We start from the raw sequence: 45,051 nt of genomic DNA, 5'->3' as shown, positions 1-45,051 counted from the left end.
CCACCAACGGCGGCACCACCAACGGCGGAACAACCGGCGGCGGCCGAACCGGCGGCATCGGCACGACTGGCGCCGTGACCGGCGGGGCCACCGGCGGCGGAAGCACCAGCGGTGGCACCTCGCCCAACGGCGGGCTTGCCCAGACCGGCGCGGGTGTCGCACTGCCTCTCGGCGCCTCGGGTGCGGCTCTCCTGGTGGTGGGTGCGGGCACGGCCGTGTACCTGCACCGGCGCAAGCAGCAGAGCGGGACGGCAGACAGCACGGATCTGCCGACGGCCTCCTCCTGACGGCGGTGGACGGCCCGCCCGGCCCACACCGTCCGGGCGGGCCGTCCGCCCGCGCCCCACCACCACGACGTGGCGACGTGCCGGAGGGCCGTCGCTGGAGAAGGATCACCCATCCCATGACTTCACATCAGAGTGCACGGTGGGCCATAGTCGGAGCCGTCGGTTCCGTGGCCCTCGCCGCGAGCCTGTCCCCCGTGGCCTTCGCCGACGCCGGCGACATCGGTGTCCAGCGAGAGCCCGCCCGGCCGACCGCGACGGCCGGCGTGGTGGTGAGCCTTGAGAACGGACAGGTCGGGCTCGACCTGCGCCAGGAGACGGAGGACGGCGCGCCCCTCCAGGACCGCGCAGGGGCAGACCTCGTCGTCGGCACCGACACCGCGGTCACCGTCCCCGAAGGGGCCGATCACGCCTTCCTCGGCGAGCCGGGGAGCAAGGTCTGGATCCTGGACGGGCAGCAGGCGGGCGCGGCGGCACCGCATTGGGACACCACCGGAGTTCCGGCGGAACAGCTCGCCGAGGACTCCGTCGAATGGGCCCTCACCGGAATCGAGGGCCCGGGCGACCTCAAGGTCTTCCGGACGCCCCAGGACGGCACCGCGACGGAGGCCGGGGTGCACGCCCCCGAGGTGCTCTTCGACAGCACCGACGGACTCCCCGACGCCCAGGCCCTGCGTGCCGCCGACAGAGGTGAGGTCGCCTGGGCCTTCACCCGGCCGGGTGAGTACCGGATCACCTCCAGGGCCACCGCCCACCTTGCGACGGGCCGGACCACCACAGCCGACACCGAGTGGACCGTACGCGTGGAGGACTCCGCACCGCGGGATACCGTCGCGCCGCCGCCTGTCTCCCAGCCGCCCGTCGCCGCCTCTCCCGAGGAGCCGGACGGGGCCGCGGTGACCACCAGCACGCCGAAGGCCCCGCTTCAGGTCCCCGCGGCCAAGGCGGCGGACGCCATCCAGACCCAGAAGGTCGTCATCGACGACGGCCATGTGGACGCCGTCGCCGGAAAGATGGTCGACGGCAAGCTGCGCACCCTCTTCAAGGACAGCCGCAACCCGGCGGACATCGTCTGGCGCGAGCCCTCCTCCGTTGTCCTCCACGTCGACCAGGACGCGAAGGAGAAGGTCCCCGCCAACAGCGCCTACTCCTTCCTCGGGCAGGCCGGAAGCGACTTCTGGCTGATTCCCCAGGTCCAGAAGCAGAGCGTGGTGTGGGCCGGCTGGAACACCGAGGAGCTGGACTCCGGTGACCTCAAGGGCCCCCTCGGCATGAAGCTGACCGAGGTCAGCGGGCCCGGTTCGCTGGCCATCTGGGAGACCGCGGGCCTGGGCAGTGCGAAGGTCTTGTACAACACGAAGGACGGCCTGCCGGACACCCAGAAGGTCAACCTGGGCGTGCACGCCCACGGCAACTGGGGGTTCAGCAAGGAAGGCGTCTACAAGGTGACCTTCCAGTTCAGTGGGACCCTGGCGAACGGGCAGGCCGCCTCGGACACCCGGACCTACACGTTCGCGGTCGGTGACGTCGACCCGAACGACGTGAACCCTGGGGGCGGCACCGGCGACGGCGGCTCAACCGGAGACAGCGGCTCCGGCGGCAGTGGCTCCGGCGGCAGCGGCGGAACCGGCGGTTCAACCGGCGGCAGCGGCTCCGGCGGCACGACGGGCGGTGAATCCGCGACCGACGGGACGTCCGGGGGCGGCAGCCTCGCCCACACCGGCAGCGGGTCGGCGCTGCCGCTGGCCGCCGGCGCCGGGGCTCTGGTGGTCGCGGGCGGCGGCGCTCTCGCCGTGGGCCGCACCAGGCGCCGCCCGGTGCCGGTGCGGACGGACACCGACCCGAAGCAGTAAAGCCGGGTCGGCGCGGCCGAGAGTCCGCACGCCCTTCCTCCGGCCGGCGCCGGTCATCTCCTTGCCCGGCGCCGGCCCCGTGCCTGTTGGGAGTTGCTCCATCATGCGTGTGTCCAGATCCGTCATGCGGACGCTGGCCGCGGCCGCCGTCCTCGGGATGACCGTCACCGGCTGCGAAGGCCATGCCCGGCCCGCCGCCGACTCCGAGAACCCGGACGCGGCGCTGCGGGTGGTGACCACCACCGAGATCCTGGCCGACCTGGTCCGCGAGGTCGGCGGCGACCGCGTCCAGGTGGACTCGATCGTGCCGCCCGGCGGCGACCCCCACTCCTACGAACCCACACCGAAGGACGCCGACGCGGTGTCCAAGGCCGATGTCACCTTCACCAACCACATGCTCCTGGAGGAGCACGCCCTCATCAAGACGGTCGACGCCAACGCCCGCAAGGACACGCCCAACGTCTCCCTGGCCGAGGCGTCGGAGACCTACGGCGCCAATGTCATCCCTCTGGTGGAGGACATCGGTCTGGACGTCCTCTGGCTCGGTCTGCGGGTGCGGGGAGAGGGCGAGGAACGGGGCGCGACCCGCTCCTCGGACATCCTGCTCTCCGCGACCGACGTGGAGGGGCCCGGCGAGCTGATCGCGTATCTCACGGAGTCACTGGGCCAGCCGAACATCTACTTCAACTCGGCGGACGGCTTCTCGGACAAGGACACCGCCAGCCTCCCGCCCGCCGCTCACACCCACCTGAACTGGGCCTTCACCAAGCCGGGCGTCTACAGGCTCAGCCTTGAGGCCAAGCTGAAGAACGGCGACGCCGCCCCGAAGCCGGTGGGCACGGGCACCTTCACCTTCGCGGTGGGCGTAGACCCGCACACCGTCGCCGGCCCCGGCGACACGATCCTCGACGACGGGCACACCGACCTGACCGTCAATATCGACTCGGGCAGGATGTCGGCCTTCACCGACCTGCGCACCAAGGGCAAGGAGCAGGAGGAGATCCCGCCGGGCGACGTCGTCATCGACGTACCCAACCGGGCTCTGGAGAAGGTGCCACAGGAGAAGCGGTTCTCCTTCCTCGGCAAGCCGGGCGCCGACATCCACCAGCTGCCGCAGGCCGTCCTGGGCAAGCACGTCCACGGGGAGATCGACCCGCACCTGTGGCAGGACGTGCAGAACGCCAAAGCCTACGTGCAGTTGATCCGCGACACCCTCAAGAAGGCAGACCCCGAGGGCGCGAAGTCCTACGACGCCTCCAGCCGGACGTACGAGAACGAACTCGACGAGGTGGACAGGTACGTCCGCGAGAAGATCGCGGAGATTCCGGACGACAGGCGTCAGTTGATCACCACCCACGACGCCTTCGGATATCTGGCCGACGCCTACGGCATGACCGTCGCCGGGTTCGTCGTGCCCAACCCCGCGCAGGAACCCAGCGCTGACGACGTCGAGAAGCTCTCGCGCACCATCCAGAACCTGAAGGTCCCGGCCGTCTTCATGGAACCCAACCTGGTACAGCGGGCCACCGTGCTCAACCAGGTCGCCGTGGACCAGGGCGTGAAGGTCTGCATGCTCTACGGCGACGCCTTCGACGAGAAGACCCGGCACTACACCGACATGATGCGGCACAACGCCGACGAGCTCCGCTCCTGCCTCGGAGGCACGAAGTGAACAGCAGACTCCTGCGCGGGGCGGCGACGATCCTCGCCGCCCTCCTTCTCTCCACGGCACCCCCGCTGTCGGCGACGGCCGACGAGTCACCGGCTCCGGGCGCGGAAGCCGAGGCCGCGGCGGAGACCGGAACGGGCCGCACGGTCATCGGTGACGGTCACATCGACATCGGCCCCCGCTTCGACCAGGGCCGCTGGACCGTGCAGATCCGCGACGACACCAGTCATCCCGCCGTCTGGCGGAACACCCGCGACGTCGTGCTGCAGGTGAAGGACTCCGCGAAGATCGAGGTGCCGACGGGCGAGGAGTTCGGCTTCCTCGGCAAACCCGGCGACCGGGTGTGGCTTCTGCCCCAGGTCCAGCAGGAAGGCGTGCTGTGGCCGGGATGGAACAGCCAGGAGCCCAGGATCGCCGCCGAGGTCGAGCGGGAGGTGACCTGGAAGCTCACGGGGGCCGAAGGGCCGGGCGACTTCGTCCTGTTCCTCAACGGAAGCTTCGGCACCCCCACCGTGCTCTTCGACGGACGGAAGAAGCTTCCGCAGGAGACCGGCATCGAGGTCAACACCCACGTCCACGGCAACTGGGCGTTCACCAAGCCCGGCACCTACCTCCTCGACGTGTCGATGAGCGCCAGAACGAAGGACGGCAAGAGCCACGACAGCAAGCGGACCCTCCAGTTCTCCGTCGGCTCCCAGGACCCGGCGAAGGCGTTCGCCGCCAAGACCTCCGCCGATCCCTCCCCGGCGCCGGACGCCGGGGAGCCGACAGCGAGCGAGCCGCCGTCGGACGAGTCATCCGCTCCGCTGTGGTGGGGCATCGGTGCCGCCGCGGCGGTGGCCGCCCTCGCCGTAACCGTCGTGTGGCGACGAGGACGACGTGAGAGGGGCGGCACCACACCCGCCTCCCGTGGGCAAGGAGAGGGCCAGTGACCGACCACCCCACCAGCGGCACCCTTGAGGAGCCCGCGCTCGACGTACGGGGCATCGCCGTGGAGCTGGGCGGCCGGCTCGCCCTGGACGGCGTCGACCTCACCGTGCGCACCGGCGAACTCGTCGGGCTGATCGGACCCAACGGCGCCGGCAAGACCACCCTGCTGCGTGCCGTCCTCGGCCTGCTCACCCCGCACAACGGCAGCGTCCGGCTGAACGGGAAGCCGGCCGAGCGGACCAGGGGCACCGTCGGTTATGTTCCCCAGCGGCACGAGTTCGCCTGGGACTTCCCTCTCTCGGTGGAGAAGGCCGTACTGACCGGGCGGACCCACCGGATCGGCTGGTTGCGGCGCCCCGGCGCCGATGACCGCGCGGCGGTCGAGGAGGCACTGGAGCTGGTCGCCATGACCGGTCTGCGCCACCGCCCCATCGGAGAGCTGTCCGGCGGGCAGCGCCAGCGTGTCCTGGTTGCCCGAGCCCTGGCGCTGCGACCGCGGCTGCTGCTGCTCGACGAACCGTTCACGGGACTCGACGTGCCCACCCAGGAACTCCTCACCGCGCTCTTCCTGCGGCTCCGAGCGCAGGACAAAGCGCTGCTCATGACGACACACGACCTTCCCGCGGCCGCCGACATGGCCACCCGGCTCTGCCTGCTGAACAGGACCGTGATCGCCGACGGTCCGCCCGAGACCCTCAGGGACCCCGCCGTGTGGCTGCGGGCCTTCGGTGTGGCGAAGTCCGACCAGTTGCTGACGTCCCTGGGAGTGACCCGATGAGCGCGATTCTCGACTTCGTCACCGGGCCCTGGGAGCACCTCTTCATGCGCCGGGCGTTCGCGGTGGCCGTGATGTGCGGCATCGTCTCCGGGGTGGTCGGGGCCCACGTCGTGCTGCGCGGCATGGCGTTCATCGGCGACGCCGTGTCCCACTCGGTCTTCCCCGGGGTGGCGATCGCCTTCGTCTTCCAGTTCAACCTGGTCCTCGGCGGGGCCGTGGCCGGTCTGCTCACCGCGCTCGCCGTGGCCGTGTTCTCGCAGAACCGCCGGCTCAAGGAGGACACTGTCATCGGCGTGTTCTTCGCCGCCGCGTTCGGCCTGGGCATCGTGATCCTGAGCACCGCCCCCGGCTACAGCGGATCACTCGAATCGTTCCTGTTCGGACAGATCCTCGGCATCAGTGATCGCGACGTCGTCACCGTGGCGGTGATGGGGCTGATACTGCTCCTCGTGGCCGGCGCCGTGCACAAGGAACTGGTCACCGTCAGCCTGGACCGCGAGACCGCCAAGGCTGTCGGCCTGCCCGTCTTCGTCCTGGACATCGTCCTGTACGCGCTGGTCACCGTCACCGTGGTCATCTCGCTCCAGGCCGTCGGCAACATCCTCGTCCTCGCCCTGCTGATCACCCCCGCAGCATGTGCCCGGCTGCTCACCGACCGGATCGGCGTCATGATGCTGCTCGCCCCGGCCGTCGGCGCCGGCGGCGCGGTGGTGGGCCTCTACCTCTCCTACGCCTACAACCTCGCCGCCGGCGGCCTGGTCGTCCTGGTGGTCACCGGCGTGTTCGTCCTGTGCTGGCTCTTCGCCCCCCGGCACGGTCTGCTGACGGCACGACGTGGCACGAGAGGACCGGGCGGCAGTCCTGCGCCGGTTCCCGAGGACCGGCACGCCGGAGAGGACACCCCGCTGGTCGAGCAGACACCGGCCCGGTGAGACCGGTGCGCCGTATCGTGCAGGGCCTCAGCGACACGGCGATGACATTCGGCGCGCTGATGCTGCTGTTCGCCGTCTACTTGTTGTGGTGGACCAATCACACGGCACAGGCGCAGGCACATGAGGAGGTGCGGCGACTCGAACAGGAGTGGCGCCGGCCTACCGGGGTGGACGGGAGCGGCGGCGGGGCGGCCCCGTCGGCGCCCGGCAAGGGGGCGGGAGCGGTGGCGGACCGGGCTGGAAGCGACGGCGTGAGCCATGCGGACGACACACGGGGTCTGCCCGACGGGCGCCGTGCCCCGGCCCGGTCGCAGACCTTCGGGGTCCTGCGTATCCCGGCCATAGGACTGACTGTCCCCGTCGCCGAAGGCGTCGACAAACACCGCGTCCTCGACCGCGGCTTCGTCGGTCACTACGTCGGCACGGCCCTGCCCGGTCAGCAGGGCAACGTCGCCCTCGCCGCTCACCGCAACACCCACGGCGAACCCTTCCGGCACCTCGACGACGTACGTCCCGGGGACACCGTCACGCTGTCCACCGTGGACGGGGACTTCCAGTACCGGATCGAATCCGTACTGCCCAGCACCAGTCCCGACGACGGCGCGGTCATCCAGCCCCTCCCGAGCAGTGCGGCAAGCCGCCGGGCCGGCTACGACGAGCCCGGCCACTACCTGACCCTCACCACATGTACTCCCGAGTTCAGCTCGCGATACCGGCTGGTGGTGTGGGGCCGCCTCCTCGAAGGCAGTCGAGGGTGAGCGGCCCTCCGGACGCGGAACGCCGGGCGTCGGCCGCAACGGGTGACGGAGCCGAGGCGAATCCTCGGCCCGGCTCCGCGCTGACCGCGCGAAGCGCCGTGGTACTCGCCGAACTCCGGTGCCTCGGCGGCTTCGCCGGCGTTCAGCAACTGCACGCGGCACTCCAGGCCCGCGGCGACCGTGTACCGCACCCTCTCGGCCGCCGAGACCGAGGATCTGGTCGAGGCCGTGCGTGGCACCGCTCGCCTCCACCGGTACCAGCCGCTCCATCACATGCACCACCTGCGGCGCACCGTGTGCGGCGGGGGTGCGTCCTTCGTCTCGCCGGTACTGGAGGAGTGGATCGAGGGCTTGGGACCCCGCTACGGCTTCGTCCATGGGCGTCACGGAGTGAGCGCGACCGGGGTCTGCTCCGAGTGCGTCGGCGACGGACAGCTCTGCCGGGCCCACAGCTTGTCGGCGCCGAAGGGCGCGCACGGCGCTCGTCTCGAGCCGTGCCCCCGGTCGGATGAGTTGCCCGGCAAACGTGATATATAAATGACAACCGTTTTCATTAGAGGGGGTGGGGCATGGCAGAGGTCGTCGACCGGGCAGGATCATCTCCTCCCGGGAGGTCGCACCCCACGGTGCCCCGTGGACGTCCCACGCGATGGAGGACACCGTGACCAAAGGCGTGCTCTGTGTCGTCAGCGGCAACGCTCCGGGCGTCCGTGGCACCGTGGTGGATCAGCTTCTGCACCTGCGTCCGAGCTCGATGGTCCTGGCGGCGTCCCTCGATGACCTCGGCGGCCGGTACCCGGTGGTCCAGCGCTTCGTGACCGACGCCCAGGCGCAGACGGGTGACATCGCCGCCCGCGGCGGGTCGGGCGACCCCGCGGTGATCCTTCGGCAGGATCTGCTGTCACTCCTGCCGACGCTGCGAGGAAGGGCGGAGAGGCCGCACGTCGTCCTCACCCTGCCCGGTGAGCTCGACCTGCTGCCTTTCCTGGTGGAGTTGTGGAGGCCCCGGCTGGGTGGCAGCTCACTCGCCGACCACTTCGAGCCGGGTCCGGTCGTGGTCGGTCTGGAAGCAGCCCCGTTCCTCAAGCAAATGGGCTGTGTACACCGCACGGTACGGCTCTGGGCCGGAGACGGACGTGCCGCCTCCGTGACCCTCGCCGAGGCCGCCGCACGCCAGGTGGAGGCGGCCGACACCCTGTTGATCCCAGCCCTCACCGGCACGCACACCCAACTCCGCAGCGGCGTCGCCGCGCTCGCGGGGCACCTCAACGGTCGTGCGCCGCTGTCGGCTTCGACGGAGCCCGTCACAGCCGTCCCCGTCCATGGCGGCGGGTGGGAGGAGTGGCGTGCACGGCTGGAGCCCGTGAGTGTGCCGCTCATCCGCAGCGGCCGGCACGAGGGCGTGGAATCCGTGCTGTGGCGGTCCCGGAGACCACTGCATCCGGGACGCCTGGCGGACGCGCTGGCGCCGGTGATGAACGGAGTCGTGCGCAGCCGCGGACATCTGTGGCTGTCCTGCCGCCCGAACGCCGTGATCACCTGGCGTTCGGCGGGAGCGCACCTGACGCTGCAGGAATGCGGCGAGTGGCTGCGAGCCGAAGCACCTGACGATTGGACGGCGGCGTCAGCTCAACGGCGCGCCCTCGCTTCCTGGTTCTGGCACGACTACTACGGTGAACGCCGGAACGAGATCGTCTTCACCGGAGTCGACCTGGACGCCCTGGGCATCCGCTCGGCACTGAACACCGCTCTGCTCACCGACGCCGAACTGGCACTGGGGGAAGAGGGCTGGGCCACCTTCCCCGACCCCTTGCTGAGCACCGACGGCACGGCGTGACCGCGGAGCTGTCCGGGACGGGCTCCAGGAGTTGCGGGCGTCACCAGGTCGGCAGCGGATCTCAGTTCCCCACGCGGCGGACGACGAGGATGTGGTCGGTGACCGTGGCAGTCCGCCCACCCGGCCCGGTCGCCCGACGGTCACGAGCCTCCGCCCGTTCGACGGTCCAGCCGGCGTCCGGGAGCTCCATCTCGGCGTAGACCTCGTCCGGCGTGGGGAAGAGGGGGGTGCGGTCCAGCCGCCAGGACCCGGTGCCAGCCCGGCCGCGACCTCTGCCGGCGCCGGGTCGACCCTGCGGTCGACGAGTTGCAAAGTCGATCCGCCCGCTCGAGCCGCTACACGCAGGGAAACAGGTCGAGCAACCCACCCGAACACCGAAACCGCAGGTCAGGCCCCCTTGTTAGCAGGCTCGAGAATCGCCACGCACTCGACATGCGAGGTCATCGGAAAGGTGTCGGCCTGAGTGAGTCATGGAAAGGCCAGGTCAGAGGCGCTTTCCCGGCTCGCTGTGCAGCTTGAAGGCGCCCAGAGCGTCAAACGAGCGTCACGGCGGGCTGGGGCAGGCCTCCTCCGCCCGCTGTCACGGCGAGCTTCCTCGTACCGTGCCGGGTCCGGCACTCCACGTTCTCGGCGGAGGAGGTGGTCCGCGGCTGCGGCCCGGCAAGATGACGAGTCGCGAACGCATCCCCTCGGCGGCGTCGGACCGATGAGCGTCCGGCGAACCACCGGCAGCTGCGCACACGTCCTGACCTACAGTGCCATCAGGCACCAAAAGCGAGGGAGGGGCTGTGGAGGTCAGGACGGCGCTTGCCAAGCGGATCGCCGAGCAGAGAGCGGGTGTTGGTGATCCTCGTGCGCTGGTCGGTGAGATGCGGCGTTCGGTTCTTCTCGTACCGACGGCTGGTGGCGGCCTGTGGTCGTCACGGTCGGGCGGGGTCCGGTGGATCTGTGGATTCACCGACGAAACCGCGCTGGCCCGGTTCGCGTTGCAGCACGGGCCGGATGATCAGCCCATGGACTACGCGGCGTTGCTGGGCGCGCGGATCGTCGACGAGGTCGTGCCGTCCTTGGACGAGCCTGCCGGGCTGGCCGTCGACATCGCCACCGAGGACGGGTCGATGTTCTTCCCGCCGGTCGTCGGCATCGTGCCGGACGCGGTCGCCGTCGACGCCGACGTGAGGGAAGGGCGCGGTCATGGGCGATGAGGGAATGGACATCCGGCTCGGCAGGGAAGCCGTCGCCAAGTTCACGCAGGGCGTCGGCGCGACCATCGACGAGCTCGGTGAACTCGGCGGCGCCACCGGTTCGGTGACGGGCAAGGGCTTCTCGGGACTGTCGATGACCGGGATGGAAGCCGGACATCACGGCCTCTCGGTCGACTTCGAGGACTTCTGCGAGCGCTGGGAGTGGGGTGTGCGTGCCCTGGTCGGCGATGCCGGCGCGCTCGCCAACCTCCTCGGCCTGGCGGCGGGCACCCAGTGGGAACACGACCAGTACGTCGCCGGCGCGCTGAAGGTGGGTGTCAACTCCGTGATGGGCGGCAACCCGCACGCCACCGAGGAGGAGATCACCCGGCAGAACTGGGGCGACGTCTTCACTCCGGACGCCCTGGACCCGGACTGGAGCGCCGAGTCGTGGGACCGGGCCGGTCAGGAGATGGAGCAGACGTGGAAGGACACCGGCCGCACCGTCCTCACCGAGGGACAGGGCGGCCGGCGGTCCGAGATGCTCAACGATGCGCTCGGCATCTCCGACGACGAGTGGAACCAGGCGCTGGACGACACCTTCGGACCGTCGCCCGAGGAGCGCTCCCAGCAGGCGCAGCAGGGTGAGTCCGGGGGGAACTGAAGGTGGGTATAGGCGACTTCATCAGCGACATCACGCCCGACTCGGTCGAGGAAGCGGTCGAGGACGGCGTCGAGTGGGCGGGCAACCGGGTCGAGGACGCCGGGAACTGGACCGCCGACCGGTTGGAGGACGTCGGATGGGATTCCGGTGCGGACTGGGTGCGCGAGAAGTCCCGTTCGGTCGCCAACCGGATGGGCGCCGAGGCCGACGAGATGGACCTCGGGCAGACCGAGGACAAGACCAAGCTGATCTACGGCAGCGCCGACAAGCTCAACGCCACCGCCACGAAACTGCGGGCGTTCCAGAAGGCGTTCGACGACGCCGGCGAGGGGCTCAGGGGCCTGGACTCCTCGCGGCTCAAGGGCGAGACGGCTGAGGCGCTGCGCACGGCCGTGGCCACCCAGCCACCCAAGTGGTTCACCGGTTCCGATGCCTGTGAGAAGGCGGCCGCCGCGCTGGAGGCGTTCGCCTCCACGGTGACCTGGGCGCAGGGGCAGGCGCAGACAGCGATCGACAAGTGGAAGCAGGGCGTCAAAGCCTCCGAGGAAGCCGCCGACGCCCACCGCAAGAAGGTCGACGACTACAACGGCGCCGTCGACCGCTACAACGCGCAGCCCGCCGACAAGCGTGACCCGGCCTCGCTCCCGCCCAGGCCCGCGGCGACGTTCGACGACCCGGGCAAGCAACTGAGGCAGGAGGCGCAGGACATCCTCGCCGAGGCCCGCAAGCAGCGGAACTCGGCGGCGGAGACCGCACGCTCCGCGGTCTCCGCCGCCCGCGACCTGGCCCCCCAGAAGCCTTCCTACGCCGAGCAGTTGGGCGACGGCGTCCAGGAGCTGCAGATCATGGGCGACCATGTCGGCGGCGGCATCATCAAGGGCACGGCCGGCATCCTGAACTTCGTCCGCTCGGTCAACCCCATGGACCCGTACAACATCACCCACCCGGCCGAGTACGCCACATCCCTCAACAGCCTGGCCGCGGGTCTGGTGGTGGCCGCCAACGACCCCGTCGGCACCGGCAAGCAGATGGTCAGCGACTTCATGAAGGACCCGGCCGAGGGCTTCGGCCGGCTGATCCCCGACCTGGCGCTGACGGCCGCCACCGGCGGAGGCGGCGCCGCGGTCAAGGGCATACGCATCGCCGAGGAGGCGTCCGACCTCGCGAAGGCGCGCCGACTGCTGGACGACGCCCCGGAGGGCACCCACAACCGCCCCGACGGCGAGCGCACCACCGGCGGCACCGACCCGGTGGACCTGGCCACGGGCCGGATGTTCCTGCCCCAGACCGACGTCGAACTCCCCGGCATTCTGCCCCTGGTCTTCACCCGGCGAACCGAGTCCGGCTGCGCGGTCGGCCGCTTCTTCGGACCCGCCTGGACCTCCACCGTCGACGAGCGGCTGCAGATCGACGCCGTCGGCGTCGTCCACGTCACCGGCGACGGACTCCTGATCCCGTACCCGCACCCGGTCCCCGGTGCGCCCACCACCCCGGCATCGGGCAGAGCCCGCACCCTGCTGGCCCGCGACGCCGACGGCGACTACACGGTCACCGACCCCGACAGCGGCCTGATCTTCCACTTCACCACCCCGTCCGGCAGCGAACCGGGCGGCGACGGCGTCGCCTGGCTGTCGGGCGTCACCGAACGCAACGGCCACACCATCACCATCGACCGCGGCGAGGACGGCCTGCCACTGGCCCTCGTCCACTCGGCGGGCCACCGGGTGAAGCTGTCCGTCACCGACGGCCTGCTCACCGCCCTGTCCCTGGCCGGCGCGGGCGAAGGCGGCGCGGACCTGCCCCTGATGAGCTACGGCTACCAGGACGGCAACCTCACCACCGTCACCAAGCCCTCCGGCGCCACCACCACCTTCGTCTACGACGACCGCCGCCGCGTCATCGCCTGGATCGACTCCAACAACAGCCGTTACGACTACATCTACGACGACCGCGACCGCGTCGTCGCCGAGGGCGGCGAGGCCGGCCACATCCAGATCACCCTGACCTACACCGAACCCGACCCCGAGACGGGCCACCGCACCACCACCCTCACCACCGCCGACGGGCACGCGACCCGCCACCTCATCGACAACCACTGCCGGGTGATCGCCACCACCGACCCCCTCGGCCACACCACCCGCTCCACCTACGACACCCACGGCAACCTCCTCACACGCACCGACCCACTGGGCCGCACCACCGCCTACACCTACGACGAGGAGGGCCGAGTGGTGTCCGCCACCCGGCCCGACGGGAGCGTGCTGCGCACCGTGCGCGGCCCGTTCGGCCTGCCGGTGGAGGTCATCGGCCCGGACGGCACCCGCACGGTCCACGAGTTCGACGACCGCGGCAACCGCACGGCGGTCACCGACCCGGCCGGCTCCACCACCCGCTACACCTACGACCACGCCGGCCGGCTCACCTCGCTCACCGACGCCCTCGGCGCCACCACCATGGTCCGCTGCGATGCCGCCGGTCTGCCGGTGGAGGTCACCGACCCAGTCAACGGCACCACCCTCGTGGAACGCGACGCCCTCGGCAGACTCGTGCGAAGCACCAACCCGGCAGGCGGAGTCACGAGTTTCGTGTGGGACGCCGACGGCAATCTCGCCCAACGTGTCGAACCGGGCGGTGCCACAACGTCGTGGACGTACGACGGCGAGGGCAACCGTCTCACTCACACCGACGCGGCCGGAGGGGTGACCCGCTTCGAGTACACCCACTTCGACCTGCTCGCTGCCCGTACCTACCCGGACGGCGCCCGCTACACGTTCGAGCACGATGCCGCCCTGCGTCTCACCAAGGTCACCGATCCGCACGGACGCCAATGGACCTACACGTACGACGCGGCTGGGCGACTCATCGCCGAGACCGACTTCGGCGGCCGCGCTCTCATCTACCACCGGGACCCGACAGGTCAGTTGACGGCTCGTGTCGACGCTCTCGGCGGAGTCATCTCCCTCACCCACGATCCACTGGGTCGGCTGATCCGCAAGGACGTCGGAGGTCAGGTCACCGAGTACGCCTACGACCTGGCTGGTCGACTCGTTCACGCTTCTGATCCGGGCACCGAACTCATACGCCGCTACGACCGCTGCGGCCGACTCAAAACGGAACTCGTCGACGGCCGCGCCACCACTTACACGTACGACGCGCTCGGTCGCCGGTCCCAGCGGGTAACACCCACCGGCCACGTCACCGCGTACGCCTATGACGAGGCCGGCCGCCCCGACCACCTGACCGCCGGTGGCCACCACATCTCCTTCACCTACGACGCCGCAGGCCGTGAACTGTCCCGGTCCTTCGGCGACTTCTTTTCTGTGCACTCCGCCTGGGACGAGTCGGGACGGCTGGCCGCCCAGCACCTGACTGCACACGGCCACACCCTCAACAGCCGCGCTTACTCCTACCGCGCCGACGGCCACCTCATCGCACTCGCTGACCGACTCTCGGGCACCCGTGCCTTCGACCTCGACCCGGTCGGCCGCGTCACCGTCGTCACCGCTGACGGCTGGAGCGAGCGTTACGCCTACGACGCGATCGGCAATCAGACCGAGGCGTACTGGCCAGTTTCCCACCCAGGTCACGAGGCCACCGGTCACCGGACGTACGAGGGCACCGCCCTCACTCGCGCCGGAAGCGTCCGCTTTGAGTACGACCTCCTTGGCCGAGTGACTCTGCGCCAGAGGACCCGCTTGTCCCGCAAGGCGGACACCTGGCGCTACACATGGGACACCGAAGGGCGCATGACCTCCGTCGTCACGCCCGACGGGACGCGGTGGCGGTACCTTTACGACGCGTTGGGCCGCCGCACTGCCAAGCAGCGCCTCGCCGCCCACGGCACGACGACCGTTGAGGAGGTTATCTACACCTGGGACGGTGCGGCACTGTGCGAACAGACCATGGCATCTCAGGACATGCCCCATCAAGTGGCCCTCACGTGGGATCACCGCGGCCTGGCGCCGCTGGCTCAAACCGAACGCATCCTCACACCGGGTGCCCGGCGGGAGGAGATCGACCGCCGTTTCTTCGCCATCGCCACCGACCTCGTCGGCACTCCCACCGAACTGGTCGACGAGAACGGTGACATAGCCTGGCGCACCCGGACCACGCTATGGGGCGCCACCGCATGGACCAACGCCGGGACCACCTATACACCGCTCCGATTTCCAGGTCAGTACTACGACCCTGAGACCGGCCTTCACTACAACGTCTTCCGCCACTACGATCCCGCGACGGCCAGTTACCTCACCCCGGATCCTCTTGGTTTGGAACCGGCTCCAAATCCGACGGCATATGTGGTCAACCCACACCTGTGGGCCGACCCGCTGGGACTGTCCCCCTATCCCTCCCGGGTTGAGGGAGGCGGCTGGGACGTGCGCGGCCGCAATCCGCTCGACATCGTTCCCGACGATGCCCAGATGCGGATACTCAAACCGGACCCCAATGGCGGTGCGCAGAAGGGGGTGGAATACAAATGGGAAGACCCCGAGACAGGCAACATGGTTCGCTTGCGTGTGCACGACAAGGACGGCACCGCCCCCGCCGGCTCCAACGCGGCAAACGGAGATATCTACCGAATATCCATCGGGGGCAAATATCAGGACGAGGCAGGGAACCTGTACCACCGACAGGTCCACAACCCGAACAGCCCGCACCACAACTCTGATGCGGCTCACGCCACACATATACCCTGGCCAGCCCAGTTTCCGCTTCCGTACTAGTAACGAACGGGTGTTTCACATTGAAGTCCCACGACTTCATCACCATTGCGCGATCGATCCTGGAAGCCGATGCGCGCGCACGAGAACGCGCGGCCGACGAAGCATCCGATCACGTGGGGACATATACGTCCGCTCAGACCTCGGCTCTGGCGACGCTGCTGGCGGCAACTGCTGCCGCCGAAAAGGACAATTCTGCTTTGGAGGCTGAATTGCACGCCATCAACGAACTCACATCCACCGGCCACGTCGACCTCAACCACCTTTCACCTCTGCATGAGATCGTCCTGAACGACATTCCTTCCCAGCTCCGCGAATACGTCAGCGATCTACTGGAAGGCTGAAGGCCAGAGACGGAAAGACAGCGCCGTCCGGTCATAGAATATTTTATTCAATAAGGAGTGACCCGGCGTAGCACTTGGCGGATCTCGCCGGACGGCGGACATGTAAGCATTCGCGGCAGTCCGGACCGCTGGCCGCCGTACAGTGGAAAGTGAAAGTGGGCGTTCACTGAGAGTTCCATCCCCGACGACGAAGAAAACTACTGGACGAGCCGACCAACCACCTGAACTTGCGTCACCAGCTGGACGTCCTGAACACACACGCTGCGCCGCCTGCCGGCCACAGCGCTCGTCGCCCTGCACGACCTGAACCTCGCCGCCTACTACTGCGACCGCCTCTACTTGCTCGACCACGGCTGGCTTGCCGCCGGCGGCCCGCCCGTGGAGATCCTCACGTCCCGGCTGCCGGCCGAGGTCTACGGCGTGCCAAGCGAGGTGGCCACTCACCCCCGTACGGGCGCGCCGCAGGTGACCTTCCTCTCCGGAGAGCCGCACCCGGCCGAAGCGGCGCAGGCACCAGCTCACACCTCTTCGTCCTGCGGCTAAACGCACAGAGGCGGGGCCGGGCGGGGCGTCTGACCGTCCCCCTTTGACACAACATCAGGTGCAGCGTCAGCCGAGCGTCAAGACAATGCACCACGAGCTGCTCCTGGCGTGCCCGATCCAGGAGAGCCAACTGCTGGACGTGACGAAACCGCAGGTCACCGATGCCGCGAGCTGGAAGCGCCAGCTCCGTGTGATGTATTCCGGGAAACAGGTCGAGCCCACCTGGCAGTGCCTGGCAACTCAGAAGAATCGCAGGTCAGAGCCCTTTCTTAGCGGGCTCCAGGATCGCCACGCACTCCACGTGATGCGTCATCGGGAACAGATCGAACGCCCGCAGCGTCCGCACCCGGTAGCCGCCCTCGCGGAAGTACGCCAGGTCTCGGGACAGGGCCGCCGGGTCGCAGGCGACGTAGGCGATCCTGCGGGCGCCGAGGGAGGCGAGGTGGGTCACCGTCGTGCGCCCCGCGCCGGCGCGGGGCGGGTCCAGGACGATGAGGTCGACGTCGGTGATGCCCGTGCGCGGGAGGACGGTCTCGACCTTGCCCTGTTCCACGCGGACGCGGGGGAAGTCGGCGAGGTTGTGGCGGGCGTCCTCGACCGCGCGCTTGCCGGACTCGATGCCGAGGACCGCGCCCGCCTCGCCCAGGCGGTCGGCGAGGGCGCCGGCGAACAGGCCCACGCCGCAGTAGAGGTCGAGAGCCATCTCGCCCTTGCGGGGCAGCAGGCCCTGCATGACCGCCGTCACCAGCGTGTCCGCCGCCTTCGGGTGCACCTGCCAGAAGCCGCCACTGCCGACGCGGTGCGTCCGGCCGTCGGCGCGTTCGCGGACGAAGGGGCGGCCGTGGACGCGGTGGACGCCGCCGTCCTTCTCCCCGACCCGCATGACCGACACCGGCCGGTCCAGTTCGACGATCGGCAGGCGTGCGCCCGGCCGGGGCGTCAGGATGACCTGGCGGTCCTGGGACCCGGTCGCCGCGATCGCCTCGACCGACTCCATGCCGGTCCACGTGCGCTTCTCGATGCCCAGCTCGTCCACGCCCGGCGCCGCGATCATGCAGTGGTCGATCCGCTCCACCTCGTGGGAGCGATGCTTGCGCAGACCGGCGTGGCCCTCGGCGTCGACGGCGTACTGCACGCGCGTCCGCCACGCGGGCACCTCACCGGGCGGCAGCTTGTCGCCCTCGGCCGGCATCACGGTGCCGTCCCAGCCGGCCTCCTCAGGAGTGAGGCCGGCGAGCCGCTGGAGCTGCTCGGCGATGACCTCGCCCTTCATCCGGCGCTGCGCGCCCGGCTTGGCGTGCTGCCAGTCGCAGCCGCCGCAGCGGCCGGGGCCGGAGAACGGGCAGGGCGCCTCCACCCGGTCCTTGGACGCCTCCAGGATTTGCACGGCGTCCGCACGCAGGAAGCGGGCGCCCTCCTCGCCCTCCGTCACCCGGGCCACGACCCGCTCACCGGGAAGGGTGTGCCGGACGAACAGCACCTGGCCCTCCTCGGTGCGGGCGATGCAGTGGCCGCCGTGCGCGACAGGGCCGATCTCGACCTCGTACTCGGTCCCCACCAGCGTCTTCTTCGGTTCTTCCTGCATGGCGGGGTGACTCCAGGGACGAGGGTGGACGAACGGCCGGACAACAGCCCACCAGTCTACGTGGGCGCCGTCCGGCCGTTGACCGGGGTGCTGTGCGCGGGGGCGGTCAGCTCTTGGTGTCCGACGACTCCTTCGCCCGCCCCGCGTCCGCCGGACCGCGCCGGACCGATCCCGGCGCGCTCCAGTCCTGCTGCCTGCGGGCCCGCTTCTTGGCCGCCTCGGAGGACTGCAGCTGGTACGGGACGGACGTGACCATGACGCCCGGCGTGAACAGCAGCCGGCCCTTGAGCCGCAGGGCGCTCTGGTTGTGCAGGAAGTGCTCGTACCAGTGGCCGACCACGTACTCGGGGATGATCACGGACACCGCGTCACGCGGCGACTCCCGGCGCAGGCTCTTGACGTACTCGATGACCGGCCGCGTGACCTCCCGGTACGGGGAGTCGAGGACCTTCAGCGGTACGTCGATGCCGCGCCGTTCCCATTCCTCGCGCAGCGCCTTCGTCTCGGCCGGGTCGACGTTGACGGTGAGCGCCTCCAGGGTGTCGGAGCGCATCAGCTTGGCGTAGGCGAGGGCGCGCAGCGTCGGGCGGTGGATCTTTGAGATGAGCAGCACCGAGTGGACGCGGGAGGGGCGGACGCTGTCGTCGCTCGGGCCCTCGGGCGCGGCGAGTTCCGCGGAGACGCCGTCGTAGTGCCGGCGGATCGCGGTCATCGTGCCGTAGAAGATCACCATGCCGAGCAGGGCGACCCAGGCGCCGTGGGTGAACTTGGTGACGAGGACGACGACGAGGACCAGGCCGGTGAAGAAGGCGCCGAACGTGTTGATCGCACGGGAGCGGATCATGTGGCGGCGCTTGTCGGGGTCGGTCTCGGTCGTCAGGTGGCGGTTCCAGTGCCGGACCATGCCGGTCTGGCTGAGGGTGAACGACACGAACACGCCGACGATGTACAGCTGGATGAGGCGGGTGGAGTCGGCGCCGTAGATGCAGATCAGCAGCACCGCCGCGCCGGCCAGCAGCACGATGCCGTTGGAGAAGGCGAGCCGGTCGCCGCGGGTGTGCAGCTGGCGGGGCAGGTAGCGGTCCTGGGCGAGGATCGAGCCGAGGACGGGGAAGCCGTTGTAGGCGGTGTTCGCCGCCAGGAACAGCACCAGGGCGGTGGCCGCCGCGAGCACGATGAAGAAGAAGCTGCCCTTGCCGAAGACCGCCTCGGCGACCTGTGTGATCACCGGGTTCTGCACGTAGTCGGCACCGACCGCGACACCGTTCCTCAGCAGGTCGGCGGCCGGGTTCTCGGCCATGCGGACGTCGGTGACCAGGGCCAGGGCGATGATCCCGCAGAACATGGTGACGGCCAGCAGGCCCATCGCCGCGAGCGTGGCCGCCGCGTTCTTCGACTTGGGCTTGCGGAACGCCGGGACACCGTTGGAGATCGCCTCGACGCCGGTGAGCGCGGCGCAGCCGGAGGAGAAGGCGCGCAGCAGCAGGAAGACCAGCGCGAAGCCGGCGAGGCCCTGATGCTCGGCCTTGATGGTGTACTGAGCTGTCGGCGCCCGCATCGTGTCGTCGAGGACGAGCCCCCGGAAGGCCCCCCAGGCGATCATGATGAAGACGCCGGCGACGAACACGTACGTGGGGATGGCGAAGAGCTTGCCGGACTCCTTGACGCCCCGCAGGTTCATCAGGGTCAGCAGCACCACGACGGCGACGGCGCAGGCCACCTTGTGCTCGACGACGAAGGGGATCGCGGAGCCGAGGTTCTCGATGCCGGAGGAGATGGAGACGGCGACGGTCAGGACGTAGTCGACGAGAAGCGCGCTCGCGACGGTCAGGCCGGCCTTGGGGCCGAGGTTGGTGTTGGCCACCTCGTAGTCGCCGCCCCCGCTGGGGTAGGCGTGGACGTTCTGCCGGTAGGAGGCGACCACCGTGAACATCAGCACGACGACCGCGAGCGCGATCCACGGGCTGAAGTGGTAGGCCGACACGCCCGCGATGGACAGGACCAGCAGCACCTCGCCGGGGGCGTACGCCACGGAGGAGAGCGGGTCGGAGGCGAAGACGGGCAGGGCGATGCGCTTCGGCAGGAGCGTTTCCCCGAGCCGATCACTGCGCAGTGCGCGCCCGATCAGGATCCGTTTGGGCACGTCGGTCAGTTTGGACACAACAGAGCATCGTAGGCCTTCGAACACGGGGCCGCCCACCCTCCCCCGGCCTCGGCCGGGTGATGCCGTGTCACGTCTGCCTCACGGGTGAAATCGGCCACGGCGCGACGGGGGATTCTGCAGGCGCACCAATCGTCATGCCTATATGACAATCCCCGCTCGCCGTAACCCTTCGGAGGTTCCATGCACACGACCGCGGAGTTGATCGGTGCCGCCGGCAGCGTCGTCGGCCTCGGAATCCTCACCTTCCTCAGTGTCTGGAGCATCAGCCGCCGCTGACCGTGCGCCGGTGGCCCGGCCGTCGCCCGTAGCCCGACGACGCGGCCCGCACTCGGAGTGCCCCGCGCGTGCATAGCCCGGGCGGCGGTCTGAGACCCTGTGAGGGGGTCCTCGGACGCTCACCGTGCGCGGACCCCCCAAGCCACCCCAGCGATTTCTGACCTCGGAAGGACGGTCGTGCACATCGTCATCATGGGCTGCGGCAGAGTGGGTTCCGCTCTCGCCCAGACCCTGGAGCAGCAGGGGCACACGGTCGCCGTGATCGACCAGGACCCCACCGCCTTCCGACGTCTCGGCTCCTCGTTCGGCGGCCGCCGGGTCACCGGTGTCGGCTTCGACCAGGACACCCTGCGTGAGGCGGGCATCGAGGAGGCCGGCGCCTTCGCCGCGGTCTCCAGCGGCGACAACTCCAACATCATCGCCGCGCGCGTCGCCCGCGAGATGTTCGGCATCGAGAACGTCGCCGCACGTATCTACGACCCTCGCCGCGCCGAGGTCTACCAGCGTTTGGGCATCCCGACCGTGGCCACCGTCCGCTGGACGGCCGACCAGATGCTGCGCAGGCTGCTGCCCTCGGGGTCGGAGCCGCTGTGGCGCGACCCCACCGGCGGCGTCCAGCTCGCCGAGGTGCACGCCTCCGCCGCCTGGGTCGGCCACAAGATCAGCAAGCTGCAGGAGGAGACGGGCGTGCGCGTGGCGTTCCTGACCCGCCTCGGCGAGGCCGTCCTGCCCACCTCGCAGACCGTGCTGCAGGAGGGCGACCTGGTGCATGTGATGATGCGCAGCGACGAGGTCGAGAAGATCGAGGCGTCGTTCGCCGAGGGCCCGAAGGAGGGCGGTCACTGATGAGGGTCGCCATTGCCGGAGCCGGCGCCGTCGGCCGCTCGATCGCGGGCGAACTGCTGGAGAACGGCCACGAGGTCCTGCTCGTCGACAAGGCGCCGACCGCCATCTCGGTCGAGCGCGTCCCGCAGGCGGAGTGGCTGCTCGCAGACGCCTGCGAGATCACGTCCCTGGACGAGGCGGCCCTCCAGCGCTGCAACGTCGTGATCGCCGCGACGGGCGACGACAAGGTCAACCTGGTCGTCTCGCTGCTCGCCAAGACGGAGTACGGCGTCCCGCGCGTCGTCGCCCGCGTCAACAACCCCAAGAACGAGTGGCTCTTCAACGAGTCCTGGGGCGTGGACGTCGCCGTCTCCACCCCGCGTCTGATGTCGGCCCTCGTCGAGGAGGCGGTCAGCGTCGGCGACCTGGTCCGCTTGCTGCGCTTCAGCCACGGCGACGCCAACCTCGTGGAGCTGACTCTCCCCGAGGAGTCGGCCCTGGCCGGCACCCAGGTCGGCGATGTGGAGTGGCCCGAGGACACCTCGCTGGTCACCATCATCCGCGGCACCCGGGTGCTGACCCCGACCCGCGAGGACTCCCTGGAAGCGGGCGACGAGTTGCTCTTCGTCGCCGCTCAGGCCAGGGAGGAGCAGTTGGAGGACCTGCTGTCGGTCCGCCGCGAGGACACGGTGGGCTGAGCCGCGCCCGCCCACGGCGACGCCGAGCCGCCCCGGCCGACGTGACGGGGGGCGCCCGGAGATCTCCGGGCGCCCCCCGTCACGTGTGCTCGCGGCTGCGCGCGTCGTTCGGCCGGGCCGGCGACTATCCGTCGCGGCGGTGCCGCCCGCCGGCCTCCGAGGAGGCCGTCTCCGTGTCGGTCTCCGTCCGCGCGGCAGCGGCCTTCTCCTCCGCCTCCATCTCCGCGAAGACGTCGATCGGCGCCGGCGCCTTCGCCAGGAACACCCACGTCAGCCATACCGCCAGCAGGAACGGCGGAATCTTCAGCGCGACCAGCACCCAGCCGAGCTGCGTGGTGTCGGCCCACCAGTACAGCGGGAAGAGGATCGCGCACTTGCCGAGCAGGATCAGGCCCCAGGCGTAGCTGGCCTTGGCGTACGCCTTCTTGCGGCCGGGGTTGCGGGTCCGCCAGGAGAGGTTCTCCTTGAACACCGGCCCGAGGATCAGGCCGAGCAGCGGCACCCCGCACAACGTCGTGATGATGTAGGCCAGCGCCAGGCCCAGCGTGTAGAGCATGCCGGGGAGGTAGAAGTCCTTGGCGTTGCCGGTCATCATCGCGAACACGACGCCGAAGGCGACGCCGAAGACACCGCTGAAGGCGTGCTTCACGGTGTCCTTCTTGACGAGGCGCACCACGACCAGGACGAGCGACACCGCGAGCGCGGCGATCGCCGACATGTGCAGATCTTTGTTGATCGTGTAGATCGTGACGAACAGCAGGCCGGGCAGCACCGTCTCGACCATGCCGCGCACTCCGCCGAACGCCTCGAACAGCGCGGCCTCGGTCACCGCCCGGGCGTCGTCCTGCTGAGTGTCTTCGGTCGGCTTGTCGAGCGACGTCACCGGCTACTCCCTACCGAGGGGTCTCAGTTCGTACTTGGGATTGAACAGCACCCGGCGGCCCCGGCTCATCGAGATCCGGCCCGATGCGATGAGTCTGCGCCCCGGCTCTATGCCGACTATGGAGCGCCGGCCCAGCCACACCACGTCCAGCGCGGCGGAACCGTCGAACAGCTCCGCCTCAAGGGCCGGGACTCCGGCGCGCGGTCGCAGAGTGACCGTGCGCAAGGTACCAGTAACCGTCACGATCTGGCGGTCGTGGCAGTCTCCGATCCGTGTGCAGCCGGCCGTCTGCGCGTCCTCCCGCAGCTCCTCGGACTCCAGGTCCTCCTGCGACGAGGAGAGCCGATCGAGCATGCGCCGGAACCGGCCCACCGGCTTCTCGGAACGAGGAAGAGCACTCATATCTGAAGCGTACCGGGGCCCGGCGTCCACCCCGCACCCGCGGGACGCGCCCGCGCCCGGCCCACTTCCACGCCCCGCGCGGCCCGCGGCTCACTTCTCGAACCGGTATCCCATCCCCGGTTCGGTGATGAAGTGCCGGGGATGCGACGGGTCCGCCTCCAGCTTTCTGCGCAGCTGGGCCATGTACACGCGCAGATAGTTGGTCTCCGTGCCGTACGACGGACCCCACACCTCCTGGAGCAGCTGTCTCTGACTGACCAGCCGGCCGGTGTTGCGCACCAGCACCTCCAGCAGATGCCATTCGGTGGGCGTCAGCCGCACGTCCCTGCCGCCCCGGTCGACCTTCTTGGCGGCGAGGTCGACGGTGAACGCGTCGGTCTCCACCAGGACGTCGTCCTCTCCGCCCCCGGCGGGTTCGGCACGGCGGACGGCGGCCCGCAGCCGGGCCAGGAGTTCGTCCATGCCGAAGGGCTTGGTGACATAGTCGTCTGCGCCGGCGTCGAGCGCCTCGACCTTCTCGTCGGAGGAGTGCCGGGCGGACAGCACCAGGATCGGCACCCTGGTCCAGCCGCGCAGGCCCTTGATCACTTCGACGCCGTCCATGTCGGGCAGCCCCAGGTCGAGGACGACCACGTCCGGGTGGCGGGCGGCGGCGAGCTGGAGGGCGGTGGTCCCGTCGTGGGCCGCGTCCACCTCGTACTTGCGCGCTCTGAGGTTGATCACCAGGGCGCGCACGATCTGCGGCTCGTCGTCGATCACGAGCACCCGGGTCATGAGGCCCGCCCTTCCGGTCGTACGGGAACAGGTTCCGCTGGGACGCCGCCCGGGACGTCCGTGTCGAGGGGGCCCGCGCGTGATCCTGCCGCACACAGGGCGAGGACCATGGTGAGGCCACCGCCCGGTGTGTCCTCGGCGGTCAGGGTGCCGCCCATCGCCTCGGCGAAGCCACGCGCCACCGCCAGACCGAGGCCCACGCCGGTGCCGCGCGGGGCGTCGCCGTAGCGCTGGAAGGGCGCGAAGATCCGCTCCTTGGCCTCGTCGGGCACTCCGCGCCCGCGGTCCACGACCCGTACCTCGACGCGCTCGGCCATGGCGCTCGCCGAGACGAGGGCCCGCTCGCCGTCCGGGCTGTACTTGACGGCGTTCTCCACCAGGTTGGCCACCGACCGCTCCAGCAGTCCGGCGTCGACGGCCACCATGGGCAGCGTCTCGGGGATGTCGAGCTCCACGCTGTCCTCGGGGACCCCGCCGAGCGCCATCGGGACCACCTCGTCGAGGTCGATCTCCCTCACGATCGGCGTGACCGTGCCGGTCTGGAGGCGGGACATGTCGAGCAGGTTCCCGACCAGATGGTCCAGCCGGTCGGCGCCCTGCTCGATCGACTCCAGCAGCTCCGCCTCGTCCTCCTCGGACCACTCCACATCGTCCGAGCGCAGCGAGGAGACCGCCGCCTTGATCCCGGCCAGCGGGGTGCGCAGGTCGTGGCTGACGGCGGCCAGCAGGGCGGTGCGGATCCGGTTGCCCTCGGCGAGCGTGCGGGCCCGGTCGGCCTCCCCCTGAAGCCGCCGCCGGTCCCGGACCACGACGGCCTGCGCCGCGAACGCGGCCAGCACCCGGCGGTCCTCCGCCGGCAGCACCCGCCCGGTGAGCGCCAGCGCCACGCGGTCGCCGACCGGCACGTCCACGTCCGCCTCCTCCGGGCGCTCCACCGGCTTCCCGGCGCCGGCCCGGCCGACGCATGTCCAGGGCGCGACGTCGCTCTCCCGCTCCAGCAGGGCCGCCGAGTCCATGCCGAAGGTCTCTCGGACCCGCTCAAGGAGCGCCTCCAGGCTGGTCTCGCCGTGCAGGACGTCGCCCGCGAGGAAGGAGAGGATCTCGGACTCGGCGCGCAGCCGGGCCGCCTGCTGGGTGCGTCGGGCCGCGAGGTCCACCACGGAGGCCACCGACACCCCGACCCCCACGAAGATCACTATGGCGACGATGTTCTTCGGGTCGGCGATGCTCCAGTGGTGCAGGGGCGGTGTGTAGAAGTAGTTCAGCAGCAGGGAGCCCAGCGCCGCCGAGGCCAGGGCCGGCAGCAGCCCGCCGAGCAGCGCCGCCGCGACGGTCACCGTCAGGAACAGCAGCATGTCGTTGGCGAAACCGAGGTCGACGGTGGTCAGCAGCACCGTCAATGTCACCGGACCGGCGAGACCGACCAGCCAGCCCCACAGAAGCCGGGCCCGCCCCAGCCGCGCTCCCCGGGCCACCGGCAGTCCCCGCCCCTTGGCGACCTCCTCGTGCGTGACGATGTGCACGTCGAGGTCGGGACCCGACTCCCGGGCGACCGTGGCGCCGACACCGGGGCCGAAGACGTACTGCCAGGCCTTGCGGCGGGAGGAGCCCAGGACGATCTGGGTGGCGTTCGCCCCGCGGGCGAAGTCGAGCAGCGCGGCCGCTATGTCGTCGCCGATCACGTGGTGGAAGGTGCCGCCCAGGTCCTCCACAAGCGTGCGCTGCAGGGCGAGTTCCTTCGGGGAGGCTGCCGTCAGCCCGTCGCTTCGCGCTATGTAGACCGCCAACACCTCGCCCCCGGCGCCCTTCTCCGCCAGCCGCACCGCCCGCCGGATGAGCGTCCGCCCCTCCGGGCCGCCCGTGAGCCCCACGACGATCCGCTCCCGCGATCCCCAGATCGCCGACACCCGGTGCTCGCTGCGGTACTCCTGCAGATACTCGTCGACCCGGTCGGCCACCCACAGCAGCGCCAGCTCGCGCAGGGCGGTGAGGTTGCCGGGGCGGAAGTAGTTCGACAGGGCCGCGTCGACCTTGTCCGGCTGGTAGACGTTGCCGTGCGCCATCCGCCTGCGCAGGGCCTCGGGCGACATGTCGACCAGCTCGATCTGGTCGGTCCGCCGCACGAACTCGTCCGGAACCGTCTCCTGCTGCCGGACGCCCGTGATCGACTCCACCACGTCGCCCAGGGACTCCAGGTGCTGGATGTTCACTGTGGAGACGACGTCCACGCCGGCGGCGAGCAGTTCCTCCACGTCCTGCCAGCGCTTGGCGTTGCGCGAGCCGGGAACGTTGGTGTGGGCGAGTTCGTCCACCAGGGCGACCTGGGGACGCCGGGCGAGCACGGCGTCCACGTCCATCTCCGTGAAGAGGGTGCCCCGGTAGCTCAGCTCCCGGCGCGGCACCTGCTCCAGGCCGTGCAGCATCACTTCGGTGCGCGGCCTGTCGTGGAGCTCGACGAACGCCACGACGCAGTCCGTGCCCCGCTCCACACGGCGGTGCGCCTCCGACAGCATGGCGTAGGTCTTGCCCACGCCCGGTGCGGCACCGAGGTAGATCCGAAGCTTGCCGCGTCCCATGGCCCCATTGTCTTCCCGTAACCACTGCCTACGCAGCGTCGACCTTACGGCCAAGGACTCGGACAATCGGGGCGAGAAGCAGGCCGCGGGACGCCTTTGACGCAACCCTGACGCGCTGGGCACCCTCCTGGTCGACACGATCATGACCCGCTCCCCCTCACCGCTCCGCTGTCCGGCCTTCACCGCTTCATCGGATGAGACCCCCCGATCGGTTCGCGCCGACGGAAGCCGCCCCGGATCGGGCCCGGAGGACGAGCCACGGCGACGGCGCGCCGGCACAGACAGGCGACAGGCAAGCAGGCCGCCAGCCGGCCGGCCAGAGAGCCAGTCAGCGAGTCAGCGAGTCAGCCAGAACAGCGAAGGGCCGCACCCCTTCCGGGATGCGGCCCCATCTGCTCTGGGTCGGCTCGCGCCGCGTCCTAGCGGACCTCGGTGATCTCCGGCCCGCGCTGCAGCTGGCCCATGCCGCCGGAGAACCGGGAGCCGGCCTCTTCCTGCTGGACTCCCTCGGGCACCATCTGGGCGTCGTTCGGCAGCTTCAGGACGATCGGGTCCCTGGGGGCCATCGGGCCCTCGCCGCGGACCACGACCGTGTCGCGGAAGATCTGCTCGAGCAGGCCGGCGGCCTGCGGCTGCACCGCGCCCTGGCCCGAGATGACGCCGCGCAGGAACCAGCGGGGTCCGTCGACGCCGACGAACCGCACGACGTGGAACCCGCCCGTGCCGTCGGGCAGCTGCACCGGCACCTGGGCGCGCAGCTCCCAGCCCAGCGGGCCCTCGACCTCGTCGATGATGCCGCCCTGCTGGGTGATGCCGGAGGCGATCTCCTCACGGACCTCGCCCCAGATGCCCTCCCGCTTGGGCGCGGCGAAGGCCTGCAACTGGATGGCGCTGTCACGCAGTACGACGGTGGCCGCGACGATCGCGTCACCGGCGACCTCGACCCGCAGCTCCATGCCGTCGACGCCGGGCACGAAGATGCCGCCCAGATCCACGCGCCCCTCGCCGGGGTCGCGCACCTCCGAGCTGTCCCAGGGCCCGTCGGGCCGCGGTTCGGGCTCGAGCCGCACTCGCTCGCGCTCTACCTCGTCCGCCTCAGTGTCGACACTGTCGACGACCTGCTCGGCCTCGCCGGCCGCGTCCTCGGCGGCACCCTTCTTGTTGCGACGTCCGAACACGTCACTGTCCTTCCCGGTCGGATACGACCGAAGCGTATCGATTCCCACCCGTCGGACCGCCTGCGGCGGCCTGACCACTTGTGCCGCTTCCGCCGTCCACGGCGGCGTGACCACCGGTGGACCCGAAGCCCCCCTCGGCCCGCGCCGAGTCGGGAAGTTCCGCCACCTCGTGGAAGCGGACCCTCTCGACCTGCTGGACGACCAGTTGGGCAATCCGGTCGAAGCGCTCGAACCGCACGGACTCGCGCGGGTCGAGATTCACCACGATCACCTTGATCTCCCCACGGTACCCGGCATCAACCGTCCCCGGGGCATTCACGAGGGCGACGCCGCACCGGGCGGCGAGCCCTGAACGAGGGTGCACGAAGGCCGCGTACCCCTCGGGCAGCGCGATGGACACCCCCGTCGGCAGTACGGCCCGCTCCCCCGGCGCGAGTTCACGGGCCTCGGTGGTCCGCAGATCGGCGCCCGCGTCACCGGGGTGCGCGTACGTCGGAAGCGGTACGTCGGGGTCGACGCGCCGAAGGAGGACCTGCACGGGAGAGTGACTCACGGGTTCACCTCGAAGGCACGGGCGCGCCGGGCCTGGTCCGGGTCGCTCATGGCGGCCTGGATCTCCTCCTCGCGGCCGTGGTCGACGAAGTGGTCGACCTCGACCTCGATGAACAGGGCGTCGGCGCGGAGGGCGACGGGGCCGTCGGGGCCGCCGATCCGCCCGGTGGCGGTCGAGTAGATCTTCCGGCCGGCCACCGCCGTCACCTCGGCCTCCAGGTGCAGCGTGGCGCCGACGGGCACGGGCCGTACGAAGTCGGTCTCCAGCCGTCCGGTGACCGCGATGGTGCGCAGCAGCCAGTTCAGTGAGCCGAGCGTCTCGTCGAGCGCGGAGGCCAGGACGCCGCCGTGGGCCAGCCCCGGCGCCCCCTGATGGGCGGGCTGCACGGTGAACTCGGCGGTGACGGTGACGCCTTCCCCGGCCCGCGCCTCCAGGTGCAGCCCGTGGGGCTGCCCCCCGCCGCATCCGAAACACTGTTCGTAGTGGGCACCGAGAAGCTCCCCGGGCACGGGGGCATCGGGGTGCCGAACGGGTTTCACCGCGTCGGCCGGAGGTTGAAGAACCGGGGAAGTACCACTCACAGCCGCAGACCTTACCCGCGCGTCGGAGGGATGCGGACACCGTGCCAAGCTTGGCTTCATGCAGCTCTCCGCCACCCCGTACGAAGAACGCCTCACCGCCCCCCGTTCGTGGTGGTTCGTCTCGTTCCTCGTCGGGGTCTCCTTCGCACTGATCCTGCTGCCGTTCGGCACCCTGCCGCTGCTCGGCGGCCTGGTCGGCGGGACCGCGGCGGCGGCGGTCGTGGCGAGCTCGTACGGGTCCGTCCGGATCCGGATCGTGGGCGACTCGCTCGTCGCGGGCGACGCCAAGATCCCGGTGTCGGCGCTGGGCGAGGCAGAGGTCCTCGACGCCGAGGAGGCGCGCGCCTGGCGCACGTACAAGGCGGACACCCGCGCCTTCCTCCTGCTGCGCGCCTACATCCCCACCGCCCTGCGGGTGGAGGTCACCGACCCGGACGACCCGACGCCCTACCTGTACCTGTCGACGCGCGAGCCGGAGCGGCTGGCGCAGGCGCTGCGGGCGGCACGGGAGACGCCGGCTTAGAGCGCGGCGACGGCCCCGGAGGAGCTGCGCCAGGGCTCGGCGATCAGCCGACACCGGACGGCGCCGAGGACGCGGGACGGCTGAGCGGCTCGGAACGCGAGGCGGTGAACGGCAGCGCCTGACACACGGCACCGGGCAGCGCTCAGGCCGCGGGCGGCGGCGAGGGCATAGGTTTCGCCCGTGCCGCGCAATGACCTGGCGGCCTCTGCGCGGGAGCCGCTCCACCGGCCCGCCGGCCCACGGGGTTCAGGGCTTCTCGGGCTGCTCCCGCGGCCCGCGCAAAAGCTCCCTGGGGTCGCCTGTGAGGGGCAGCGGATGCTCCGGTGTCTCCAGGGGCGGCAGTTCGGGCAGCGCGTCCCAGGGCACCTGGCGCTTGCGCAGGTCGGCGCGGATCTTGGCCGCCAGCCTCTTGGTGTCCCGCCGGTTCATCATCGCGCCGACGGCCGCGCCCACCAGGAAGGGCATCAGGTTGGGCAGGTCGCGGACCATGCGCTTCATGATCTGCTGCCGCAGCTCGCGCTTCATCTGACCGCCGAGGGCGAAGTTGAGGGAGCTGGGCTTGAGCGGGTCCACCCCGCGCTCACCCGACCACACGCGCAGATACGTGGTGCTGCGGTCCTTGAGGTTCCCGGGCGGTCGTACTCCGTACACCTCGTGCAGTTCGGCGATCAGCTTGAGCTCGATCGCGGCAACGCCCGTGATCTCCGCGGCGATCTCGGCCGGCATCGCGGGCGGCACGGGGAGCATCGCGGCCGCACCCACGCCCGCGCCGACGGTGGACGTGGCCTTCGCCGCGCCCGAGACGAGCTTGTCGGCGAGCTGCTCCGGGCCGAGGCCGGGGAAGTGCCCGCGCAGTGTCCGCAGGTCCCGTACGGGAACCCGCGGCGCGATGTCGATGATCCGGTCGGCGAGATGGGCCAGGCCGGCCCGGGCACGGCTGCCGCTCTTGCGGACGCCGTCCTTGGCCAGGTCCACGGCCTTGTCCCGGATCGCCGCCGCCCGTCGTCTGGCGACGGGCGCGGCGTCTTGAGCGGTGGCCGGGAGGTCACCCCGGTCGTCCGCCGATGCGAGCGAGGCCGATCCCGCGGGAAGCACTCCCGCGCCGGATGAGCCTCGCTCGTCGTCACGCACGCCGTGAGGGCCGTCGGACGGCCCCTTGTCCGCTCCCGGGCGAAGGAAGCGGCGCTTCCGAGGAGGGGTCGAGCCAGTCACGGCCGACCCGCCCTCAGTCGCAGTCGCGGCAGATCGGCTGACCGTTCTTCTCCCGGGCCAGCTGGCTGCGGTGGTGCACCAGGAAGCAGCTCATGCAGGTGAACTCGTCCTGCTGCTTGGGCAGCACCCGGACGGCCAGCTCCTCATTGGAGAGGTCCGCGCCGGGCAGTTCCAGGCCCTCCGCGGCCTCGAACTCATCGACGTCCACTGCGGAAGCGGACTTGTCGTTCCGTCGTGCCTTCAGCTCTTCAAGGCTGTCGGAGTCGACATCGTCATCGGTCTTGCGTGGGGTGTCGTAATCGGTTGCCATTTCGCCTCTCCCCCTCTGGGTGTCTGCGGTGTCTCCAGCGCACGTAACGCGTGAGAGGCCGGACTTGTGCCCGCCTCGAGGCGGAGATTTTGCCTCACATCAAGGTCTGTTACTCAATCGACACCCAACCGGACTCCTCACGGGTGATCGGGTTGGATGGCGATCGGGACCGTACACGGTCCGAATGTCGCACCTCAAAGGCGCCTCACCGTGTACTTCCCGTGATCAGGACCCCCGAAAACCCGGAGTTTCCGGGCTTTCCGAAGGCATTCATGATCACGGAGAGTAGATGGCCAGAAAATCGCCCTTGTGATCGATCACACACGGCGAGCTCGGATCGCAGTCTTGAAAATTCCGCGCAAAGCGAACATCCCCGCGTGTGTCGGCGACATGATCTCAGACGGGAAGGGTGACTCGCATCACGAGGCCTCCTCCCTCGCGTGGTTGAGCCGCGATATGACCGCCGTGCGCACGGGCCACGGACCGCACGATGGACAGTCCCAGCCCGACTCCCTTGTCACTTCCGGTGCGTTCCGTGCGCAGCCGCCGGAAGGGCTCGAAAAGATTGTCTATCTCGTACGCGGGAACGACCGGCCCTGTGTTCGACACCACGAGGACCGCCTGGCCGTGCTGGATGTCGGTGGTCACCTCGACCCAGCCGTCCGCCGGGACGTTGTACCGCACGGCGTTCTGCACGAGGTTGAGCGCGATCCGCTCCAGCAGCACGCCGTTGCCCTGGACGACGGCCTTCTGGCGTGTGCTGCGGATCTCCACGCCCTTGGCCTTCGCCTCGCTGAGCACCTGGTCGATGGCCTGTCCGGCGACCTCGGCCAGATCGACGGGCTTGCGCTCGACGATCTGGTTGTCGCTGCGGGCGAGCAGCAGCAGGCCCTCCACGAGCTGTTCGCTGCGTTCGTTCGTCGCCAGCAGCGTCTTGCCGAGTTGCTGGAGCTCCACAGGCGCGTTCGGGTCGGAGAGGTGCACCTCGAGCAGCGTGCGGTTGATCGCCAGCGGCGTCCTCAGCTCGTGCGAGGCGTTGCCGACGAAGCGCTGCTGAGCGGTGAAGGCGCGCTGGAGCCGCTCCAGCATGTCGTCGAAGGTGTCGGCCAGCTCCTTCAGCTCGTCGTCGGGCCCGTCCAGCTCGATTCGGCGGGACAGGTCCGAGCCGGCGACCGAACGCGCTGTGCGCAGGATCCGGCCCAACGGCGACAGGACGCGGCCGGCCATGGCGTAGCCGAAGGCGAAGGCGATCACCGCGAGGCCCAGCAGGGCCAGCAGGGACCGGCTGAGCAGGTCGTCCAGGGCGTGCCGGCGCTGTTCGTTGACGCAGTCGTTCAGCGCCTGGTTGAGCTCCGCCGCGGGCAGCCTGTCGCTGCGCAGCTGGCAGATGTCGCTGCTCACCCCGCCGGAAACGATCTTGAACGGGAGGTCGCTGCCCACGTTCAGCGCGTTCGCGGCCAGCAGGTAGATGATCGACAGCAGCAGGATGCCTGCGATCAGGAACATGCCGCCGTACAGCAGGGTGAGCCTTATCCGGATGGTCGGGCGCAGCCAGGGGAAGGGCGCCTGCGGCCTTCTCGGGTCCCACGTGGGCTTCGGGGGCGCCTGGGGAGGCGCGGGTGTCGTGGCCACGGTGCGTCAGATCCGGTAGCCGGAGCCGGGCACGGTGACGATCACCGGGGGTTCGCCGAGCTTGCGGCGCAGGGTCATGACGGTCACGCGCACGACGTTGGTGAACGGGTCGGTGTTCTCGTCCCAGGCCTTCTCCAGGAGCTGCTCGGCGGAGACGACGGCGCCCTCGCTGCGCATCAGCACCTCCAGGACGGCGAACTCCTTGGGGGCGAGCTGGACCTCCTTGCCGTCGCGGAAGACCTCGCGGCGGTTGGGGTCGAGCTTGATCCCGGCGCGCTCCAGGACGGGCGGCAGCGGCACGCTGGTGCGCCGGCCGAGGGCACGCACACGTGCGATGAGCTCGCTGAAGGCGAAGGGCTTGGGGAGGTAGTCGTCGGCGCCGATCTCCAGCCCCTCGACGCGGTCGCTGACGTCGCCGGAGGCCGTGAGCATCAGCACGCGCGTGGCCATGCCGAGTTCGACGATCTTGCGGCAGACGTCGTCGCCGTGCACGAGCGGTAGATCGCGGTCGAGGACGACCACGTCGTAGTCGTTCACGCCGATGCGCTCCAGAGCGGCCGCACCGTCGTACACGACGTCGACGGCCATGGCCTCCCGGCGCAGACCGGTGGCCACCGCATCGGCGAGCAGTTGCTCGTCCTCGACGACGAGTACGCGCACGTCGCTTGTCCTTCCTGTGTCCACCCGCGCAGCGCTCAGTGGGCGCACGCGGGCAGGGGTCTTGGTGGGTGTGTGCTTCCATCCTGCCCTTTTGGTCCATAAGTCGGCGGTAAGGCGGGTGAGTGAGCCATGAAGGACCGGTGTGAAGCCGGGGAGTGCCGTGGATTTTCTCGTTCGGTCGAGGTTTCCGGCGGAGGGAGCGGGGGGAGGACGGCTTTACACCCCGCGATCACGCTCTGCATGTGCCGCAGCACCATGCGGCACTCCGCGGTCTGCTCCTCCGCAGAGCGGCGTGGGTGTCCGGCACCGTGGCCGCCCGGCAGGGCGGCGCCGGGCACTCACGGGAGACGTGATCGTCTCTTCCCATCCCCGGCACACCCCCGTGCCATCGACCCACGACCCAAGGACGAGGGGGCGCAGCATGGACGCATTCACCGCAGGACTTCTGCAGCGCATAGAGGCGACCGAGTCCGACCTGACCCGGGCTCGCGACGAGGGCGACGACTTCCTCGTCGAGGTGGAGCTGGCCGAGCTCGACGACTTGCGCCGCCTCGCCGCCAACCACGGCGTGGAGGTCGCGACGAGCGTCTGAGCGGTTCGCGCGTAAGCACGACGGAGGGGCCCCGGCGAATCCAGCGCCGGGGCCCCTCCTCGTCGTCCGGCGGGAGCGGCCGGCGACGGATCAGTCGTGCCAGGCCCCGAAGTCCTCCAGGAGTCGCTGGAGCGGCTCGAAGACGGCCGGGGTGGCGGCGATCGCCAGTTCGCGTGAGGGGCGCTGTGAGGGGCGTCCAGAGGTCAGCGCGCCCGCCTCCCGGGCGATCAGGTCGCCCGCGGCGAGGTCCCAGGGGTGCAGGCCGCGCTCGTAGTAGCCGTCGAGGCGGCCGGCGGCCACGTCGCACAGGTCGATGGCGGCCGATCCGCCGCGGCGGATGTCGCGCACCAGGGGGATGAGCCGCCGGGCGACCTCGGCCTGGTGGGCGCGTACCTCGGTGACGTAATTGAAGCCGGTGGAGACCAGGGCCTGGTCGAGGGGGGCCGCCGGACGGCAGGCGAGGACGCGCTCGCCCTCCCAGGCGCCGGTCGCCCGGGCCCCGGCGCCGCGCACCGCGTGGTACGTCTCGCCGCGCATCGGCACCGCTACGACGCCGACGACGGTCTCGCCGTCCTGTTCGGCCGCGATGGACACGGCCCAGGTGGGCAGCCCGTAGAGGTAGTTCACGGTGCCGTCGAGCGGGTCGATCACCCAGCGGACGCCGCTGCGGCCCTCGCTGGAGGAGCCCTCCTCGCCGAGGAAGCCGTCGTCGGGGCGGCGGTCGGCGATGAGGCCGGTGATCAGCTTCTCGGCCGCGATGTCCATCTCGGTGACGACGTCGATGGGACTCGACTTGGTGGCGGCGACCGCGAGGTCGGCGGGGCGACCGTCGCGCAGGAGTGCGCCGGCCTTGCGGGCGGCCTCCTGTGCCAGGTCGAGCAGTTCCGTGTGCAGGGGGTCGGTCACGGCGCTCCTCACGCGTAGGGGCTGTCAGCGCCCGCGGCGGCGGGCCGGGGGGCGCGGGCCGGGCAGCAGCCGACCGGGCAAAGGTCGTGGGAGGCGCCGAGCGATCCCAGGGCGCACGGGGTGGCGGCCTTGCCGTTCTCGGCCGCGGCGCGCTCCAGGACGAGCTCGCGGACTGCGGCGGCGAAGCGCGGGTCGGCGCCGACGGTGGCCGAGCGGCGCACGGGCAGGCCGAGCTCGCCGGCCTTGGCCTCGGCCTCGGTGTCGAGGTCGTAGAGGACCTCCATGTGGTCGGAGACGAAGCCGATGGGCGCCATCACCACGGCCGGGACGCCGGCGGCGTGCCGCTCCTCCAGGTGGTCGCAGATGTCGGGCTCCAGCCACGGGATGTGCGGGGCTCCGGAGCGGGACTGGTAGACGAGCTGCCAGGGGTGGTCGACGCCGGTGCGCTCGCGGACGGCGTCGGCGACGAGCCGGGCGACGTCCAGGTGCTGGGCGACGTACGCCCCTCCGTCGCCGTGGTCCTCCACGGGGCCGGAGGTGTCGGCGGCAGCGACGGGGATCGAGTGGGTGGTGAAGGCGATGTGGGCGCCGTCGCGGACGTCTTCGGGGAGTTCGGCCAGGGACCGGACCACGCCGTCGATCACGGGCTCCAGGAAGCCGGGGTGGTTGAAGTAGTGCCGCAGCTTGTCGATCTTCGGCAGGGGCAGGCCCTCGGCCTCCAGGGCGGCCAGCGAGTCGGCCAGGTTCTCGCGGTACTGGCGGCAGCCGGAGTAGGAGGCGTAGGCGCTGGTGGCGAGGACCAGGATGCGGCGGCGGCCGTCGGCGACCATCTCGCGCAGGGTGTCGGTCAGGTACGGGGCCCAGTTGCGGTTGCCCCAGTAGACCGGCAGGTCGAGGCCGTGGCCGGCGAAGTCCTTGCGCAAGGCGTCCAGCAGGGCGCGGTTCTGGTCGTTGATGGGGCTGACCCCGCCGAACAGGAAGTAGTGCTGCCCCACCTCCTTGAGGCGTTCCTTGGGGATGCCGCGCCCGCGGGTCACGTTCTCCAGGAACGGGACCACGTCGTCCGGGCCTTCGGGGCCGCCGAAGGAGAGCAGGAGCAGGGCGTCGTACGGGGTGGCATCGAGCGCGTCTGGCATGCCTTCGATCCTGCCACCCACGACTGACAGCGGGGAAACGGCGGGTGCCGGACGGCCGCGCGGACCGTGGCCAGGGTCGGGTGCGCCCTTGCCGGAAAGCCGGTCCGGAACCTGACCGAGAACAGACGTGCGAGGCGTGCGTTAGGGTTGCCTAACTTCGTAAGCTGTATGAGCGGAATTCGCGCCTTACGGCCCCTGTCGCGCTCTTCACCGGAGACCCCCGTGCCCAGCCCCTACCGCGCCCTGTTCGCCGCCCCCGGCTCCAAGGGCTTCTGCGCCGCGGGGTTCGTCGGCCGGATGCCGCTGTCGATGATGGGCATCGGCGTCGTCACGATGATCTCCCAGCTCACCGGGCGCTACGGCCTCGCGGGCGCGCTGTCGGCCACCATCGCACTGTCGGCCGCCGTCCTCGGGCCGCAGATCTCGCGCCTGGTGGACCGGCACGGCCAGCGCAGGGTGCTGCGCCCGGCGACGCTGCTCGCGCTCGCCGCGGCGGCCGGGCTGCTGCTGGCCGCGCACTTCGACGGGCCGGAATGGCTGCTGTTCGTGTGCTCCGCCGGAATCGGCGCCGTACCGAGTCTCGGCGCGATGATCCGGGCCCGCTGGGCGGCCCTGTACCGGGGGACTCCGCAGCTGCACACCGCGTACTCCTTCGAGTCCGTGGTGGACGAGGTGTGCTTCATCTTCGGGCCGATCGTCTCCATCGGGCTGTCCACGACCTGGTTCCCGGAGGCGGGGCCGCTGTTGGCGGCCTGCTTCCTCGCCGTCGGCGTCTTCTGGCTGACCGCGCAGCGGGCCACCGAGCCGGCGCCGCACCCGCGCGCGCGGCGCGGCGGCGGTTCGGCGCTGCGCTCGCCGGGACTGCAGATCCTGGTGGCCACCTTCGTGGCGACCGGAACGATCTTCGGGGCGGTCGACGTGGTCACCGTCGCCTTCGCCGAGGAGGAGGGCCACAAGAGGGCCGCCAGCGTCGTCCTGGCGCTCTACGCGGCGGGGTCCTGCGTCGCCGGGCTGGTCTTCGGCCTGCTGCGGCCGCAGGGGCCGCCCGAGCGCCGCTGGCTGTTGGGCGTGTTCATGATGGCCGTGAGTATGATCCCCCTCCTACTGGTCGGAAACTTGCCGTTTCTGGCCGTGGCGCTGTTCGTAGCGGGCCTGGCCATCGCTCCCACGATGATCACCACCATGTCCCTCATCGAAGAGCACGTACCACGCGCGCAACTGACCGAGGGCATGACCTGGGTGAGCACCGGGCTCGCGGTCGGGGTCGCGCTCGGCTCCTCCATCGCCGGCTGGGTCATCGACGCGGCCGGCGCGCGGGCCGGGTACGGGGTCCCTGCGGTGTCCGGGGCCGTCGCGGTCGCGGTCGGTTTCCTGGGGTACCGCCGGCTCAGCAGGCCGGCGCCGGGTCGGGGAGGCACCGTTGAGCAGCACAGCGAGCGCGAAGAACGGAACGTGGCGTAACTGGGGCGGCAACGTCGTCGCCCGGCCCGCGCGGGAGGTCGCGCCCGCCTCCGTCGACGAGCTGGCCGCCGCCGTGCGCCGCGCCGCGGAGGACGGGCTCAAGGTCAAGGCGGTCGGCACCGGCCACTCCTTCACGTCGATCGCGGCGACCGACGGCGTGCTGATCCGCCCTCAGCTGCTGACCGGCATCCGCGACATCGACCGGGCGGCCATGACCGTCACGGTCGAGGCCGGCACGCCCCTCAAGAGGCTCAACATGGCCCTCGCGCGCGAGGGGCTCTCGCTCACCAACATGGGCGACATCATGGAGCAGACGGTCTCGGGCGCCACCAGCACCGGCACCCACGGCACGGGCCGCGAGTCGGCCTCGATCGCCGCGCAGATCAAGGGGCTGGAGCTGGTCACGGCGGACGGCTCGGTGCTCGTCTGCTCCGAGAAGGAGAATCCGGAGGTCTTCGCGGCGGCCCGGATCGGCCTGGGAGCCCTCGGCGTGGTCACCGCCATCACCTTCGCGGTGGAGCCGATCTTCCTGCTCACCGCGCGCGAGGAGCCGATGCCCGTCGACAAGGTGCTCGCCGAGTTCGACCAACTGTGCGCCGAGAACGAGCACTTCGAGTTCTACTGGTTCCCGCACACCGGCAGCACCAACACCAAGCGCAACAACCGCAGCGCCGGTCCGCGCCGGCCGGTGAGCCAGGTCTCGGGGTGGATCGAGGACGAGTTCCTGTCCAACGGCGTCTTCCAGGTGGCCCAGTGGGTCGGCCGCGCGGCGCCCGCGACGATCCCGTCGATCGCCCGCATCTCCAGCAAGGCCCTTTCGGCGCGCACCTACACCGACATCCCGTACAAGGTGTTCACCTCCCCGCGCCGGGTGCGGTTCGTGGAGATGGAGTACGCCGTCCCGCGCGAGGCGGTGACCGAGACGCTGCGGGAGCTGAAGGCGATGGTCGACCGCTCGGGCCTGCGCGTCAGCTTCCCGGTGGAGGTGCGCACGGCCCCCGCCGACGACATCACCCTGTCCACCGCCTCCGGCCGCGACAGCGCGTACATCGCCGTCCACATGGTCAAGGGCACGCCGTACCAGGGGTACTTCACCGCCGCCGAACGGATCTTCACCGCACACGAGGGCCGGCCGCACTGGGGCAAGGTGCACACGCGCGACGCGGAGTACTTCGCCTCGGTCTATCCGCGCTTCGCGGAGTTCACCGCGCTGCGGGACCGGCTCGATCCCGAACGCCGTTTCCAGAACGACTACTTGCGGAGGGTTCTGGGGGCGTAACGGGCACGGTGGGCACCTGGTCCCGTTTCCGTCGTTCGCGTGAAACGCACCACGTTCAAGATCGCGGAAATCGGGCATCAGGGAGTCAAGTCCCGTCCGCCGTCAGAAGTTGCGCGGCGCGCCGATCCACGCAGGTGGCCCGAATGGAGTACTGTTGCGAGCCCTGGGTCCGGTCTCCCGCCAGGGCGTCCGGGGCCTCGCCGGACCGCCAGGAGGGGGACAGGTTGCACAGGGTGACGGAGTTGGTCACTTAGCGTGGCGAAAAGGTAACCGTGCCATAACGGCGCGTCAGGGCGCGTGCCCGACACGCCGGGCAACTCGGCAAGGTTGTGGCAGGCTGCACCCGGGCAGGCCACACTCGACTAGCGGAAGCAGCGACGCACGTGACGTCGGCAGGCACCACCCGGGAGGTCCCCATGCCCGAACTGCGTGTCGTGGCCGTCTCGAATGACGGCACACGGCTGGTGCTGAAGGCTGCGGACAGCACGGAGTACACGCTTCCCATCGACGAGCGTCTGCGCGCCGCAGTCCGCGGCGACCGTCCCCGCCTCGGCCAGATCGAGATCGAGGTGGAGAGCCATCTCCGCCCCCGTGACATCCAGGCGCGTATACGAGCCGGTGCGACCGCGGAAGAGGTCGCCCAGATGGCGGGCATCCCCGTCGACCGCGTACGCCGCTTCGAGGGGCCCGTGCTGGCCGAGCGCGCCTTCATGGCCGAGCGGGCCCGCAAGACGCCCGTGCGCCGGCCCGGCGAGAACGCCGGCCCTCAGCTCGGCGAGGCCGTGCAGGAACGGCTGCTGCTGCGCGGCGCCGACAAGGACACCGTCCAGTGGGACTCCTGGCGCCGCGACGACGGCACCTGGGAGGTCATGCTGGTCTACCGGGTCGCGGGCGAACCTCACTCGGCGAGCTGGACCTACGACCCGCCGCGGCGGCTCGTCCAGGCCGTCGACGACGAGGCGCGCTCGCTGATCGGCGAGTCCGACGACCTCGCCGCGCCGGAGCCCAGCTTTCCGTTCGTCCCGCGTATCGCGCGGCTGCCGCGCGAGCGGACGATGGACCGCGCCCTGGAGCGGCCGAGCCTGCCCGCGTCGGCCCCCGAGCCGCCCGAGGAGAGCAGCGCCGAACGGGAGCGCGACTCGCTGACCAGCCTGCTGGAGGCGGTGCCGAGCTTCCGCGGCGACCTGATCGTCCCCGACCTCCCGTCGGAGGAGCCGGACGAACCGGCCGAGGAAGAGGACGTCGAGGAACCTCCGGCGACCGCCGCGTCCGCCGGCTCCGCCTACGCGGACGTCCTGATGCCGCGTTCGGTCAGCAGTCACCGGGACCGTCTCGTCGGCGCCACCGACCGCCAGGCCGAGGCGGACGGCGTCCGCCCGGGCCGCCGCGCGGCGGTGCCGAGCTGGGACGAGATCGTGTTCGGCACCCGGCGCAAGAAGCAGGAGTAGGGCGTTCTCTCACCGGCCCCGGGCGGCGACCCGCCCGGGGGCCGCCTGTTCGGCGGTTTGACGCGCCGTCGGCCGGCCTCGGCTGGATCGCACACGGGTTCATGCCTTCGGGAGGGCCGCGCCTGTTCGGTGCGGCCCTCACCCATGTGCCCGCGGAGCAGGGCTCACTGAGGGTCAGGGCCCACCGCGACCGGGCGGGACGGGTCCGAGGACCACTCCGACCAGGAGCCGACGTACAGGGCCGCCGGAACGCCCGCCACGGCCAGTGCCAGGACCTCGTGCGCGCCGGAGACGCCCGAGCCGCAGTACACGCCCACCCGCGTGCCCTCGGTGGCTCCCAGCGCCTTGAAACGGTCCCTCAGGTCCCCGGCGGGCAGGAAGCGGCCGTCCGGCCCGACGTTGTCGGTGGTGGGCGCGGAAATCGCGCCCGGGATGTGCCCGCCCACCCTGTCGATCGGCTCCACCTCGCCCCGGTACCGCTCCCCCGCGCGCGCGTCGAGCAGCACACCGGAGCGGGCCAGCGCGGCGGCCCCGTCCGCGTCGAGGAGCTCTGCGGCAACCGGCGCCGGCTCGAAGTCGCCCTCGCCGGGCACGGGCACGTCGGTCTGCAACTCGCCCTGCCAGGACGGCAGACCGCCGTCGAGGACCCTCACGTCGGGATGGCCCGTCCAGCGCAGCAGCCACCACGCGCGTGCCGCCGCCCAGCCCTGCCCGCCGTCGTACACGACGACCGGGCGGGCTGCCGACACGCCCGCCCTGCGCACGGCGGCGCCGAACTCCGCCAGGTCCGGCAGGGGATGGCGTCCGCGCGTGCCGGGTGTCCCGGCCAGCTCGCGGTCCAGGTCGACGTAGACGGCGCCGGGCACATGTCCCGAGGCGTACGCGGCCCGGCCGTCGAAGGCCGGCTCGCCCGCCGCCTTCGCCAGGGTGAGCTGCCAGCGGACGTCGAGAACGACCGGAGGGGCGTCGCCTGCCAGGCCGCCGGCGAGTTCGGATGCGGAGATGATGGCGTTCATGGCCCCCATCCTTGCGCACAGGGTGGTCCGTTCGTCCCCGTCCGGCTACTGTGCTCGGCCGGACGACCCCGGTCACGAGGCGTACGGAACCGGGCACAGGGCGTAGGACCGGTCGTCGCCCGGCGGCCGTCGCGCGCGGCCGGGAAGGGGTGAAGATGACCGAAGGGCTGGGCTTGCACCCCGAGGACCTGCCGGTCCGAGCGGCGGGGCGTCCGCCCGGCCGCTCTCGGCATCCCCCGCTGGGTGAGTCTGATGGTGCGCGGACCGACCGCCGCCCAGGAGTTCTACGGCGAGCTGTTCGGCTGGGAGTTCCGGGCCGGTCCGCGGCAACTCGGCCCCCATGTGCGGGCGCTGCCGGACGGCCGTGAGGTGGCCGGCATCGGACGGCTCCCTGCGGACCGGCATCTCACCGTCGCCTGCACGCCCCACCTCGCTTCCGACCGTGTGGACGCCACGGCCGACGCGGTGCGTCTGTGCGGCGGCACTGTGGGGGTCGGCCCGCGCGACGCCGGTGACGCCGGGCGCCTGGCCATCGGCTCAGACCCCTCCGGCGCCTTCTTCGGCGTCTGGGAGGCGGCGACCCACCTCGGCACCGCAGTCACCGGCGTGCACGGCACGCCCGCGTGGCATGAACTGGTGACCTACGAGGCCGCCGGCGTCGCCACGTTCTACGAGACGGTGTTCGACTACGGGCTGCAGGCGGCGGAGCCGGCCGGCACGGATCACGTCACCTTGCTCGTCGGCGGCCGGCCGGTGGCGGGCGTGCGGGGCTTGGGCGGCGCGTTGCCCCGGTACCGGGGGCCGCACTGGGTGACGTACTTCGAGGTGGACGACGCGGACGTGGCGCTCGCACGGGTCGTCGGCCTGGGCGGGCGTGTCCTGCGTCCGGCGCGTGACAGTGCGCACGGGCGCATGGCGGACGTGGCCGACCCGGAGGGGGCCCGCTTCGCGCTGATCCAGCGCTCTCGCTGAGCCGGTGCCCCGACTGGTCCCTCAGACCTGCTGCACCGGCAGCACGTCCGGCGACAGCGCCGCCGCCCGGGCCGTGGCCGCCGTCATACGACGCCGGTGGTGCCGGCGGCACAGGACCTCGTAGCCGATGGTGTTCGCCTGGTTGACGTCGCCGATGACGACCTGGGCACCCTCGACGACCATCACGCCGCCGACGGTGCGGGCGTTGTGCGTGGCCCGCGCGCCGCACCAGCACAGGGCCTCGACCTGGAGCACCTCCACACGGTCGGCAAGTTCGACGAGCCTCTGGGAACCGGGGAACAGCTTGGAGCGGAAGTCGGTGGTGATGCCGAAGGCGTAGACGTCGATGCCGAGGTCGTCGACCACGCGCGCGAGCTGGTCGATCTGCTCCTCGGCGAGGAACTGCGCCTCGTCCGCGATCACGTAGTCGGCGCGGCCGCCCTGCGAGAGGTGGTCGACCAGGTAGGCGTACAGGTCGCGTCCGTCCTCGACCTCGACCGCGTCGGTGACCAGGCCGAGACGGGAGGACAGCTTGCCCTCGCCCGCGCGGTCGTCGCGGGTGAAGATCATGCCCTGGAGCCCGCGCGCGGAGCGGTTGTGCTCGATCTGGAGAGCCAGCGTCGACTTCCCGCAGTCCATGGTTCCGGAGAAGAACACCAGCTCGGGCATGGGGGGTTGCGCACCTTTCGGCGGGGTCGATGGCGTGTCGGTGAGGGGGAGGCCGGGGCCGTCAGGAGCGTACTTCGAGGAGCGGGACGAGTTGTTCGGCGGGGGTCATGGAGCCGTGGTTGCCGACCATCGCCGACTCCTTCGGCTCCCGCTCGGAGGCGATGATCAGGACGTCGTCCCGGGCGGCCGCGATCACGTCGCCGAGGCGGGCGTGGACACGTTCGTCGACGTGCGGGCCGAACCAGCCCGCCGCGACGGCCTCTTCGCGCGAGGCCACCCAGAACTGCTCGCCGAGGACCTCGCGCCAGCAGGTCAGGACGTCGCCCTCGGCGCCCGGTACGGCGTAGACGTGACGGGCGCGGCCCTCGCCGCCCAGCAGGGCGACTCCGGCGCTCAGCTCCCAGTCCTCGTCGAAGTCGATGCGGTGCTGCTCGTCGAAGGGCACGTCGAGCATGCCGTGGTCGGCAGTGACGTAGAGCGCGCTGCGCGGCGGGAGTTGCTCGGCCAGGCGCTGGACGAGCCGGTCGACGTACATCAGCTGGCCGCGCCAGGTGTCGGAGGCGACGCCGTAGCGGTGCCCCGCGCCGTCGAGTTCGGCGTAATAGGTGTACACCAGGGAGCGGTCGCCGGCGGCGAGTTGCTCCGCCGCGAAGTCGACGCGCTCCTCGCCGGTGAGACGGCCGTGGAACCTGCCGCCGCTGAGCGCCACCTTGGTCAGCGGGGTGGTCTCGAAGTGGGGCGAGGACACCTGCGCGGCGTGTACCCCGGCGGCGTCGGCGAGCTGGAAGACCGTGGGGTACGGCTGCCAGGTGTGCGGCGGCGTCCACGGCTGCCAGCGGAGCTGGTTCATCAGCTCGCCGGTGCCCGGGTCGCGCACGGCGTAGCCGGGCAGGCCGTGCGCTCCGGGCGGGAGGCCGGTGCCGACGGACGCGAGGGAGGTCGCGGTGGTCGCGGGGAAGCCGGCGGTGATCGGGCGTCCGGTGCCGCCGCGGGAGCTGCCGAGGAGGGCGTGCAGGTAGGGGGCCTCGTCCGGGTGGGACCGGATCTGCTCCCAGCCGAGGCCGTCGATCAGGAAGACGCAGTTGCGGTCGGCCGGGGTGAGTTCCGTGATCGACGCGGTCATGCCGGGGACGCCCATGCCGGCGGCCAGGGTGGGCAGCAGGTCGGCGAGGGAGCCGGAGCCGTACTCGGGGACGGGCGCGGAGGAGACGGCGAGGGGCTCCGGGTCGTCCCAGGCGGCGGGCGCGGCCATCAGCGGGTGACGTCCGTGGTCGCCTCGGAGAGGGACTGCGCGAAGGCGAGCGCCTGGCGCACCGTCTCCGGGCCGTCGCCGGCCTCGCTGACACGCAGGCTGAGGTCGTCCGCCGTGGAGTTGCCGGTGTAGCCGTGGTCGGCGTCGCAGTTGGGGTCGCCGCAGGCGGCGGGTTCCAGGTCGATGCGGGAGACGGCGCCCCAGCCGATGGTCAGGACGACCTCGCGCGGGACGCTGCCCGCGGTGTACGACTCCGGGTTGGCGACCACACGGCTGACGACGACCGACGAGATCCGGCCGATCTTCACGGACTCCGTGGACGTCGTGGCGTAGGGCGTCGGGGAGGTGCTGTCGGCGGCCTGCTCGTCGGTGTGGCTGACGATGAAGCGGTTGCCGGTGAGGACCAGCACGGTCACATGCCGGCGGACCTCGTTCTGGTCGAAGGTGGTCTCCTGGTGGACCAGGTACGACCGGATGGGCTCGCCGCCCACGGCGGCCTCCACCGCCTCGGCCACGAGGGCCGGGTAGTAGCCGCTGCGCTCGATCGCCGCACGCAGCCCCTGGGTCGTCGTACTGGTCTTGGCCATGCGGTCCATCCTACGGGGACCCACTGACTGCGCGGGAACGCTCGCGTTCAGTAGACCGGGAGGGTGCGCGGGCCGAGGTCGTCGCGGGCGGGCGGGGGCGCGAGGCGGACGGAGGCGCCGAGCACGCTGAGGCCGTGCGGGGCGACGACGACCGGTTCCAGGGTCACCGCGACGACCTCGGGATGATCGTCGACCAGGCGGGAGACCCGCAGCAGGAGTTCCTCCAGGGCGGGGGTGTCGACGGCGGCGGATCCGCGCCAGCCGAACAGGAGCGGAGCGGTCCGGATGGAGCGGACCAGGGAGGCCGCGTCGCGGTCGGTGACGGGAACCAGGCGGTGGGCCATGTCCCCGAGCAGTTGGGAGGCGGCTCCGGCGAGACCGAAGGAGAGCACCGCGCCGGCCGC

General features: G+C 70.9%; 39 protein-coding genes and 3 pseudogenes (1 of these 42 running past the window's edge). 22 read left to right on the top strand and 20 right to left on the bottom strand.

What is annotated here, in order from left to right; translation table 11 throughout:
- From ACIOC0_RS21370 to ACIOC0_RS21305, 14 genes and pseudogenes are all read left to right on the top strand, one after another.
- Nucleotides 1-287: pseudogene (locus tag ACIOC0_RS21370) on the top strand (hypothetical protein); the annotation flags it as partial.
- 116 nt (nt 288-403) lie between these two features.
- Nucleotides 404-2,137, top strand: a complete 1,734-nt coding sequence (locus tag ACIOC0_RS21365) for a TIGR03773 family transporter-associated surface protein (RefSeq protein ID WP_402156749.1) — start codon at nt 404-406, stop codon at nt 2,135-2,137.
- Nucleotides 2,138-2,240: 103 nt separating this feature from the next.
- Nucleotides 2,241-3,809 (top strand): anchored repeat ABC transporter, substrate-binding protein, encoded by a 1,569-nt coding sequence (locus ACIOC0_RS21360; protein WP_402156748.1) that lies wholly within the window; start codon nt 2,241-2,243, stop codon nt 3,807-3,809.
- Nucleotides 3,806-4,738, top strand: coding sequence for a TIGR03773 family transporter-associated surface protein (locus ACIOC0_RS21355; protein ID WP_402156746.1), 933 nt, complete (start codon nt 3,806-3,808; stop codon nt 4,736-4,738). The genes ACIOC0_RS21360 and ACIOC0_RS21355 overlap by 4 nt, the downstream gene beginning before the upstream one ends.
- Nucleotides 4,735-5,514, top strand: a complete 780-nt coding sequence (locus tag ACIOC0_RS21350) for an anchored repeat-type ABC transporter ATP-binding subunit (RefSeq protein ID WP_402156745.1) — start codon at nt 4,735-4,737, stop codon at nt 5,512-5,514. The genes ACIOC0_RS21355 and ACIOC0_RS21350 overlap by 4 nt, the downstream gene beginning before the upstream one ends.
- Nucleotides 5,511-6,446 carry an anchored repeat-type ABC transporter permease subunit gene (locus ACIOC0_RS21345; RefSeq protein WP_402156744.1) on the top strand — a complete coding sequence of 312 codons (936 nt, stop codon included), beginning with the start codon at nt 5,511-5,513 and terminating at the stop codon, nt 6,444-6,446. The genes ACIOC0_RS21350 and ACIOC0_RS21345 overlap by 4 nt, the downstream gene beginning before the upstream one ends.
- Nucleotides 6,447-6,451: 5 nt before the next feature.
- Complete coding sequence (locus tag ACIOC0_RS21340) at nt 6,452-7,204, top strand: class E sortase (RefSeq protein WP_402156743.1); 753 nt, start codon at nt 6,452-6,454, stop codon at nt 7,202-7,204.
- Nucleotides 7,205-7,384: 180 nt separating this feature from the next.
- On the top strand, nt 7,385-7,741 hold the full coding sequence (locus ACIOC0_RS21335) for a hypothetical protein (protein ID WP_402156741.1): 357 nt from the start codon (nt 7,385-7,387) through the stop codon (nt 7,739-7,741).
- A gap of 124 nt (nt 7,742-7,865) precedes the next feature.
- The gene (locus ACIOC0_RS21330; protein ID WP_402156739.1) at nt 7,866-9,041 is read left to right on the top strand and encodes a GTP-binding protein; all 1,176 of its coding nucleotides are present in this window, start codon (nt 7,866-7,868) and stop codon (nt 9,039-9,041) included.
- An 869-nt stretch (nt 9,042-9,910) separates the two neighbouring features.
- Nucleotides 9,911-10,246, top strand: a complete 336-nt coding sequence (locus ACIOC0_RS21325) for an SseB family protein (RefSeq protein ID WP_402157157.1) — start codon at nt 9,911-9,913, stop codon at nt 10,244-10,246.
- The gene (locus tag ACIOC0_RS21320; protein WP_402156737.1) at nt 10,236-10,889 is read left to right on the top strand and encodes a hypothetical protein; all 654 of its coding nucleotides are present in this window, start codon (nt 10,236-10,238) and stop codon (nt 10,887-10,889) included. The genes ACIOC0_RS21325 and ACIOC0_RS21320 overlap by 11 nt, the downstream gene beginning before the upstream one ends.
- A gap of 2 nt (nt 10,890-10,891) precedes the next feature.
- On the top strand, nt 10,892-15,613 hold the full coding sequence (locus tag ACIOC0_RS21315; protein WP_402156735.1) for a putative T7SS-secreted protein: 4,722 nt from the start codon (nt 10,892-10,894) through the stop codon (nt 15,611-15,613).
- Nucleotides 15,614-15,633: 20 nt separating this feature from the next.
- Nucleotides 15,634-15,954 (top strand): hypothetical protein, encoded by a 321-nt coding sequence (locus ACIOC0_RS21310; protein ID WP_402156734.1) that lies wholly within the window; start codon nt 15,634-15,636, stop codon nt 15,952-15,954.
- 197 nt (nt 15,955-16,151) lie between these two features.
- A pseudogene (locus ACIOC0_RS21305) lies at nt 16,152-16,497 on the top strand (histidinol phosphatase); the annotation flags it as partial.
- 256 nt (nt 16,498-16,753) lie between these two features.
- On the opposite strand, the gene ACIOC0_RS21300 reads toward ACIOC0_RS21305, so the two are convergent.
- Entirely contained in the window at nt 16,754-18,082 is a 1,329-nt protein-coding gene (locus ACIOC0_RS21300) for a class I SAM-dependent RNA methyltransferase (protein ID WP_402156732.1), read from the bottom strand.
- A 106-nt stretch (nt 18,083-18,188) separates the two neighbouring features.
- Nucleotides 18,189-20,243 (bottom strand): APC family permease, encoded by a 2,055-nt coding sequence (locus ACIOC0_RS21295; RefSeq protein ID WP_402156730.1) that lies wholly within the window; start codon nt 20,241-20,243, stop codon nt 18,189-18,191.
- 456 nt (nt 20,244-20,699) lie between these two features.
- Here ACIOC0_RS21295 and ACIOC0_RS21290 point away from each other — a divergent pair, with 456 nt between their 5' ends.
- Together ACIOC0_RS21290 and ACIOC0_RS21285 are read left to right on the top strand one after the other, a co-directional pair.
- A complete protein-coding gene (locus ACIOC0_RS21290; RefSeq protein WP_402156728.1) occupies nt 20,700-21,368 on the top strand; it encodes a potassium channel family protein in 669 nt (222 codons plus the stop codon).
- Complete coding sequence (locus ACIOC0_RS21285) at nt 21,368-22,045, top strand: TrkA family potassium uptake protein (protein WP_130438173.1); 678 nt, start codon at nt 21,368-21,370, stop codon at nt 22,043-22,045. The genes ACIOC0_RS21290 and ACIOC0_RS21285 overlap by 1 nt, the downstream gene beginning before the upstream one ends.
- A gap of 124 nt (nt 22,046-22,169) precedes the next feature.
- Here the strand turns inward: ACIOC0_RS21285 and ACIOC0_RS21280 are convergent, their stop codons facing one another.
- From ACIOC0_RS21280 to ACIOC0_RS21250, 7 genes are all read right to left on the bottom strand, one after another.
- The gene (locus ACIOC0_RS21280) at nt 22,170-22,928 is read right to left on the bottom strand and encodes a DUF3159 domain-containing protein (protein ID WP_402156726.1); all 759 of its coding nucleotides are present in this window, start codon (nt 22,926-22,928) and stop codon (nt 22,170-22,172) included.
- A 3-nt stretch (nt 22,929-22,931) separates the two neighbouring features.
- Nucleotides 22,932-23,330: an OB-fold nucleic acid binding domain-containing protein gene (locus ACIOC0_RS21275; RefSeq protein WP_402156724.1), complete on the bottom strand. Its 399-nt coding sequence runs from the start codon at nt 23,328-23,330 to the stop codon at nt 22,932-22,934.
- Between the two features lie 90 nt (nt 23,331-23,420).
- Nucleotides 23,421-24,104: a response regulator gene (locus ACIOC0_RS21270; RefSeq protein ID WP_389027066.1), complete on the bottom strand. Its 684-nt coding sequence runs from the start codon at nt 24,102-24,104 to the stop codon at nt 23,421-23,423.
- Entirely contained in the window at nt 24,101-26,680 is a 2,580-nt protein-coding gene (locus ACIOC0_RS21265) for an ATP-binding protein (protein WP_402156722.1), read from the bottom strand. The genes ACIOC0_RS21270 and ACIOC0_RS21265 overlap by 4 nt, the downstream gene beginning before the upstream one ends.
- Nucleotides 26,681-27,099: 419 nt before the next feature.
- Nucleotides 27,100-27,858: a DUF3710 domain-containing protein gene (locus ACIOC0_RS21260; RefSeq protein WP_402156720.1), complete on the bottom strand. Its 759-nt coding sequence runs from the start codon at nt 27,856-27,858 to the stop codon at nt 27,100-27,102.
- A 1-nt stretch (nt 27,859) separates the two neighbouring features.
- Complete coding sequence (gene dut / locus ACIOC0_RS21255; RefSeq protein WP_130438178.1) at nt 27,860-28,411, bottom strand: dUTP diphosphatase; 552 nt, start codon at nt 28,409-28,411, stop codon at nt 27,860-27,862.
- Nucleotides 28,408-28,992, bottom strand: coding sequence for a PaaI family thioesterase (locus tag ACIOC0_RS21250; protein ID WP_402156718.1), 585 nt, complete (start codon nt 28,990-28,992; stop codon nt 28,408-28,410). Before ACIOC0_RS21250 ends, dut begins: the two co-directional genes overlap by 4 nt.
- A 58-nt stretch (nt 28,993-29,050) precedes the next feature.
- Between ACIOC0_RS21250 and ACIOC0_RS21245 the strand changes: the two genes are divergently transcribed.
- Nucleotides 29,051-29,515, top strand: a complete 465-nt coding sequence (locus tag ACIOC0_RS21245) for a DUF3093 domain-containing protein (RefSeq protein WP_402156716.1) — start codon at nt 29,051-29,053, stop codon at nt 29,513-29,515.
- 246 nt (nt 29,516-29,761) lie between these two features.
- Here ACIOC0_RS21245 and ACIOC0_RS21240 read toward each other — a convergent pair whose 3' ends face one another.
- From ACIOC0_RS21240 to ACIOC0_RS21225, 4 genes are all read right to left on the bottom strand, one after another.
- Nucleotides 29,762-30,727 (bottom strand): hypothetical protein, encoded by a 966-nt coding sequence (locus ACIOC0_RS21240; protein WP_402156714.1) that lies wholly within the window; start codon nt 30,725-30,727, stop codon nt 29,762-29,764.
- A gap of 13 nt (nt 30,728-30,740) precedes the next feature.
- Nucleotides 30,741-31,037 carry a DUF4193 domain-containing protein gene (locus ACIOC0_RS21235; protein ID WP_003993510.1) on the bottom strand — a complete coding sequence of 99 codons (297 nt, stop codon included), beginning with the start codon at nt 31,035-31,037 and terminating at the stop codon, nt 30,741-30,743.
- A gap of 396 nt (nt 31,038-31,433) precedes the next feature.
- Nucleotides 31,434-32,669: a sensor histidine kinase gene (locus tag ACIOC0_RS21230; RefSeq protein WP_402156712.1), complete on the bottom strand. Its 1,236-nt coding sequence runs from the start codon at nt 32,667-32,669 to the stop codon at nt 31,434-31,436.
- A 6-nt stretch (nt 32,670-32,675) separates the two neighbouring features.
- Nucleotides 32,676-33,329 carry a response regulator transcription factor gene (locus tag ACIOC0_RS21225; RefSeq protein ID WP_130438183.1) on the bottom strand — a complete coding sequence of 218 codons (654 nt, stop codon included), beginning with the start codon at nt 33,327-33,329 and terminating at the stop codon, nt 32,676-32,678.
- A 421-nt stretch (nt 33,330-33,750) separates the two neighbouring features.
- Between ACIOC0_RS21225 and ACIOC0_RS21220 the strand changes: the two genes are divergently transcribed.
- Nucleotides 33,751-33,921, top strand: a complete 171-nt coding sequence (locus ACIOC0_RS21220; protein WP_351092048.1) for a hypothetical protein — start codon at nt 33,751-33,753, stop codon at nt 33,919-33,921.
- A 90-nt stretch (nt 33,922-34,011) separates the two neighbouring features.
- On the opposite strand, the gene ACIOC0_RS21215 is transcribed toward ACIOC0_RS21220, so the two are convergent.
- Nucleotides 34,012-34,827, bottom strand: coding sequence for an inositol monophosphatase family protein (locus ACIOC0_RS21215; RefSeq protein WP_351092047.1), 816 nt, complete (start codon nt 34,825-34,827; stop codon nt 34,012-34,014).
- Between the two features lie 8 nt (nt 34,828-34,835).
- Nucleotides 34,836-35,963, bottom strand: coding sequence for a ferrochelatase (locus tag ACIOC0_RS21210; RefSeq protein ID WP_402156707.1), 1,128 nt, complete (start codon nt 35,961-35,963; stop codon nt 34,836-34,838).
- A gap of 222 nt (nt 35,964-36,185) precedes the next feature.
- Here ACIOC0_RS21210 and ACIOC0_RS21205 point away from each other — a divergent pair, with 222 nt between their 5' ends.
- The 3 genes from ACIOC0_RS21205 to sepH all read left to right on the top strand — a co-directional run bounded on the left by ACIOC0_RS21205 (nt 36,186) and on the right by sepH (nt 40,151).
- Entirely contained in the window at nt 36,186-37,424 is a 1,239-nt protein-coding gene (locus ACIOC0_RS21205) for an MFS transporter (RefSeq protein WP_402156706.1), read from the top strand.
- Nucleotides 37,384-38,703, top strand: coding sequence for a D-arabinono-1,4-lactone oxidase (locus tag ACIOC0_RS21200; protein ID WP_402156705.1), 1,320 nt, complete (start codon nt 37,384-37,386; stop codon nt 38,701-38,703). The genes ACIOC0_RS21205 and ACIOC0_RS21200 overlap by 41 nt, the downstream gene beginning before the upstream one ends.
- A 416-nt stretch (nt 38,704-39,119) precedes the next feature.
- Complete coding sequence (gene sepH, locus ACIOC0_RS21195; protein WP_402156703.1) at nt 39,120-40,151, top strand: septation protein SepH; 1,032 nt, start codon at nt 39,120-39,122, stop codon at nt 40,149-40,151.
- Between the two features lie 164 nt (nt 40,152-40,315).
- On the opposite strand, the gene ACIOC0_RS21190 is transcribed toward sepH, so the two are convergent.
- Nucleotides 40,316-41,167: a sulfurtransferase gene (locus ACIOC0_RS21190; RefSeq protein WP_402156701.1), complete on the bottom strand. Its 852-nt coding sequence runs from the start codon at nt 41,165-41,167 to the stop codon at nt 40,316-40,318.
- A gap of 181 nt (nt 41,168-41,348) precedes the next feature.
- On the opposite strand from ACIOC0_RS21190, the pseudogene ACIOC0_RS21185 reads away from it, so the two are divergent.
- A pseudogene (locus ACIOC0_RS21185) lies at nt 41,349-42,139 on the top strand (VOC family protein); the annotation flags it as partial.
- A 21-nt stretch (nt 42,140-42,160) separates the two neighbouring features.
- Here ACIOC0_RS21185 and ACIOC0_RS21180 read toward each other — a convergent pair.
- The 4 genes from ACIOC0_RS21180 to ACIOC0_RS21165 all read right to left on the bottom strand — a co-directional run.
- Entirely contained in the window at nt 42,161-42,808 is a 648-nt protein-coding gene (locus tag ACIOC0_RS21180; protein WP_130438191.1) for a thymidine kinase, read from the bottom strand.
- 61 nt (nt 42,809-42,869) lie between these two features.
- Entirely contained in the window at nt 42,870-44,060 is a 1,191-nt protein-coding gene (locus ACIOC0_RS21175; protein WP_402156699.1) for an alkaline phosphatase family protein, read from the bottom strand.
- Nucleotides 44,060-44,656 (bottom strand): DUF5998 family protein, encoded by a 597-nt coding sequence (locus tag ACIOC0_RS21170; protein WP_402156698.1) that lies wholly within the window; start codon nt 44,654-44,656, stop codon nt 44,060-44,062. Before ACIOC0_RS21170 ends, ACIOC0_RS21175 begins: the two co-directional genes overlap by 1 nt.
- A gap of 38 nt (nt 44,657-44,694) precedes the next feature.
- A protein-coding gene (locus tag ACIOC0_RS21165; protein WP_402156696.1) for a GNAT family N-acetyltransferase crosses the window boundary here: on the bottom strand, nt 44,695-45,051 show its 3' end. 2,577 nt of this gene lie beyond the right edge of the window; only the last 357 of its 2,934 coding nucleotides appear in the window; its start codon lies off the right edge, out of view; it ends in the stop codon at nt 44,695-44,697.

This window comes from Streptomyces sp. NPDC088254 (genome assembly GCF_044740925.1).
Classification (GTDB): Bacteria; Actinomycetota; Actinomycetes; order Streptomycetales; family Streptomycetaceae; genus Streptomyces.
This window is presented reverse-complemented; position numbering and strand designations above follow the sequence as displayed.

What these genes read in the sequence shown, in the direction of transcription:
- ACIOC0_RS21320 (WP_402156737.1), top strand. Translation starts at nt 10,236, where the DNA reads ATGGGCGATGAGGGAATGGACATCCGGCTCGGCAGGGAAGCCGTCGCC.
- ACIOC0_RS21275 (WP_402156724.1), bottom strand. Translation starts at nt 23,330, where the DNA reads ATGAGTGCTCTTCCTCGTTCCGAGAAGCCGGTGGGCCGGTTCCGGCGC.
- ACIOC0_RS21245 (WP_402156716.1), top strand. Translation starts at nt 29,051, where the DNA reads ATGCAGCTCTCCGCCACCCCGTACGAAGAACGCCTCACCGCCCCCCGT.
- ACIOC0_RS21190 (WP_402156701.1), bottom strand. Translation starts at nt 41,167, where the DNA reads ATGAACGCCATCATCTCCGCATCCGAACTCGCCGGCGGCCTGGCAGGC.
- ACIOC0_RS21180 (WP_130438191.1), bottom strand. Translation starts at nt 42,808, where the DNA reads ATGCCCGAGCTGGTGTTCTTCTCCGGAACCATGGACTGCGGGAAGTCG.
- ACIOC0_RS21220 (WP_351092048.1), top strand. Translation starts at nt 33,751, where the DNA reads ATGGACGCATTCACCGCAGGACTTCTGCAGCGCATAGAGGCGACCGAG.
- ACIOC0_RS21170 (WP_402156698.1), bottom strand. Translation starts at nt 44,656, where the DNA reads ATGGACCGCATGGCCAAGACCAGTACGACGACCCAGGGGCTGCGTGCG.
- ACIOC0_RS21365 (WP_402156749.1), top strand. Translation starts at nt 404, where the DNA reads ATGACTTCACATCAGAGTGCACGGTGGGCCATAGTCGGAGCCGTCGGT.
- ACIOC0_RS21210 (WP_402156707.1), bottom strand. Translation starts at nt 35,963, where the DNA reads ATGCCAGACGCGCTCGATGCCACCCCGTACGACGCCCTGCTCCTGCTC.
- ACIOC0_RS21175 (WP_402156699.1), bottom strand. Translation starts at nt 44,060, where the DNA reads ATGGCCGCGCCCGCCGCCTGGGACGACCCGGAGCCCCTCGCCGTCTCC.
- sepH (WP_402156703.1), top strand. Translation starts at nt 39,120, where the DNA reads ATGCCCGAACTGCGTGTCGTGGCCGTCTCGAATGACGGCACACGGCTG.
- ACIOC0_RS21270 (WP_389027066.1), bottom strand. Translation starts at nt 24,104, where the DNA reads ATGACCCGGGTGCTCGTGATCGACGACGAGCCGCAGATCGTGCGCGCC.
- ACIOC0_RS21300 (WP_402156732.1), bottom strand. Translation starts at nt 18,082, where the DNA reads ATGCAGGAAGAACCGAAGAAGACGCTGGTGGGGACCGAGTACGAGGTC.
- ACIOC0_RS21265 (WP_402156722.1), bottom strand. Translation starts at nt 26,680, where the DNA reads ATGGGACGCGGCAAGCTTCGGATCTACCTCGGTGCCGCACCGGGCGTG.
- ACIOC0_RS21235 (WP_003993510.1), bottom strand. Translation starts at nt 31,037, where the DNA reads ATGGCAACCGATTACGACACCCCACGCAAGACCGATGACGATGTCGAC.
- ACIOC0_RS21360 (WP_402156748.1), top strand. Translation starts at nt 2,241, where the DNA reads ATGCGTGTGTCCAGATCCGTCATGCGGACGCTGGCCGCGGCCGCCGTC.
- ACIOC0_RS21285 (WP_130438173.1), top strand. Translation starts at nt 21,368, where the DNA reads ATGAGGGTCGCCATTGCCGGAGCCGGCGCCGTCGGCCGCTCGATCGCG.
- ACIOC0_RS21325 (WP_402157157.1), top strand. Translation starts at nt 9,911, where the DNA reads ATGCGGCGTTCGGTTCTTCTCGTACCGACGGCTGGTGGCGGCCTGTGG.
- ACIOC0_RS21345 (WP_402156744.1), top strand. Translation starts at nt 5,511, where the DNA reads ATGAGCGCGATTCTCGACTTCGTCACCGGGCCCTGGGAGCACCTCTTC.